Origin of the sequence: Micromonospora sp. NPDC049102 (assembly GCF_043197485.1) — a bacterium.
Taxonomy (GTDB): domain Bacteria; phylum Actinomycetota; class Actinomycetes; order Mycobacteriales; family Micromonosporaceae; genus Micromonospora.
The window spans coordinates 255665-312257 of record NZ_JBICTE010000001.1; the positions used below are offsets into that span (position 1 = coordinate 255665).

A 56593-nucleotide genomic window follows, 5' to 3' on the forward strand; every position below is an offset into this window, starting at 1 on the left:
GGTTTGCGAGCCCCGCAGTCGCGAACGAAAGGTGGCTCGGTGAGCGCGAGGAGTGAGCCGGGTTTGCGAGCCCCGCAGTCGCGAACGAAAGGTGGCTCGGTGAGCGCGAGGAGTGAGCCGGGTTTGCGAGCCCCGCAGTCGCGAACGAAAGGTGGCTCCGTGTGAGCGCGAGGAGTGAGTTGGAGCTGGCGGGGCAGGTCGTCGAGCTGGTCCGGCGGCTCGGTGGCCCGGCCGTGCAGGCCGAGGCGGTGGTGACGCGGGCGGACCTGGCGCTCACCCGCTTCGCCAACTCGGCCATCCACCAGAACGTCTCCGAGTCGACGGTCGGCGTCCGGCTGCGGGTGCACGTCGACGGACGCACCGTCGCCGGCAGCGGAAGCATCGTCACCGCTGACGGGCTGCACGCGCTTGTCGAGCGGACCTTGGCCGCGACGCGCCTCGGCCCGCTCGATCCGGGGTGGCCCGGCCTGACGCCGCCCACGCCCGCGCCGGACGCGCCTCCGGTCGACGAGGCGACGGCCCACGCCGAGCCGGACCAGCGGGCCGACCGGGTGGCCGCGTTCGTGGCCGCCGCCGGGCCCCTCACCACGGCCGGATACTGCCGTACCGCGCACCGCTCGTCGGCCTTCGCCAACTCGGCGGGGCACAGCGCGTACGGCCGCTCCGCGGAGGCGGCGATGGACGGCATCGCCCGCCGCGACGGCGCGGACGGCGTCGCGCGGCGCAGCGCAGACCGGCTGTCCGACCTCGACGGGGCTGAGTTGGGCGCGCATGCCGCCGCGAAGGCCCAGGCGGCAGCCGATCCGGTCGAGTTGCCACCGGGTCGCTACGAGGTCGTGTTCGAGGCGGCGGCCGTGGCGGACCTGTTGCAGAACCTGTCCTGGTACGGCTTCAACGGCAAGCGGTACGCCGAGCGGCAGTCCTTCGCCGAGCCGGGCGCGGCCCAGTTCGACCCGTTGGTGACCCTGGTGGACGATCCGCTCGGCGCGTCGAGCCTGCCGTTCGATGCCGAGGGCACGGGCCGGCGGGCGGTGACCCTGGTCGAGGCGGGCACCACCCGGGCCGTCGCGCACGACCGACGGACCGCCGCCGACGCGGGCGCGGAGTCCACCGGGCACGCGATCGCGGGCGGCGCCACCTGGGGCCCGATGGCCCGCAACCTGCGACTCTCGCCCGCGACAGCCGGTCCGGCCAGCGCGGTGGGCCGGAACACCACGGGCTCGGCGGCCGGCGCGGTCGTCGACGCGGACACCGCGGCGCTGGTCGCCGGGGTACGACGGGGACTGCTGGTCACCGATCTCTGGTACACCCGTGTGCTCGACCCGAAGAGCCTCGTCGTCACCGGGTTGACCCGCAACGGGGTGTGGCTGATCGAGGACGGCACGGTCGTCCGGGCGGTCCGCGACCTGCGGTTCACCGAGTCGTACCCCCGGGCGCTCGGACCGGGTGCGGTGCTCGGGCTGGGCTCCGAGACCGTGCGTCAACCGGATCGGGTGGACGGTGCCTGGTGGGCGGCGCCCTCGGTGCGGCTGGCGTCCTGGCACTTCACCGGCGGCGCGTCGGGCTGATGTCTGCGGCTATCCGGCGCGCCGACGGCGTTTTCGCAGGCCAGACACACGGGACACTCCCTTGCGCGGACGGCTCGCAAAGATCGGCGTAACGTGTGTCACTTAGCTGCGTCGGTCGATCCGACGTGGTCGTTGGTGTGCGCATGACGTGGCAGCGGGTGCGGGTTCGCCGGTCCGCGTGCCGACCGGAGAGATCAGCCCGCCCGTACGGGCCCGTCGAGGAGACGACTCGAATGACTTCAACGGCAACGAGGCCGCGGGGGGCGCGGGCGCGCGCCGCCATCACGGCGAAGACGTTGCGTACCGACCGATGGTGGTTCGCCCCGCTGATCACGGTGATCGGGCTGAGCGCCTGGGTGGCGTACGCGACGGTCCGGGTGTTCATGCACAAGTGGTACTGGGTGGACCAGTTCCACTACCTGACCCCGTTCTACTCCCCGTGCGTGACCGACCGGTGTGTCGAGCAGGCCTCGCACTTCGGCAGGTTCCTGCCCGGCTGGTGGATCATCCCGGACGCCGCGCTGACCCTGCCGTTCCTGCTGCTGTTCCGGCTCACCTGCTACTACTACCGCAAGGCGTACTACCGGTCGTTCTGGCTGTCGCCGCCGGCCTGCGCCGTCCCGGACGGCCACAAGGAGTACGGCGGGGAGACCCGTTTCCCGCTGCTCGGGCAGAACCTGCACCGCTACTTCTTCTACGCCGCCGCGATCATCTCGCTGATCAACACGTGGGACGCGATCCTCGCCTTCCACTCGCCCAAGGGCTTCGGCTTCGGGCTGGGCAACCTCGTGCTGCTGCTCAACGTGGTGATGCTCTGGGCGTACACGATCTCCTGCCACTCCTGCCGGCACATCATCGGCGGCCGGCTCAAGCACTTCTCCAAGCACCCGGTGCGCTACCGCGCGTGGACCTTCGTCTCGGCGTTGAACGTCCGACACATGCAGCTCGCCTGGATCACCCTCGGCACCCTCGCGCTGACCGACTTCTACGTGATGGCGCTGTCTGCCGGCTGGTTCAACGACCTGCGGTTCATCAACTAAAGGGCCCCTGACATGACCACAACCACTCGCATCGAACGACACCACTACGACGTCGTCGTCATCGGGGCCGGCGGCGCCGGTCTGCGCGCCGCCATCGAGGCCCGCCTCGCCGGCAAGAAGACGGCGATCATCTCGAAGTCGCTGTTCGGCAAGGCACACACGGTGATGGCCGAGGGCGGCGCCGCGGCCGCGATGGGCAACGTGAACAGCCGCGACAGCTGGCAGGTGCACTTCCGCGACACCATGCGCGGCGGCAAGTTCCTCAACAACTTCCGGATGGCCGAGCTGCACGCGAAGGAGTCGCCGCAGCGGATCTGGGAGCTGGAGACGTACGGCGCGCTCTTCGACCGTACGAAGGACGGCAAGATCTCCCAGCGCAACTTCGGCGGGCACGAGTACCCCCGACTGGCACACGTGGGCGACCGGACGGGCCTGGAGCTGATCCGTACCCTCCAGCAGAAGATCGTCTCGCTGCAGCAGGAGGACAAGCGCGAGTTCGGCTCGTACGACGCCCGGATCAAGGTCTTCTCCGAGACGACCATCACCGAGCTGCTGCTCGACGGTGACCGGGTCGCGGGCGCGTTCGGCTACTACCGCGAGTCCGGGGAGTTCATCCTCTTCGAGGCGCCGGCCGTGGTGCTGGCCACCGGCGGTGTCGGACGCTCCTACAAGGTCACGTCGAACTCCTGGGAGTACACCGGGGACGGGCACGCGTTGGCGCTGCGCGCCGGGGCGACCCTGATCAACATGGAGTTCCTCCAGTTCCACCCGACCGGCATGGTCTGGCCGCCCTCGGTGAAGGGCATCCTGGTCACCGAGTCGGTCCGTGGCGACGGTGGTGTCCTGAAGAACTCCGAGGGCAAGCGGTTCATGTTCGACTACGTCCCCGACGTCTTCCGCAAGCAGTACGCGGAGACCGAGGAGGAGGCGGACCGCTGGTACACCGACCCGGACAACAACCGGCGTCCGCCGGAGCTGCTGCCCCGTGACGAGGTGGCCCGCGCGATCAACAGCGAGGTCAAGGCCGGTCGGGGCTCCCCCGCCGGCGGTGTCTTCCTGGACATCGCGAGCCGGCGCTCGGCCGACGAGATCCGCCGCCGGCTGCCCTCGATGTACCACCAGTTCAAGGAGCTGGCCGACGTCGACATCACCTCCGAGCCGATGGAGGTCGGGCCGACCTGTCACTACGTGATGGGCGGCGTCGAGGTGGACCCGGATTCGGGTGCCGCCTTCGGCCACGTACGCGGCCTGTTCGCCGCCGGCGAGGTGTCCGGCGGCATGCACGGCTCCAACCGCCTCGGCGGCAACTCCCTGTCCGACCTGCTGGTGTTCGGCAAGCGGGCGGGCGGGCACGCGGCCAGCTACGCCGACGGGCTGTCCGCCCGGCCGAAGGTGGCCGTCGACGCCGTCGAGGCCGCGGTGGAGACCGCCCTCGCTCCGCTGCAACGGGACACCGGCGAGAGCCCGTACACCCTTCAGCAGGACCTCCAGGCGGTCATGGGCGACCTCGTCGGGATCATCAGGCGCGAGGGCGAGCTGGCCGATGCGCTGGTGCGGCTGGCCGAGCTGCGCGAGCGGGTGGCCAAGGTGAGCGCGGCCGGCGGCCGGCGCTACAACCCCGGCTGGCATCTCGCCCTGGACCTGCGCAACATGCTCGTCGTCTCGGAGTGCACCGCGAAGGCGGCGCTGGAGCGGCAGGAGTCGCGCGGCGGGCACACCCGCGAGGACTATCCGACGATGGAGCCGAAGTGGCGGCAGGTGAACCTGGTCTGCTCCCTGGACGGCGACGCCGTACGGCTCACCCGTAAGCCGTTGCCGAAGATGCGGCCGGAGCTGATCGGCCTCTTCGACCGGGCGGAGCTGGCCAAGTACCTCACCGACGAGGAGCTCACCGACTTCGACGCTCTCGTCTCCGACGCTGGAGAGGCGGACAACCGATGAGCGAGAAGCGTCAGTTCCGGATCTGGCGGGGTGACGAGACCGGCGGCGACCTGCAGGACTACCTGGTCGAGGTGAACGAGGGCGAGGTCGTCCTCGACGTCATCCACCGCCTCCAGGCCACGGACGCGCCCGACCTGGCCTGCCGATGGAACTGCAAGGCCGGCAAGTGCGGCTCCTGCTCCATGGAGATCAACGGCAAGCCGCGACTGGGCTGCATGACCCGGATGTCGACCTTCGGTGACGAGGAGACCGTGACGGTCACGCCGCTGCGGACCTTCCCCGTCATCCGGGACCTGGTCACCGACGTCTCGTTCAACTACGAGAAGGCACGGGAGACCCCGGCGTTCGCCCCTCCGGCGGACGTCGCCCCGGGCGACTACCGGATGCAGCAGGTCGACGTGGAGCGCTCGCAGGAGTTCCGCAAGTGCATCGAGTGCTTCCTGTGCCAGAACGTCTGCCACGTGATCCGCGACCACGAGGAGAACAAGCAGGCGTTCTCCGGTCCGCGGTACTTCATCCGGGCGGCCGAGCTGGACATGCACCCGCTGGACGCCCGGACCGACCGCAAGGAGTACGCGCAGGCCGAACAGGGCCTTGGTTTCTGCAACATCACCAAGTGCTGCACCGAGGTCTGCCCCGAGCACATCAAGATCACTGACAACGGGATCATCCCCATGAAGGAACGCGTCGTCGACCGCAGGTACGATCCCCTTGTGTGGCTTGGTAGCAAGATCTTCCGTCGGGGCGAGACGCCCCAGACCAGCGTGACCACCGCCCGTCAGGGCTCGGCGAGCCTGCCGGGTACGAGCCGGGGCGGCGTGCACTCGCACGCTGGCGGCTCGCACGACCCGCAGGCCGAGGCGCAGGCGCAGAGCGGCGTCAACTGGCACCGCGAGGTCCCCCACCCGACCGCTCCGGCGGTCGACGACCGGGGCAAGCTGCCGCTGACGGAGCTCACCTTCGACCGGGCAGCCGCGCCGTCGCCGTTCGGCGACGACGTGACCTTCCCGCTGCCTCCGGAGCACCTGAACTTCGCCCACCCGGACCAGGACGACAAGCACTAGTCAGACCACCAGGGGCGGGGGGGGGGGGGGGGGGCGCGGGGGGCCCCCCCCCCCCCCCCCCCCCCCCACCCCCCCCCCCCCCCCCCCCCCCCCCCCCCCCGCCCCCCCCCCGGGGGGGGGGGGGGGGGGGGGGGGCCCCCCCCCCCCCGCCCCGTCTCCCCCACCCTCTCCCCCACCCTCTCCCCCACCCCCACCCCTGGGCCCGTTGATCATGAAGTTATTGCCCTGCCTGCCGGCGTGTCATGGCAACAACTTCATGATCAACGGAATCGGAGGGGGAGGGGGGGAGGGGTTAGGGGGTTTTCAGGTGGGGGCGTAGGGCTGCCACTATGGGTGCGTCGGCCGGGAGCCAGGTCACCGAGTCCAGCTCGTCGACGGTCAGCCAGCGCAGCGCCTGGTGCTCCAGCGCCTGCGGCTCGTCCCCGTGCAGCAGGCGAGCGGCGTACACCTTGAGCACCGAGCGGCCGTGGGCCATCCGGACGTTGCGGCCGACCCGACCGCCGATCTCGACGCGTACGGCCAGCTCCTCGGCGCACTCCCGGATCAGGGCCTCGGTCTCGCCCTCCCCCGGCTCGACCTTTCCACCGGGGAACTCCCACATGCCGGCCACCTCCGGCGGAGCGGAGCGTGCGCAGGCGAGCACGCGTCCGTCCCGGATGATCGCCGCTCCCACGATCACTTTCAGGTCCCGTCGTTGGGCCTGCCCGCCACCATTAGCCCGTTCGGTCTGCACGGGCGTCCAGGGTGCCAGATCAATCGGCGGTTTGGGTACCGACACCGTCCGCTAGGCCAATAGAACACAGAAGTGTGGGCGTGGACACCCCCAGCGAGCGACGACAGACTAGGAGGCACCGACAAGACACGGGATGGCGACGATTTGGCCACAAGCCGGCAACGGCGCTTGGGGGGTGCGGTGATGCGCGTGCTGTTCAGCAGCAGAGCCAAGGACGACTACCTTTCCGACGCGTTGACCTTGCTAACTGGTTGGACGCGGGAAGGTGAACAGATCCGGCGGACGCTGGTGATCGACGATACCCAACACGTGGCCCTGACTGAACGGGTCAAGGTCGTGGCGGACGCTCTGCACCTGCGCCCCGAGATCAGCCGCCGCTCCGACAGCACCCTCATCCGGGTCGGGCACGGCAACGGCGAGCCTCTCACCGAGGGCGAGGTCCTGCTGGCCGCCCGCATCGAGGACGCCTACCGGGCGGTCACCGATTCCTGACGAGCCACCCGGGCACGGTGGCGCCGGTTTCCTAACCTGGGTCGCATGGCGAACATCGCGTACGACCGCAAGGAGCAGGTCCAGCAGATCGAGAGCGGGCTTCTCGACGGCGAGCAGATCATCGCCGTCTACGACGCCGTCGGCACCGGCACCGGGTTCATCGGGCTGACCGACCGGCGCGTGATCATCCAGGACCGGTCCTTCGTCGGTAAGCGGTATGCGATCACCAGCATCCCGTACTCGAAGATCACCAGCGTGAGCGTGGTCAGCAACAAGTCCTGGGGTGGGTCGTTCTTCTCCACCGGCGCGATCGCGATCCACGTCGGCACCCACACGTACGAGGTGGAGTTCCGCGGCGCGCAGAAGAGCCACCACGTCCACAACGTGATCCTGCACCACATCTCCTGACGACCCTTCCGGCCGTGAGCCCGGCGGGCACGAGTGCCCTGCCGGGTTCACGGCTCGGATGTGCCTGATGGGGCGGGCTGTCAGCGAGCAGGGCCGGGGAAGTCTCCGGTCACTGCACGAAGATGTTGACAGATGGTCGCATCTCGCCGCAGATGCGCAGAACGTCGTGGATCGGGTGGTCCTCGAACGCCTTCACCAGGGTGGTGTCCAGCACCTGGGTCTGGTGGTCGATCGCCGGGTAGGTGGTCTGGGTGAGCAGGTAGTCGAAGCGCGCCGCCCACTTGCGGGCGCCCAGCCGCGCGGTGGTCGAGCAGTTGTCCACCATGAACGACACGCCCCGGGCGTACATGTACGCGTTGAGCGAGTCGGTGGCCTCGATCACCGATTCGTTGGCGATCTCCGAGTAGGGGTGGCCCATCTCGATGAACGTGTCGACCTGGCCCATCATGACGCCGCAGTACACGCCAGCGGTGAACGGATCGAGCGGAACGTCGTCATCGACACGGTTCTGCCGGGCGACCTCGCCGACACGCCACATGTCGGCCTGGTCGATCTTGCCCATCGGGAACTCGGAGAGGCGTTTGCCGGCCATGATGACGCTGCGGATCTCGTTGCCGGAGGCCACCTCGTCATAGATCTCACGGGTCAGCTCCAGACCGACCGGGTAGGCCGCGGCGTACGCCTCCGCGAAGACTGCCCTGTCGTCGTCGTCGAGGTTGCGGTACAGCCCGATCAGGCCCTCCTTCGACACGGTCCGCGAGATCGGGCCGGTCACGCTGTCGACCGAGTCGCGGTACGCGTCGGTCTCGCTCCGCCCTTGCGCTCGGAAGCGCCGATAGAGGCTCTCCACGATGCCGTGCACCCCGCCGAGCAGGATGGACCGCTCGCCGGTGAGATCGGACAGGAACTCCGAGCGCAGCGTCGTCTTGAACGTGTACGGCGCGCCGACACCCACCGACCAGCCGATGGCCCGGTCAACGGCGCGCCCACTGACGTCCTGCTCCACCGCGATGCTCGAGTTGATGCCCGCGCCGTTGGTCTGGCGCCCCTGCAGGTAGAGGGCGCGAACCGAGGCGCCCATTCCCTTGGGACACATCGCGATGACGTCGACGCCCTCGGGGAATCTGCCGCCCTGCTGCTCGAGGTAGCCGAGCAGGAAGCCGTGCGACAGGCCAAGGGTGGCGCCGGGCCGCAGGGCCGCAAAGATCTGCTCGTACAGGGCTGCCATCGCGGCGTCGGAGATGAGGAGCAGCACCATGTCGGAGGCGCGGATCACCTCGAACATCTCGCCGAGCGTGCCGTCGGCCTCGCTGAACCCGGCCGCGCGGGCCTTGTCGACCGAGGAAGAGCCCGCCCGGAGGCCGACCACGACCTTCAGGTCACCGCCGGCGAGCGAGTCCCGCAGGTTCTGCGCCTGCGCCGAGGCCTGCGGACCCCAGCCGATGACGCCAATCTGGTTGATGCCCTCGAACGCGCGCGGTAGCCGGTCGAACAGATGACGCCCGCCGACCACGATGGCCTCGCGGGTGCCGTTCAGGTCGATGTACCTCTTGTCGAAGACGTTCGTGTCGAAGTCGAGTCTGTGCGTGGTCACGTCGATCTGCCCCTGTCGTCGGTCCTTCACCCCCGACACTAAGGCGCACCATCTTGCCAAATAGTGGACTTTCTCTACCGCGATGCGAGACACCACGCAGCGCGAGGCATCGGTCGCAGCGCTGGATCACCCATTGCCGCCCGGACGCTCCCGGCCGACCTCGCCTCGCCGTCGACCCTGCTGCCCGGGACCTCGGGTAACCGGATGGCTGCCCGCACGTTGAATGCCGACACGCGACCATGCGTGCACCGCAACACAACGCCCCAATCTGGTTACCCGAGGGTCGCTGGAACTGCTAGGCGCCGCCGGGCTGGAGGACGCCGTTGACTTTCAGCTGGTAAAGAGCAGTACGCAAGCTCCACTCCGTTGGCTCGTCATAAGCGACGATGGCCACCACCTTTGGGAATGTGGCGAGCAGTTTCAACTGCTCCAGACGTAGCGACACGCTCGACTTGTTGTCGAACTCGATCTGGCGGGCGAGCGAACGCTTCTCGTCAATGCCGATGAGTCGCAGGTTCCAATCCACCTTGGTTGGCCTGATCTCGTCCTGCGAATGGAACAGATCGAGGCTGTCGCCAGCGCTGACCGGAACGCCACCCAAGGTGACGTCGTCGACGAACAAGCCGCCTTCGTTGTAGCTCACGTCACTGACGTAGCGGAAGCCGACGAGGACCGACTTGCCGGCGTACGCGGACAGGTCGAAGGAGTGCGGTTCGAAGCCATCGGAGTCACCGGTGAGGCCTGGACCGTTGTGCGTCGGCACAGTCCGGTCTCCCGCGATCGCGGTGTATGTAGCGCCACCATCGGTCGACACGACGACGTAGCCCCAGTCAAAACCGGGCTCAGCACCGTATTTCGCGAGAAGGCGCAGTGTCGGATCATGCGTCGGCACGGTCGCCCGGAAGATGGCGCTCGCATCACGCATGCTCTCATTACCGGACCACAAGACAGGGTTTCCGGCACGATCCGGATCGTCGGTCACGACCGTCCAGCCCGGCGGCAGCACCGGCAACGTTCCGCCACCATCGAATGACAGCGATCGCAGGTCACGACCGGACACGGGCTGCCCGTCAGCGCCCCTGAGAGCGACATAGTCAGCGCCGTTCGGCGCAACTCCCGGCTGGCCGTACGATGCGGGGTTGCCGAGATTCAGCGTGGAGCGCAGGCCAGGCGTGGTGACCCTGCTCTTCGACACCCCCAACATTCTCCCGGCACTGGAATCGCCGACGATCTTGTCAACCAAGGCCATCGTCTGGAAATCGTGAATCACCTGATACCTGTCATAGATGCCCTCGGCCCTGAGGGCTTCGTCAAGACTGGCCAGCCCCTGCCGAGCACCGTCCCGATGGAGACGGGTGATGATGTCGGCACCGTACCGGTCGTAGAGAAACTGCAGAAAAGAGTAGGCAATACCGTAGTCTGCCTGCGTCGCGTCCGAACTGTCGGTCTCATTCCACAGGGTAAGCGAGTTTTCCGGGCCGCCACAATCCCGTGGGTTCGGATTGTAGGGCGTCTGCACGGTCCCGAATCCCTGGAAACAGAAGATGTGCTGTTCGGCACCCCGATCGTTCACCCCCAGCGTGGGGTCCACGTACCCGGTCAGAGTCTGGGCGAAATCCGCCAGCCCCTCATCGAGCCACGTCGTCTCCCGAGGATCGACGTACGACTGCGCCAAGTGCTGCCACTCGTGGCTGAAGGTGCCTTCATAGAGGAACGGCAGGGCAGGCAGACTTTCGCACAGGTCGTCGCTTGGCTCGTCCGGCGGATTCGCACCCGTGCGATGCAGCCAGTCGAACGAGTCGACCGTCATCACGTTGCGATCCACCATGTCGTTGATTGTGGACGAGGCGAATCCGGTGGTGTACGTCCTCCGGGCGGGAAAATTGGAGAAGTTCGCGTCTACGATATTGTCGACGAGCGCCACCGTCCTGTTGCCGGCGCCCGTATAAACGCCACCGTTTCCGTTCTCGTCCGGCGCAAGTTGGGGACTGGTACCATCGCGGTCGGGAGGCCGACTGAAAACGGCGGACTCTTTCGGATACATGTTGTTGTCGAATTCGTGGATGAAATACCGCACCTGGTCGTCCGAGATCTCGATGGACGACGGCACCTCGTTACGGCAGTCTCCCGCCGGAAATGCGATGTCATTGGCCACCCACAGCTCAATGTTGTCGCCGACCCCACGCAGGGTGAAGTCCTTCCGATAAAATTCGCCCTCCGAGCGATTCCATGCCACCCATTGCCGCACGGATCCAATGGCCGGAGTCGCCGATGAAGCCATCCGGCGCTGCGGGAGACCCCGCCTCTCGAACTCGCGGCCATCAAGTGCGAACTTCTCGCCGTCGAGCTCGCGCCGGACATCACTCAGATGATCATCTTTGCCCATCGGCTTGACCGGAGCTCCCGCCAGAGCCGGAGCTTGTGGGAAGGCCAGCATCGGTAACAGAAATGTGACAACCGCCGCCCCGAACACCCGCTTCAATCGCACCATCTGCTCCTCACGTGGGACTGGCGTGAACAGTAGACCCGCACGATTTGCACTGCCGGGTCAGTCCACAGTGGTTCGGCTGGACCTGGAACTATCCAGCGCTGCTGTTGAAGCATTCTGGAGACGCTCTTCATGCACTGCTGGGAGCACGTTTCCACCGTCGCCGGACCGCAGGCCAGCTCGGGGCAATCCCCACGCCGCAACCATTCGTGCCAGCTATGGCGTGGCGGCATTTGGCTAGCCGAACGGTCCAGATCGAGGGCGAGAGCGTCACGATCGACTGAGAAAAACATAATCAGACGGTGAAGCGGAACTTCACCACGTCGCAGCCTCGACCAGCTCGCCGTAGGCGCAGGCAGCTCGTCGAGGAACGCCTCGTTGGCCAGCTCGGCCTCGTCGACGTTGGACGGTTACCGTCGGAGTCGGCGGGCGCGAAGGACGCCGGTCAGCATCGGCAGGGTGAAGTCGCCCGCACTGGTCTCGGACCTGCCGGCCAGGAACTCGCGGATCTCATGGAGCGTGGCCGTCCGCTCCGGTTCCGGCATGACCAGCACCCCGGCCCGGGTGGCGAGGGTCGCGACCAGGGAGTCGGCGCTCCGGCGCTGCCCGTGGGGAAACTCGGCCTGCTCGGACGCACCGAACCGGTCGACGATCTCGTTGCCCGGGTTGAGCAGACCTGCCGTCGCCGCACGCCAACTGCTCAATGTGTCACGCGGGCCGATGGCCGCGCTCCCGCTGACCTTCTCGAGGGCGGCGACCCAGTCGACCCGGTCGTCCAGGACGTTCCACAGACCGGCCAGGATGCCGCCGGGCGTCAGGACCCGGGCGATCTCCGGTCCCGCGACGGCCATGTCGAACCAGTGCAGGGCGTTACCGGCCAGCACCGCGTCGACGGACGCGTCCGGCAGAGGAACCGCCTCCGCGCTGCCCGGGAGGGCCCGTACGGTCGGAAGCTCGCGGCCCAACTCGGCGAGCATCGCCGGGTCGGGCTCCACCGCCACGACGTCGACACCGAGCGCGACAAGCATGGCGGACAGCTTGCCGGTGCCGGCACCGAGGTCGAGGACTCGCGAGCCGGGCGCGAACTCCAGCGCCCACCGCGCCGCGGCCTGCGCGTAGTCCGGGCGATGCCGGGCGTACGCGGACGCCTCCGAACCGAACGACAAGCTGAGCATCATCGATCTCAGCATCCTTTTGCTGCCAGTGTCCACATCATCTGTCGGATGCTGGATGTCGAGGTGCCCGGCCGGCCGGGCACCTCGACGTTCACGACGCCGGAGGCGCAGGTCGGCCGTCAGCAGCAGCGTGAGCCGACGCCGCTGGCCATCGGCTCGGTGTCGGTCGCCGTGGCGAGCGTGTCGGCGTCGGCCTTCACCGTGTAGACCTCCCATCGCTCGTCGCCCGGGCCGCGTACCCAGACCTTGTCCTGTAGGGCGTAGCAGCACTCGGTGTCGTTCTCCTCCAGGGTGATCAGGCCGGAGTCGGTCAGGCGCTTGGTGGCGGCGGTGACGTCGTCGGTGTTGAACACCTCGACGCCCAGGTGATCCAGCACCGTGGCCTGGTCGGCCCCGCCCTCGATGAGGACCAACTTCAGCGGCGGATTCCCGACGGCGAAGTTGGCGTAGCCGGGCCGGCGCTTGGCCGGGTCGACGCCGAACAGCTTCGAGTAGAAGGCCACGGAGCCTTCGAGGTCGGACACGCGCAGGGCGAGCTGAACACGGGACATGATTATCTCCTTGCCTAGATGTTTATCGAAGCAAGACCTACGTTGCACCCTGTTTTGAAGTCTGTCAAGCTAGAGGCATGTCGAAACAAGAGCTGCCGGTGGTGGACCTCAACGCGGTCGCCTGCTGCTCCCCGATCGCGGCCCGCCCCATGGACGCCGATCAGGCGGCGGTGGTCGCGCCGCTGTTCAAGGCCCTGGGTGACCCGGTTCGGTTGCGGCTGATGTCGATGATCGCGTCGGTCCCCGAGATCTGCGTCTGTGATCTGACTCCGGCGTTCGACCTGTCCGGGCCGACCATCTCCCACCATCTCAAGCTGTTGCGCGAGGCTGGCTTGGTTGACTCCGAGCGGCGCGGCACCTGGGTCTGGTACCGGGTCAAGCCGGAGGCATTCCGCCGGCTCGGCGCTCTGCTGGACATCTCCGCCGCCCCGGCTGCCGCCGCGTGAGCCTCACCCTGACCCGGCGGGCGTCGGCGGAGTTCGCCGGCACCGCGCTGCTGGTCGCCGCCGTCGTCGGCTCCGGGATCGCCGCTGCCCGGCTCTCCCCCACTGACGTCGGTCTCCAACTCCTGGAAAACGCGATCGCCACCGCCTTGGCCCTGGGCGCGCTGATCCTCACCTTCGGCCCGGTGTCCGGCGCGCACTTCAACCCGATCGTCTCCGCCGTCGACTGGTGGCTCGGCCGCCGGGCCGGCAGCGGCCTCACCACCCGGGACCTCGCCGCCTACACCGCCGCACAGACCAGCGGAGCCATCACCGGTACGGTGCTGGCTGACCTGATGTTCGATCTGCCTGCCGTTGCCTGGTCCCGCACCGAACGGACCGGCGGAAACCTGTGGCTGGCCGAGATAACCGCCACCGCTGGACTGGTCGTCCTGGTCTTCGCCCTCGCCCGCTCCGAACGCACCACAGCCGCCCCGGCCGCGGTGGGCGCCTACATCGGCGCGGCCTACTGGTTCACCTCGTCAACGTCGTTCGCGAACCCCGCCGTCACCATCGGCCGGGCCTTCACCGACACCTTCGCCGGTATCGCCCCAACCTCGGTACCTGGCTTCATCGCCGCACAACTCGTCGGCGGCCTGGTCGCCGTCGCGGCCCTCGCCGCCTGGTATCCCCACGCCGCCGACGCCATCGTCGTCCCTCACCTCGCCCAGGAGATCGAAGCTCGATGAGCGACAAGCCCAGCGTCCTGTTCGTCTGCGTGCACAATGCAGGGCGTTCCCAGATGGCCGCCGGCTGGCTCCGCCACCTCGCCAGCGGCACCGTCGAGGTGCGCAGTGCCGGCAGCGAACCCGCCGAGACGATCAATCCGGTCGCCGTCGACGCCATGCGCGAGGTCGGCATCGACATCGCCGACCAGAACCCGGTCCGACTCACCTGGGACGCCGCCGAGACCAGCGACGTCATCGTCACCATGGGCTGCGGCGACGCCTGCCCGGTCTTCCCCGGCAAGCGCTACGAGGACTGGAAACTCGCCGACCCGGCCGGGCAGCCCATCGACGTGGTTCGCGAGGTCCGCGACGACATCAAGGGCCGCGTCGACGCCCTGCTACGGGAGCTACGTCTCTGACCGGACATGCCCCGGAGCATCCGCTGGACCATCAGGCGCCCGCACAGCAGGAGCAGCCGGGCTCGCCCCACGCACTGATACCCGGTCGAGGTCATGCTGGCATCAGCGTGCCGGACCCCACCGTTACCCAATGCTACGGTGACGCCATGTCTGCGGTGCCCGAGTGGATGCGACCGCCTCGCCTTGAGGGATGGTTTGCCGATGATCTCGATCATCTCCCCGAGGCCCCCCGTCACACCGAGCTGATCGACGGAGCACTCGTCTTCATGATGTCTCCCCAGCGGGCCTGGCACAGCCGAGTCGTCTCCGCCTTGTTATTCGCCCTCGCGGAGCAGGCGCCAGCGGGCGTTGAGGTCGAGCGGGAGATGACCATCCGACTTGACCCGCGGAACCGTCCCGAGCCCGACCTCCTCGCCACGAAGGCGCCCTACTACGACCCCGATCGCACGTTCTACACGCCCGATCAGGTGCTGTTGGTCGTCGAGGTGGTCTCACCGGAGTCGGCTCACCGTGATCGGACGGTGAAGCTGCGCAAGTACGCGGAGACAGGCATCGCGAACTACTGGCGAGTCGAGGAGGAGGAGGGCGCGCCGGTGATCCACACGTACGAGCTGGACGGGCCGACCCAGCTGTACGCGCCGACGGGGATCCACCGCCACGAGCTACGCCTCACGACACCATTCACGATCAAGATCGACCTCGATAAACTGGTGCCCGGCCGCAAGGGATGATCCGAGCAGCACCTCAGGGTTCAAACGGAGCCGCACTACACGTTGAAGCGGAACTCCACGACGTCACCGTCCTGCATGACGTACTCCTTGCCCTCGATGCGGACCCTGCCCGCCGCCTTGGCCGCCGCCATCGATCCGGCCTCGACCAGGTCGCCGTAGGAGACCACCTCGGCCTTGATGAAACCGCGCTGGAAGTCGCTGTGGATGACACCCGCGGCCTCCGGCGCGGTCGCGCCGGTCGGGACGGTCCAGGCTCGTGCCTCCTTCGGGCCGGCCGTGAGGTACGTCTGGAGCCCGAGCGTGCGGAAGCCGACGCGAACGAGCTGGTTGAGGCCGGGCTCGTTCTGCCCGATCGACTCCAGCAGCTCGCGGGCCTCGTCCTCGGGCAGGTCCACCAGCTCGGATTCGATCTTGGCGTCCATGAAGACGGCCTCGGCGGGGGCGACCAGGGCACGCAGCTCGTCGAGGAACGCCTCGTTGGCCAGCTCGGCCTCGTCGACGTTGAAGACGTACAGGAAGGGCTTGGTGGTGAGCAGGTGCAGCTCGCGCAGGTGCTCCAGCTCGATCTTCGCGGCGGCGGCCCCGGAGTAGAGGGTGGTGCCGCCGTCGAGCACCTCGATCGCGGCCTTCGCGGCGGCGACCGCCGCAGCCCGGTCCTTGCGGAGCTTGGCCTCCTTCTCCAACCGGGGCAGCGCCTTGTCCAGGGTCTGCAGGTCGGCGAGGATCAGCTCGGTGTTGATCGTCTCGATGTCGTCGGCCGGCGAGACCTTACCGTCGACGTGCACCACGTTCGGGTCGGAGAAGGCCCGGACCACCTGGCAGATCGCGGAGGCGTCGCGGATGTTGGCCAGGAAGGCGTTGCCCCGCCCCTGCCCCTTCGACGCGCCCCGCACCAGGCCGGCGATGTCGACGAACGACACCGGCGCCGGCAGCACCTTCTGCGAGGAGAAGATCTCGGCCAGCTTGCCCAGCCGCTCGTCCGGCAGCCCGACCACGCCGACGTTGGGCTCGATGGTGGCGAACGGGTAGTTCGCCGCCAGCACGTCGTTCTTGGTCAACGCGTTGAAAAGCGTGCTCTTGCCGACGTTGGGCAGGCCGACGATCCCGATGGTGAGACTCACGACGAGCCAGCTTACGCCGGTGCCGAGCGCGCCGGTCCACGCGGCTCCGATTCGGCCGGGCCGCGTGCTGCCCCTGGTCACGCGTCGGCGGGTCCCGGTGCTGGAATCCCGTTGCTACCCTCTCGATGTCACGTGCGACGTTAGGGGGCGTTGTGGACCAGGTGACAGAGTTCGACCGGCTTTTCCAGCAGACCCGACAGGCATTGGCGTCGATGCGTTCGACCGGTCAGGTTCCCGACGGCCTGGACGTCGAGCCGGCGCGGGGCACCGGGTCCGCAGCGGGCGGCCAGATCGAGGTCGTGGCGGTCGGTCAGCGCGTCGAGTCGGTGACGGTGGACCCCCGCGCTCTGCGGATGGGCGCCGAGATGCTCGGCGAACAGATCACCCTGGCGGTCAACGCGGCGCTGGACGACCTGCGCCTCGCGGCCGGTGACACCGGCGACGCGCCAGAGGTCGACCCGGTGGCGCTGGGCCAGCAGCTCGACGAATTGCAGAACGAGTCGGTGCGCAGCATGGCGGCGATGACCGATGCGCTCGCCGACGCGGTGCGGCGCATCCAGCAGGCAGCGAGGTGATGTCATGCCCGAGGACCTCCAGGTGCATCCGCCCGCGCTGCGGCAGGGCGGCGGCCACCTGACGACGGTCGCCGAGCAGCTCGCCGCGCAGTGGGAGGCGCTGCGCGCGCGGACGGCCTCGATGGGCGACATCTTCGGCGACGACGACGTGGGCGCCCTGATCGGCATGTCCTACCAGGCGGCCGAGGAGATCGCGGCGGAGTGCCTCGGGTCGGTCGTCGACGGGCTGCGCGGCTTCGGTGACGGGTTAGGCGTGATGGCCGACCAGTACGACCTGGTCGAGCAGGACAACGACGCCCAGTTCACGACGATGAGCTGGTAGGCGGGTCGATGGGGATCATGCTGCCCGGCGAGCTCGCCGGCCTGCTCAACGAGCTGGGCTACACCTGGCCCAAGTCGGACGAGACGAAGATGTTCGAGCTCGGCCAGATGTGGATGGAGATGGCCGACTCGCTGCACAACGCGGCGGCGGAGGGTACGGCGGCCGCGCAGCGGGTGCTGACCGGCAACCAGGGCGATGCGTTGACCGCGTTCCAGCAGCGCTGGGAGGCCAGCGGTTCGGCCATGTCGGTGCTGCGGGACGGCGGCACCGGCGCGCAGATGGTGGCGGCGACGCTCTTCGTGTGCGCGCTGATCGTCCTCGCCCTGAAGATCAACGTGATCGTCCAGCTGATCATCCTGCTGGTGCAGATCGTCCAGGCGCTCGCGACGGCCGCCCCGACGTTCGGCGCATCCCTGCTGGAGATCCCCGTCTTCAAGAAGCTCACCGACATCGTCCTGAACATGCTGATCGACCAGGCCATCGGGGTGGTCCTGGGATGACCTCTCCCCTGCCCGAGCTGTACATCGGCGTCGACGTGGAGGCGGACGGGCCGATCCCCGGGCCGTACAGCATGATCTCGCTGGGCATGGCCGTGGCCGGTCGTCCGGACCTGACGTTCTACACCGAGCTGCGTCCCATCTCCGACGAGTTCGTGCCGGCCGCGCTGGCCGTGTCCGGCCTGGACCGGGACCGGCTGCTCCGCGAGGCGCCCACCGCGCCGGACGCGATGGCGTCGGCGGCGGCCTGGGTCAACGGGCTGCGCCGGATCGGCCGTCCGGTCTTCCTCGCCGCGCCCGCCGTCTGGGACGGCATGTTCGTCCACTGGTACTTCGTACGCTTCGTCGGCCACAGCCCGTTCGGCGCCACCGGCTCCGGCGTCGACCTGCGCAGCTACTGGATGGGGCTGACCGGCAGCGAGTGGGTCCAGACCCGCAAGGGCAAGATCAAGCATGAGCTGGGTCTGCACGACGTGCCGCACACCCACCACGCCGGCGAGGACGCCGCCGAACTGGCCCAGGTCTTCGACGCCGTGCTGCGCCGCCGGCAGTCGGGTGACACGGCATGACCGGACGGCGGGACCTGCCCGACGGGGCCACGACGGCCGCCCGGGGCATCGTGGCGCAGGCCGCCCGGAGCATGATGCGGCGGGCCGACGACGTGGCGGGCGAGACGGCCGAGGCGGCGACCACCCGGGCCGCCCGGCGGATCCCGCAGGGCTTCACCGAACGGCAGTGGACCCGGTTCGCCCGAGGCGCCCGGCAGACCCAGCGGCAGGCCGGTCTTCCGGACGGCGACCTGGTCGCCCACGGCAGCCGCGTACGCGGCACCGCCCGCCCGGACTCCGACATCGACGTGGCGCTCATCGTCGACGACAAGACCTTCTTCGACCTGGCCGAGCGCTCCCTGTCCCGGGCACCGGACGGGACCCGGCTGCGCAAGACGATGCTGCGCCGGATCAACGAGAACGGTCAGCTCGCCAGCTTCGACCTGGGCACCGACTTCACCCATCTGCGTCGCGAACTCATGGACACGCATGTGCCGCACAAGGTGCAGTTCTCCGTGCTGCGCCGGGGCGGCAAGTTCGACAACGGCCCGTTCCTCCCGCTCGATTGAGCGGTCCGGCATCTGGCAAGGTGGCACACGTGCAGACGACGTTGCAGTTCCTCATCATGGTCGACGGCCCGTTGACGGCGGCGGAGCTGCTCGACCTGATCCGCACCCGGCTGCCCGACGCGGTGCCCTACCGCCGGGACTCGGTGGACGTGCGGGGCAACCTGCTGGAGATCAACCCCAACGAGGACGCCGACCCGCGGCTCGCCGCCACCGACGAGGACGACTACCTCTACTTCCGGTGGCGGGTGGAGCTGACCCCGATGGACAGGGCGGTCGACGAGGCGCACCAGATCGCCCTCGCCCGGGAGCTGCTGCGATCCATCAAGGGGCCGCAGGTGCGGGCGACCGTGTGCGCCGCGTTCGAGGATCGGGTCTGACCGACGCTCAGCGAAGCAGGCGGGGCGCGATGACCGCCTCCCGCACACTGCCGTCCGCGCTGCGACTCACCTCGTACGCCGAGACACCCTCGCGGTCGGCGACCGCCTCGACGAGCCGGGTCCCCCGGTAGACGAGGCCGACCCCGTCGTCGGTGCAGTGGCTGGTCGGTAGCGTCCCGTCGCCGACCAGCCCGTGCATCAACGGTCGGCGCTGGGCCTCGCTGTCGTAGTGCACGCCGTTGCCGTACGGCAGCCAGCCCAGCGCCTCCGTGTAGCCCCGCAGGCGGGGACCGAAGCTGTCGGTGGCACCGCCTACGTGCCAGCAGATCGAACCGGCCGAGACGCCCGCCAACACCACCCCGGCCTGCCAGCACTCGTGCAGGATCTCGTCGAGCCCGTGCACCCGCCACACCGCGACGAGGTTGGCGACGCTGCCGCCGCCGACCCAGATCACGTCCTGGGCGAGCAGGTGGGCGCGGACGTCGTCGACGTTCGGCATCGGGAACAGCGCGAGGTGGGACAGGTGGAACCGCGTGTCGGCGAACGCTCCGTAGACGGCCGTGAACGAGGTGGGCTGGTCGCCGACGGCCTGCCCGAGGTAGCAGATCCGCGGCTGTGGCCCGGCCTCGGCCAACTCGGCGGCCAACTCGAAGATCGGGCCGGGACGCAGATCGGCGGGCCCTCGGTCACCTCGGAAGAAGCCCATGCTGGTGGCGAGGATTGTGGGTTCACTGGCGGGCATGGGAGATCCTTCCGTCGGCGCGGTACGCCGTACCATCCTGCCGCGCTCAGCCGGCCCGGCGCTGGCGGGGAATGTGGGCGGGCTGCCCGCCGGTCGGGTCGGCGGTGCTCGGCGCCCCGGGAGAGATCGTCTGCGCGTCGGGCCGGCACCTCGCCGCGGTGGCTCCGGCGCGAGGCTCGACCTCCCCGGGGGGCAGGTCGTCGAACGGCCGCTCGGTCGCGGGCAGTTGAGCGGCAGCGGCGCGGGGCAGGGTGAACTGGTCCGCTGCCGCCGGGCCGGCGGAGACCGACTCGCGCAGCATCCAGCGCACCTCGTCGGCCGTCCAGCCGAGCCCCGGGCGGGCGGCGATCTCACCGATGAGCCGCCGGCCGACTGTCGTGTCGTCGTCGTAGAAGCGCATGCACCAGTGATGCGTCCACATGCCGAGCGCGCGCAGGCCCGCGTCGTCGAGCGACCGGACCAGCCGACCGCAGGCGGTGTCGACGAACGGCTCCGCCTCGTCGGCGGACCGGTCCCGCTCGATGGCGCCCACGGCGGCCGGCGCGACGGCCCGCATCCGGCGGTAGAAGGACTGCGCCACCGCGCGGGGCAACGGAGGGAACGAGCCCTGTGTCGACGCCGCCACCCAACCCGCAACGCTCGTCATCGCCGCCCCCCCTTCTTGAGTTGGTGGCGCGACGCTACCCGGCGGGACCGACACTTCCGGGCGGAAATCCCCCACCCCGCCCTCTTTCCCCTGGTGATCAAGAGCTTCGCGTCACGCGGCACGGCGTGTCGTGACGCGAACCTCTTGATCACCGCGCGCGGAATGGGGGCGGGCTGTCAGGTCCGAATCCCGCCAGCCGAGGGCTCTGCCAGCGGGGCATCATCGGTGATGTGGAGATGGACTTCGAGCGGTGCTACCGGGCGGTGGACAGTCGTGACCAGCGGTTCGACGGCTGGTTCTACACCGGTGTGACGTCGACGGGGATCTACTGCCGGCCGTCCTGCCCGGCGGTCACCCCCAAGCGGCAGAACGTCCGGTTCTTTCCGTCGGCCGCCGCCGCACAGGGCGCCGGGTTGCGTGCCTGCCGCCGCTGCCGCCCGGACGCCGCGCCCGGCTCGCCCCAGTGGGACGTCCGCGCCGACGTGGTGGGCCGGGCGATGCGCCTGATCGCCGACGGGGTGGTCGACCGGGACGGCGTACCGGGGCTGGCTGCCCGCCTGGGCTACACCGAGCGGCACCTGCACCGGATGCTGCGCGCCGAGATGGGCGCCGGACCACTTGCGCTGGCCCGTGCACAGCGCGCACAGACCGCCCGGATCCTGATCGAGACGACGGGCCTGGGAATGGCCGAGATCGCGTTCGCCGCCGGCTTCGGCAGTGTGCGGCAGTTCAACGACACGGTCCGCGAGGTGTACGCGACCGCCCCCTCCGAGCTGCGGACGGCGCGCGGCCGACACCTGGCGGCGGTCGGGGCGGGGACGATCACGCTCCGGCTGGCGTACCGTCCGCCGTTGCACGCCCGCGCTCTGCTGGACTTCCTCGCGGTGCGCGCGCTGCCCGCTGTGGAGGAGGTACGCGACGGGACGTACCACCGGGGGTTGCGGTTGCCGCACGGCCCCGGCCAGGTGGCCCTGACCCCGGCGGACGGGCACGTCTCGGCGACGCTGCGCCTGACCGACCTCCGCGACCTCGCGCCGGCGGTGGCGCGCTGCCGCCGGCTTCTCGACCTGGACGCGGACCCGGAGGCCGTCGACGCCACGCTGGCGGCGGACCCGGCCCTGGCCCCGGCGGTGGCCGCCGAGCCCGGCATCCGCGTCCCCCGTGCGGTGGACGGCTTCGAGATGGCCGTACGCGCGATCGTGGGCCAGCAGGTCTCGGTGGGTTCCGCCCGCACCACACTGACCCGCCTCCTGTCCAGCCGTGCCGATCATGAAGTTGTTGCCACCGAGGACGGCGTGTCGCGACAACAACTTCATGATCAACGCAGTGAGCTGCGGGGGTTTCTCACGCCGGAGGAGGTCTTGGGGGTGCCGGAGGGCGCTTTCGGGATGCCGGTGCGGCGGCGGGAGACCATTCTCGGGCTTGCCCGCGCCGTCCTGGACGGGACTGTGGACCTGGCGCCGGGCGGGGACCGGGAGGAGACCGCGCGGCGGCTGCTCGCGTTGCCCGGCATCGGCCCGTGGACCGCCAGCTACCTCGCCATGCGGGCCCTCGGCGACCCGGACGTCCTCCTCGACACCGACCTCGCGATCCGCCGGGGCGCAGCAGCGCTCGGCCTGCCCGAGGACACCCTCCACGCGCACGCCGAACGGTGGCGCCCCTGGCGGTCCTACGCCACGATCAGACTCTGGAGAGCGGCATGAACATCGACAGCGCCGTACTGACCACTCCGACCGGCCCACTCAGCATCCTCGCCGACAGCGACGGTCAGGTCCTGGCGGCCGGTTTCACCCCGGACGCCGAGGCTCTGCTGCCCCTGATCCACCCGACCCTGCGGGCTTCGGTACGGCAACGCGCCGACCTCGGACCGACCACCGGGGCCGTCCGGTCCTACCTGGACGGGGACCTCACCGCCATCGACACGGTGCCGGTACGGCAGCACACCGGCGGCGAGTTCATGGCGCACGCCTGGCGGGTGCTGCGGGACGTCCCGCCGGGCGCCCCGGTCACCTACACGGGATACGCGGCGCTGGCCGGCCGGCCACCGGCGGTGCGGGCCGCGGCGGCCGCCTGCGCGCGCAACGCCGCGGCGCTCTTCGTGCCCTGCCACCGGGTGCTGCGGACCGACGGGAGCCTCGGCGGCTACCGCTGGGGGCTGGACGTGAAGAAGTGGCTTCTCGGTCATGAGCGGCGGTTGACGGCAAGCTGACAACTACACGGGCACCCAATGACGCTACCGTCGGGTAGTGCCTGTGGAGAGCGACGGCGACCGGGCCGCCCGGGTCGCCGCGGGCCGCCACCCCGTGCACAACCTCTGGCGGCTACGCCGCTACCTGCGCCCGTACTCCACCGAGTTCGCCTGGTTGCTGGTCGCCGGGCTGGCCGGCACGGCCGCCGGGATCGCCGTACCCCTGGTGGTGCAGCGGGTGGTGGACGGGCCGGTGGCCCGCCACGACCCCGCCGGTCTGCTCCAGCTCGGCGGCCTGGCGCTGCTGCTCGGCGTGGTCGAGGCGGTGCTCATCTTCATCCGCCGGTGGGTGCAGTCGTCCTCGGCGGTCGGGATGGAGGCCGCGCTACGCGCCGACGTCTACGCGCACCTGCAGCGGCTGCCGGCCAGTTTCCACGACCGCTGGCAGTCCGGCCAACTGCTCTCCCGGATCACCAGCGACCTGTCGGTGATCCGCCGGTTCCTGTCGTTCGGTGTCTTCTTCCTGGTGCTCAACCTGACCACCTACGTGGTGGTGGTACTGCTGCTGATCCACCTGCACGCGGCACTCGGGCTGCTGGTCGCGGCCAGCGCGGTGCCCCTGCTGCTGATCACCCGCCGGTTCGGTCGGCACTACCACATTGCGTCCCGACGGATGCAGGACCAGCAGGGCGATGTGGCGACGCTTGTCGAGGAGACCGCGCAGGGCCTGCGCACCATGAAGGCGTACGGGCGGGGGCCGGAGCTGGCCGCCCGCTTCGCCGACGGGGCCCGCACGCTGCACGACACCGGGGTGGGCAAGGGTCGACTCCTGGCGAACACCGCGGCGCTGCTCGACCTGGTGCCCAACCTGACTCTGGGCGTGGTGCTGGTGGCCGGGGCGGCAGCCGCCGCGCGCGGGGTGCTCACCATCGGCGAACTGGTGGCGTTCGCCAGCCTCCAACTGATGCTCATCTGGCCGGTGCAGTCACTGGGCTGGATCATCGCCAACGGCCAGGAGGCGGCCACCGCCGCGGACCGTGTCCAGGAGGTGCTGGACACTCCGCCGCAGATCGTGGACGCTCCCGACGCGCTCGCGTTGACCCGCGACGCGGTGCAGGGCCGGCTCCGCTTCGAGCGGGTCGCCTTCCGTTACCCCGGCGCCGCGACGGGCGTCCTGCACGAGATCGACCTGACCATCGAGCCGGGTGAGACGCTCGCCCTGGTCGGGGCCACCGGCTGCGGCAAGAGCACGCTGCTCTCCCTGGTGCCCCGACTGCACGAGGTGACCGGCGGCCGGATCACCCTCGACGGGCACGACCTGCGCGAACTGCGGCTGGCCTCGCTGCGCCGACTGGTCGGGGTGGCGTTCGAGGAACCCACCCTCTTCTCCATGTCGGTCTGGGAGAACCTCACCCTGGGCCACCCGGACGCCGGCGACGACGAGGTCCGCGCGGCCCTCGCGCTGGCGCAGGCCGACTTCGCGTACGACCTGCCGTGGGGTCTGGCCACCCGGGTGGGTGAGCAGGGGTTGTCCCTCTCCGGCGGTCAGCGGCAGCGGCTGGCGCTGGCGCGGGCGGTGCTCGGTCGCCCGGCGCTGCTGGTGCTCGACGACCCGCTGTCCGCCCTCGACGTGCACACCGAGGCGCTGGTCGAGGCGGCGCTGCGCCAGGTGTTGCGTGCCAGCACCGCGCTCCTGGTGGTGCACCGGCCGTCGACGATCGCGTTGGCCGACCGTGTGGCCCTGCTCGACGGTGGACGGATCACCGCGATCGGCCGGCACTCGGAACTGCTCGCCGACGTGCCCGCCTACCGCGCGTTGCTCGCCGCCGAGCCAGCACCGGCACGACCGGCATCCGCCGGCGCCGCGGAACCACCCCCCGCGCAACCGGCTCCGCCGCAATCGACCGCCGCTCAATCGGCCGCCGCCCGCGCGGGCGGTACCGAACCCGGGCGCACCGGGCCGGCGGGGCCCGGCGCGTCCGCATCGGACGGCTGGGGGTTGGTGCGCTCGTGACCTCCCCGGAGCAGGTCGACCCGCCTTCCGAGAGGGGGCCGGAGCTGACCCGATGGCGGGGAACGGCCACCGACCCGGAGGCCGACCGGAGTCGGGCCGAGGAGAGCACACCGGAGGCGGTCGCCCGGCTGCGCCGACACAGCCGTGCCCTGCTGGCCGACCTGCTGCGCCCGCACCGGGGGCGACTCGCCGCGGCGGTCGGCCTGCTGCTGGCGCAGAACGCCGCCGCGATGGCCGGCCCCTACCTGGTGATGGTCGGCATCGACCGGGCCATCGCCCCGCTGCGCGCCGGAGACCCCACCCCGATTGTCGCCGTCGCCGGGGCGTTCGTCGTCGCCACCGTGACGGAGTACGCGGCCCGGCGCGGCTTCCTCACCCTCTCCGCCCGCATCGGCCAGGCCGTCCTGCTGGACCTGCGGCAGCGGGTGTTCGGGCACTTCCTGCGACTGTCCGTGGGCTTCCACGAGCGGTACACGTCGGGCCGGATGGTGTCCCGCCTGACCAGCGACCTGGACTCCATCGCCGAACTGGTCGACGGTGGGATCGACAGCCTGGTGCTGGCCGCGCTGTCGATCCTGTCGGTGGCCGCCATCCTGCTCTGGCTGGACCTGCCGTTGGCCGCGGTGACGCTGCTCGCGTTCCCGTTCCTGTTCTGTCTCTCGCGTTGGTTCGCACGGGCGTCGGCCACCGCCTACCGGCGGACCAGGGAAGCCGTCGCGCTGGTCATCGTGCACTTCGTCGAATCGATGCGGGGCATCCGCGCGGTGCAGACGTTCCGCCGGGAGCCCCGCAACCAGCGGATCTTCGTGACGCTCGGGGACGACTACCGGCGCGCCAGCCTGGACGCGTTCCGGCTGATCGCCACATACTCGCCGGCGATCAAGTTGGTCGGCAACGTGACCGTCGCGGTCGTGCTCTGCTATGGCGGATGGCGGGTGCTCGGCGGGCGGACCGAGGTGGGGGTGCTCGCCGCGTTCCTGCTCTACCTACGGCGCTTCTTCGAGCCGATGCAGGAGCTGAGCCAGTTCTACAACTCGTTGCAGTCGGCGACGGCGGCGCTGGAGAAGCTGGCCGGGGTGCTCGACGAGCGGCCCTCCGTCGCCGAACCGGCCCGGCCGGTGCCGCTGCCCCGCGGTCCCGGTCACGGCGAGCTGACCTTCCGGGACGTCTCGTTCGGCTACCGTGCCGACACGCCCATCCTCGCCGGGTTGCACCTGCGGGTGCCGGCCGGGCAGACGGTCGCGCTGATCGGGCCGACCGGGGCGGGCAAGTCGACGATCGCCAAGCTGGTGGCCCGGTTCCACGACCCGGACACCGGCACGGTCCTGCTGGACGGGATCGACCTGCGCGCGGTGCGCGACGCCGACCTGCGCCGCGCCGTGGTGCTCGTGACCCAGGAGAACCACCTGTTCAGCGGCACGGTGGCGGAGAACATCCGGTTCGGCCGGCCGGGCGCCGACGACGCCGAGGTGCGGGCCGCCGCAGAGGCGATCGGCGCGCACGACTTCATCGCCGCGCTGCCCGACGGGTACGCCACGCAGGTGCACCGACGCGGCGGCCGGCTCTCCGCCGGGCAGCGGCAACTGGTCGCGTTCGCCCGGGCGTTCCTGGCCGACCCGACCGTGCTGATCCTCGACGAGGCGACGTCGTCGCTGGACGTGCCGACGGAACGGCTGGTGCAGCGGGCGCTCGGCACCATCCTGCGGGACCGGACGGCGCTGGTGATCGCACACCGCCTCTCCACTGTGGAAACCGCCGAACGGGTGCTCGTCGTCGACGACGGGCAGGTCGTCGAGGACGGCCCGCCGGCCGTGCTGGTCGGGTCCGGCGGCCGGTACGCGGCCCTGCACCGACAGTGGCGCGACTCGCTCGTGTAGGACCGGCGATACGCAACTCCGTGGCCCGGCACCCTGCTGATGCCTACGATCGGCAGATGACCCATACGGCGAGGACGGCCCGCGCCGGCGTTCCCGAGCGTCCCAGTCTGGACGGGCTCGAGGAGCGCTGGGCGCAGCGCTGGCAGGAGGAGGGCACGTACGCGTTCGACCGTTCGAAGAAGCGGGCCGACGTGTACTCCATCGACACGCCGCCGCCGACCGTATCGGGCGAGCTGCACATGGGGCACGTCTTCTCGTACACGCACACCGATACCGTCGCGCGTTACCAGCGGATGCGCGGCAAGGCGGTCTTCTACCCCATCGGCTGGGACGACAACGGGCTGCCCACCGAACGTCGCGTGCAGAACGTGTACGGGGTGCGCTGCGATCCGGCGTTGGCGTACGACCCGGTGTGGCGGCCCCCGGCCACCCCTGTCGACGACGCCGCACGCCGCGATCCGACGCCGATCTCGCGGCGCAACTTCATCGAGTTGTGCGAGCGGCTGACGGTCGCCGACGAGCAGGTCTTCGAGGCCCTCTGGCGGCGGCTCGGGCTCTCGGTGGACTGGTCCCTGACGTACACGACGATCGGTCCGATGGCCCGCGCCACCAGCCAGCGGGCGTTCGTGCGCAACCTGCGCCGGGGTGAGGCGTACCAGGCGGAGGCGCCGACGCTGTGGGACGTCGGCTTCGCCACCGCGGTCGCGCAGGCCGAGTTGGAGGACCGGGAACGTCCCGGCGCCTACCACCGGCTGCGGTTCGTCGGGCCCGGTGGGCGCGACGTGCTCATCGACACCACCCGGCCGGAGCTGCTGCCGGCGTGCGTCGCGCTGGTCTGCCACCCCGACGACGAGCGGTACGCCGACCTGGTGGGCGCGACCGTGCGCAGCCCGCTGTTCGACGTCGAGGTGCCGGTGCGTGCCCATCCGCTCGCCGATCCCGCGAAGGGCACCGGCGTGGCGATGGTCTGCACGTTCGGCGACCTCGCCGACGTGACCTGGTGGCGGGATCTCGACCTCGACACCCGGGTGGTCGTGGGCCGCGACGGCCGGCTGGTTCCGGAGCCGCCGGCCGGTGTGCCCGCGGGGCCGTACGCGGCGCTGGCCGGGCAGACCGTCAACGGGGCCCGGCGGCAGATCGTCGGGATGCTGGCCGACGCGGGTGACCTGGTCGGCGAGCCGCGTCCGGTGACCCATCCGGTGAAGTTCTACGAACGCGGTGACCGGCCACTGGAGATCGTCTCGACCCGGCAGTGGTACCTGCGCAACGGCGGACGCGACGCCGACCTGCGGGCGACGCTGCTGGCCCGGGGCGCGGAACTGCACTGGGTGCCGGCGCACATGAAGCACCGCTACGACAACTGGGTGGGCGGCCTGACCGGTGACTGGCTGGTGAGCCGGCAGCGCTTCTTCGGAGTGCCGGTGCCGGTGTGGTACCGGCTCGACGACACTGGCGAACCGGACTGGGCCCACCCTCTCACGCCGGACGAGTCGGCGCTGCCGGTCGACCCGTCCAGTGACCCGGCGCCCGGCTTCGACGAGTCGCAGCGCGGCCGACCGGGCGGTTTCATCGGCGACCCGGACGTGCTGGACACCTGGGCGACGTCGTCGCTGACCCCGCAGATCGTCGGCGGCTGGGAGACCGACCCCGATCTGTTCGCGCGGGTCTTTCCGATGGACCTCCGCCCGCAGGGACAGGAGATCATCCGGACCTGGCTGTTCGACAGCGTGGTCCGGTCGCACTTCGAGCACGGGGTGCTGCCCTGGCGGGACACCGTGCTGTCGGGCTGGATCCTCGACCCGGACCACAAGAAGATGGCCAAGTCCAAGGGGAACGTGGTCACCCCGCTCGCGCTGCTGGAGCAGCACGGCTCGGACGCGGTGCGCTACTGGGCGGCCAGCGGCAAGCCCGGCATGGACCTGGCCTTCGACCCGGCGCAGATCAAGGTGGGCCGCCGGCTGGCCACCAAACTGCTCAACGCGTCGAAGTTCGCGCTCGGCCTGGGCGCCGCGGAAGCGCTGCGCGCGGTGGCGACCGCCCCGCTCGACCGGGCCATGCTCGCCGAACTGGGCACGGTGGTCAGCGCCGCGAGCAGGGCCTTCGACGGGTACGACCACACGGCCGCCCTACAGGCCACCGAGGCGTTCTTCTGGCGGTTCTGCGACGACTACATCGAGTTGGTCAAGGAACGGGCGTACGGCACCGGAGCGGCGGCCGACTCGGCGCGAGCGGCGCTGGCCTCGGCGCTGTCGGTGCAGTTGCGGCTGTTCGCCCCGGTGCTGCCGTACGTCACGGAGGAGATCTGGTCGTGGTGGCGGTACGGGTCGGTGCACCGTGCGCCCTGGCCGACCACCTACGAGGTGGCCCGCACGATCGAGGGGACGGGCGAGCCCGCGCTGCTGCAGCTGGCCGGTGACGCGTTGGGGCAGGTGCGGCGGGCCAAGTCGGAGCGGAAACTGTCGATGAAGGCGGAGGTGCCGCTGGCCGAGGCGCTGGGCCCGGCGGCACTGTTGGAGCAGCTCACCCTCGTCGCCGACGACCTGCGGGCGGCCGGACGGATCGGCAAGCTCGACCTCCTGCCGGACCGCACCCCGGAACTCGTGATCGCCTGCGCCTTCTGACCGGAGTCCGCCGCCGCCCCCCCCCGGGGGCGGCGGCGGACCGGCCCTCACCAGCCGCGCAGGAAGCGCAGGCCGAGCAGGATGGCCACCACGGACGGCCCGACCAGCAGGGTGATCGCCTGGAGCCGGTACGGCATCCGGTGCCGGGTCAGCTCGCCCGCGTTACCCAGCACGATCACACCGGCCAGCATCATGAACGCGCCCCACCAGCCCGTCTCCAGGTGGATCACCCGGAGGTGGATCAGTTGCAGGGTCACACCGAGCAGCGCGCCGGTGAGCGCCAGCAGCGCCACCGCCCGGTGCAGACCACGGGCCAGAGGGTGTGCCGCCCGCCAGCCGTACGTGCCGGCGACCGCCAGGCAGGGCAGCACCACCATCAGCGGCCAGCCCTTCCCCATCGCCCCGAACATCAACAGCGCACCCACCACGAACGCCAGCGTTCCGACGCACGCGACGACGTAACCGGCGAAGGCACGACCGCCGCCGCGCGCCAGCAGTGGCCCGCCGCTGGCCGCGATCAACGCGGCCGGGATCAGGATGAAGCCGGCCCACCAGTGGAACCGACCGCTGCCCTGGGCGGCCGTCGCGACCGTCGCGGACGCCAACCCGGCGACGGCCAGACTGGTCAGCCAGGGCCGGCTGCTCCGCGAGTACTGGTCAGCCAATGGTCTACGCTCCGCTTCGACACTCACTCCACCAGCCTCGGCCCTGGTCGCGGCCCGGTCCATCCGGCCAGCCCTACCCGTCGCCGGAGGGCTGGCCGCACCCGTACCGCCCTCAGCTCGTCTCGCCGGCCACGCTGAACGAACGCAGGCGGTCGATCGCCAGCACGGTGAAGCCGACGCTCACCAGCGCGGTCATCACCGCGGCGACCGGTACCGACACGCTGGCCTCCAGCAGCCCGCTCGGAGCGAGCCGGTCGGCGAGGGCGATCACGTACTGCTGGATGGAGAGCACCTTCGTGCCGCTGACGAAGTTGCCCAGCAACCCCTCCCAGATCAGCACGTAGACGAGACCGAGCAGCACCGGACGCCGGGTGACGAGGCTGAGCGCGAGGAACAGCGCCGAGTACGCCAGCGCGCCGAGCGCCGACGCGGCGGCGAGCGCCAGTCCGAGGCGTACCGAATCGGCAAGCACGCCCGCGACGTAGAGCGGCACCGCGACGGTGGCCGCGCTCACCCCGGCGGCGACCGCGAGCTTCGGCAGCACGATCTGCCAGCGCGGCAACGGCTTGGTGAGGATGTGCACCACCGTGCCGTCGTCGATCTCCGCGCCCAGCACGCCCGTGCCGATGATCAGGGCCACGACCGGCAGTACCACCGCCAGGCCGAGGCCGACCAGCACCGGCGGACCCCACTCGCGCGGGTCCACACCCAACGAACGGCAGAGGACGGCCAGGCCGAGCATGACCAACGGCAGGGGAAGCAGCAGCAGGAACCGACGCCGGCCGAACAGCCCGCGCGCGGTGATCCAGGTAATGGTCGACATGTCATCTTCCTTCGTTCGTGACTGCGGGGCTCACTCGCTGCGCTCGTTCACTCCTCGCACTCACGGGTCAGGCCTCCACGAGGTAGGAGAAGACGCTCTCCAGGGACTCGTCGGACGGCACCAGCTGACGCACCCGGATGCCCTTCTGCAGGGCGATCCGGGGCAGCGCCCGGGTGAAGGCGCCGTAGTCGCCGGCGCGCACGGTCAGGCCGCTACGGTCCAGCTCGACACCGCTCACCGACGCCTCGGCGATCAGCGCGACGGCAAGCGCCCGATCGTCGGTGGAGCGCACCGCGAAGACGTGCGGCCGGTTGGTCATGAGCCGACGGATGGTCCGGAAGTCGCCGGAGGCGGCCAACCGACCCGCCACCATCACCTGCACCGTGCCGGAGACCTGCTCGACCTCCTCCAGGATGTGCGAGCTGAACAGGATCGTCCGCCCGGAGTCGCCCAGGGAGTGCAGCAACTCCATCATGTGCAGCCGCTGGCGCGGGTCCATCCCGTTGAACGGCTCGTCGAGCAGCAGCACCTGCGGGTCGTGCACCAGCGCGGCGGCCACCCGGGCACGCTGGCGCATGCCCTTGGAGTACGTGCCGATCCGGCGGTCCTGCGCCGACTCCAGCTCCACCAGGTCGATGGCCCGTCGGGCCGCCGCCGCCGGATCGGCCAGCCGGTGCAGCTTGGCGCTGGCGAGCACGAACTCGTACGCGGTGAGGAAGCTCTGCACCGCCTCCCGCTCGCTGACCAGGCCCAGCCGACGGTAGACGTCGGGGTTGCGCCAGGTCGGCTCGTCGTCGAGGGTCACCGTGCCCCGTGACGGGGAGAGGAATCCGGCCATCATGTGCAGCAGCGTGGTCTTGCCGGCGCCGTTCGGGCCGAGCAGACCGGTCACCCCGGGGCCGAGGGTCATGCTGATGTCGTTGACGGCCACCACGTTGCCGTACCACCGGGACACCCCGGTCAGGCTCAGCGTGCTGCTCATCAGGAGGCGACCTTCCGGTAGCGGGCCAGCAGGAGGGCGGTCGCGCCGGCGACCAGCAGCACCGCGACCAGGGCGTAGACCGGGCCGAATCCACCGATCGACGGGCCGCCCTGGTTGTCGGGGACCAGCAGGTCACCGAGCGACCAGATGCCCACCCCCTGCACCAGGGTGGAGGGCGAGGCCAGCCCCGCCAGCTCGTTCGCCGCACGGGACGGCAGGATGCTCAGCACGCCCACGATCGGGGTGGTCATCAGGAAGACCGCGACCACGCCACCGGCGGCGAACGCGCGCTTGCCGGTCATGGACGCGACCAGCAGGCCGACCGAGGCGAAGACCACCGCCCACAACCCGGCGTAGAGCAGCCCGGGGAGCAGGTCGAGCAGCTCGTTCCAGACGCCACGCAGCCCGTCCTTGGTGGTGAACGCGGCACCCAGGAACATCACCAGTTGCGGCCCACCGAGCAGCAGCCAGAGGCCGGTGACCAGCGCCAGCAACTTGGCGAGCGCGTAGTCGGCGCGCGGCAGCGGGCGGGAGAAGTACAGCGGCAGCACACCACTGCGCAGGTCCCGGGAGACCAGCTCCGGCGCGGCCACCGCGACGAAGAACAGGACCAGCCAGCTCATCGCGTCGGCGAACTGGGCGTACGTGGCGACCGACTCACCGAGCTGGCTGCGTACGGCGGCCAGGGCCACCGCGACCAGGGTGACGATGCCGATCACCAACCACGGGAAGATCTTGGCCTTGGCGCTGCGACCGAACCCGAAGATCGCGCGCAGCCCGTGCAGGTAGAGCGCGCCGAAGACGTGCCGGCGGCCCAGTCGAGGACCCTCGTAGCGCTGGTAGCCGATGTCGTGGATGACGCCGGTGGGCGTGGGCCGCACGGCGGATGACAGCTCAGGCATGGGTGAGCTCCCTCGTGGCGAAGAGTTCGGCCACCCGGTGCCGGCGCTGGTCCAGCCGGTGCAGCGGCAGGTCCAGTTCGGCGACCGCGCCGAGGATCAGGTCGTAGGTGCTGTCGTCGGCGAGCGGTACGAGCAGCAGTCGGCCGTCGCGCGCCACCGGCAGGTCGAGCGCGGCGAGTCGTGCGGCCAACTCCTCGGTGCCCTCGCTGACCTCCACGGCCAGCACGTCGGTGGCCGTGGTCATCGCGGAGATGTGGTCCGCGCGTAGCAGGCGCCCGCCGTCGATGGCGATCAGCGTGTCGCAGATGCGCTCCACCTCACCCAGCAGATGCGAGCACACCAGGACCGAGATGCCGAACTCGGTGCCGATCCGGTGCACGAGCGCCAGCATGGCGTCCCGCCCGGCCGGGTCCAGACCGTTTGTCGGCTCGTCCAGCAGCAGCAGGTCGGGGTCGTGCACCAGCGCCTGGGCCAGCTTGACCCGCTGCTTCATGCCCGTGGAGTAGCCGCCGACCGGCCGGTAGCGCTCCTCGTAGAGCCCGACGTGGCGCAGCGCCTCGGAGGCGCGCTCGCGGGCCACGGTGCGTGGCAGGCCGCTCATCCGACCGAGGTGGGTGACCAGCTCGGCGGCGGACAGGTCCGGTGGGAGGCAGTCGTGCTCGGGCATGTAGCCGACGCGGGCACGAACCGCCGCCGATTCGGTGGTCGGGTCGATGCCGAGCACCGAGACCTGACCACTGGTCGGGGCGATCAGGCCGAGCAGGATCTTGATCAAGGTGGATTTTCCGGCGCCATTCGCCCCCACCAGGCCAATGACCCCGGGCTCGACGGCGACGGTGAGGTCGGTGAGCGCGGTGACCCGACCTCCGTACGTCTTGGTGAGCGACTGGGTCGCGATCAGTGTCACAGGGCCAGCGTAGGGAGTCGATGCCCCCGGTCGACACCGGCGCGCCCCCGGAGCTCCCCTGATCCTCGCCGCGGCACACCCTAAGGGTCTCCGCACGTTTGCGCCGGTCCCGCGTTCGGTCAGACCCCGCCGCCGGAAAGTCCACTCCGGGGTGGCACGATTCACTTCCCGTTCACCGGGCGGTGTTCCGGGGGATATTCGACCGCCGACGCGGGAAGGATCGTGATGGTCGAGGTTGGCGTCCCCAAGGTGAGTGTCGTGGTGCCCGCGTACAACTGCGGACCCCACATCGAGAAGCTGGTGTCTTCGCTGCTGCGGCAGTCACTGCCGTCCGACGAGTTCGAGGCGATCTTCGTCGACGACGGATCCACCGACGACACAGGTGAGCGGCTGGACCGGCTCGCCGCCCAGCATCCGCACATCCACGTTGTGCACATCGAGAACTCGGGCTGGCCGTCGCGCCCGCGCAACCTCGGCATCGAGCGCGCCCGCGGCGAGTACGTCTTCTTCGCCGACGACGACGACTGGTTCGCCGACGAGGCGCTGGAGCGGCTCTACGACTGTGCGAAGACGTACGACGCGGATCTCGTGATCGGCAAGATGGCCGGGCACGGACGCGGCGTACCCCGGGAGCTGTTCCGCAAGAACCGCTTCGACGCCACGCTGGAGAACGCCCCGCTGATCGACAGCCTGACCTGCCACAAGTTGTTCCGCCGTTCCTTCCTCAACGAGCACGGGCTGCGGTTCCCGGAGGGCGGCAAGCGGCGGCTGGAGGACCATTCCCTGGTCGTGCGGGCCTACTTCGCGTCCCGCCGCACCTGCGTGCTGTCCGACTACACCTGCTACCACCACGCGCAGCGGACCGATGCCCGCAACGTGACCGCCGCGCGGTTGGAGCCGTCGAGCTACTTCGCGAGCGTGCGCGACGCGCTGGACGTCGTCGACGCCCACACCGAGCCGGGGCCGCTGCGCGACCGGCTGCACCGGCGGTGGCTGCGCAACGAGATGATCAACCGGCTGCGCGGCAAGCGGCTGTTGGACGCTCCCGAGGACTGGGTGGACCAGGTCGCCGGCGAGGTCCAGAAGATCATTCAGGAGCGGTTCGCCCCCGGGGTCGCCGCAGGCCTGCCGCCGTTGCAGCGGGCCGTGGCCTACCTGGTCGAGCGGGGCCGGGTCGAGGACCTTCGGCGGTTGGCCCGCTGGGAGGCGGGCATCGCCGGGCACGGCAGGATCGACGCGCTCGAGCCGGAAGAGCACGCCGTCACGGTGAGCGTGGCCGCCGAACTGCGCTCCGCGAACCACCCGATCGGCTTCCGCGCCGACGACGGGCGCGACGTGCTCGTACTCCCGGTCGACGAGATCTCGCCCGACGTGCTCGACTCCACCACGCAGGTCCGTAAGGCTCGTCTGGACGTGGTCGCCCGCCGCCGGGAGACCGGCGACGAGATCTTCCTGCCGGTGACGTTCCAGATCGAGCGGGTCGCCGGCCCGGGCGGCGCGGAGACGGTCCACCTGGTGCACCGCGCCACCACCACGATCGATTTCCGGACCCTCAACGGTGGTCGCACGCGGGGTAGTTGGCTCCTCAAGGCACGGATCACCAACGCCGGATGGACCGAGGACGCGCGATTGCCGCTGCTCTTCATCTGCCCGGCCGACGGCGCGGCACCGCGTATCCGTGACGAGCGGAAGGTCTGGAACTGGCTGCGATCGGCGGTGGGTCGCCGGGTACGACGCTGACTCGACCGCTCGGGTCGTGGAGTGGCGGCCTCGACCGATCGACCGTCGGCTGCGAAACTGTGTGCCGGTCAGCGAGTGGGGGGTGTGGATGAGCAACGGCTGGGTGCTGCCCGACGAGGTGCTCCGGGACGCGCCGGCGTACACGCCGCGTCCCGGTGAGCTGGCGGATCTGGAGCTGCTGCTGACCGGCGCGTACGCCCCCCTGACCGGCTTCATGACCCGCGCCGACCTGGTGTCGGTGAGTCGACGCGGCCGGCTGGCCGACGGCACGCCGTGGCAGGTTCCGGTGACCCTGCAGGTGCCGGCCGCGCTGGCGCAGGGCTTCGACCCGCGCGACGAAGCCCGTCGGGCTCTGGTGCTGACCGACGGGGAGGGCGCCCCGGCGGCCGCCCTCGACGTGGCGGACGTCTGGCAGGTGCGCGAGGGCGTCGCGGGCCTGGGCGGTGCCCTCCGTCGGCTCGGCGACGGCACGCACGGTCCCTTCCAACGGCTGCGCCGCAGCCCCGAGGAGGTCCGCGCGCTGCTGCCCCCGGGGCGGGTGCTCGGGGTCATCGCCGACCGTCCGCTGCACCGGCCGCAGCTCGCCCAGATCGCACACGCCGCCCGTACCCTCGCCGCCCACCTGCTGGTGATGATCCCGATCGGCGAGGGCGGTGTGGGCGGCCTCGCCCCGGAGGCGCTGGTGCGCACGATCTTCGCCGCCCGGGACCGGATGCCTCCGGCCACCCTGGTCGGGGTGCCGTTGTCGCACCGCCGGGACGAGATCAGCGACGCTCTGCTGCGGGCCCGGGTGTCCGCCGCGTACGGGGTCACCCACCTGCTCTCCACCGGGGAGATGCTTTCCGGCGCGGGTCTGCGGGTGCTGGTGCCCCGCGAGCTGGCGTACGACAACCGCGACGGGCAGTGGCGCTGGCGGGAGGACATTCCACCGCGTAACCGTCGCCTCGCGCTGACCCAGGACGAGATCGACGACCTGCTCGACCGCGGTTTCCCGCTGCCCGAGTGGCACACCCCTCCGGCCGTGGCGAAGGAGCTGGCCCGGGCCCGACCGCCGCGCCGGCACCGGGGGCTCGTGGTGTTCCTGACCGGCCTCTCCGGCTCCGGCAAGTCCACCGTCGCGCGGGGTCTGGCCGACGCGTTGCGGGAGAACGGCGACCGGACGGTGACCCTCCTCGACGGCGACGTGGTACGCCGGGAGCTCTCCGCCGGGCTCAGTTTCAGCAAGGCCGACCGGGATCTCAACGTCCGCCGGATCGGCTGGGTGGCGGCCGAGATCGCCCGGCATCACGGTGTGGGCATCTGTTGCCCGATCGCCCCGTACGCCGCAGCCCGCGCCACGGCCCGGGAGATGGCCCTGGCCGCCGGGGCGGGCTTCGTGCTGGTGCACGTCGCGACTCCGCTCGAGGTGTGCGAGCAGCGGGACCGCAAGGGCCTGTACGCGCGAGCCCGTGCCGGTCTGCTGACCGGCATGACCGGCATCGACGACCCATACGAGGAGCCGACGGACGCGGACCTGGTGCTGGACACCACCCATGTGAGCGTCGCGGAGGCGGTGCAGGCCGTCCTCGACCACCTGACCGAGACCGGCTGGGTGGAGTTGAAGATCCAGTCCGCCTGAGTCGACGCACCACCCCTTTTCTTCCGCCGCTGCCGGGTACGCGCTAGTGTTCATCTTTGTTGGAACACGTTCGACCACGTGAGAGTACGTGGACCCCGGGGAGGCACGGCGGATGCTCGCTCGACAGCGGCAGTCGGCCATCCTGGATCGGGTCCGAGCCGCTGGCGGTGTCCGGGTGACCGACCTGGCGACCGAGTTCGGCGTCTCCGACATGACCATCCGCCGCGATCTGGAGACGCTGCACGAGCGCGGCCTGCTGGCCAAGGTGCACGGCGGGGCGACCGCGTCCGGTCCCGGCTCGACCGACGAGCCGGGGTTTCACGCCAAGTCCGTCCGACAACTGCCGGAGAAGGCCGCCATCGCGGACCGGGCGGCGCTGCTGGTCCGGCCCGGCGCGGCGGTCGCTCTCTCCGCCGGCACCACCACCGCCGAACTGGCCCGCCGACTGGTGGACGTCCCGGGCCTGACCGTGGTGACCAACTCGCTGCCGGTGGCCGAGATCCTGCACGCCGGGGGCCGGCCCGACCAGACGGTGGTGCTCACCGGCGGCGTGCGGACGCCGTCGGACGCGCTGGTCGGCCCGCTCGCGGTGGCCGCCGTCCGGCGGCTGCACCTCGACCTGCTCTTCCTCGGCGTGCACGGCATCACCGAGCGCGCCGGCTTCACCACACCGAACCTGATGGAAGCCGAGATCGACAGGGCGTTGGTCGCCGCAGCCGACCAACTGGTGGTGCTCGCCGACCACACGAAGTGGGGCACGGTCGGCATCTCCTCGATCGTCGAGCTGGCGGCAGCCCAGGTACTGGTCAGCGACGAGGCGTTGCCTCCGCCCGCGCGACGGGTACTCGGCGAACAGGTGGGCCAACTGATCATGGTTAAGGCGACGAGGGCGGGCCGCGCGACGCGCACGCCGACGAGTGAGGGGACGGCGCCGTGAAGCGCACCGCGATCGACCTGGCCGACGGCCGGGAGCTGATCTACTTCGACGAGGACGACGCCGCCGTCCGCGACCAGCCAGACCGCCGCGACCTGCCGCCGCCGCCACCCGCGTCGCAACTGCGCTACGACCCGCTGACCGACGAGTGGGTGGCGGTGGCCGTGCACCGGCAGACCCGTACCTTCCTGCCGCCCGCCAACGAGTGCCCGCTCGACCCGTCCGTGGGCGACCGACTGACCGAGATCCCCGCGCCGGACTACGACGTGGTGGTCTTCGAGAACCGGTTCCCCTCGCTGAGCGGCCGGGTCGCCGACGAGCCCGGCGAGATCACCCCGTTCACGCCGGTCCGGCCGGGCGTGGGTCGGTGCGAGGTGGTCTGCTTCACCTCCGACCACAACGCCTCCTTCGCCAGCCTCCCGCCGCGTCGCGTCCGCACGGTCCTGGACGCGCTCGCCGACCGGACCGAGGTGCTCGGCGAACTGCCCGGGGTGGAGCAGGTGTTCTGCTTCGAGAACCGGGGCGTCGAGATCGGCGTGACGCTGCACCACCCGCACGGGCAGATCTACGCGTACCCCTTCGTGACGCCGCGCACCCGGGCGTTGCTGGCGGCGGCCCGCCGGCACGCCGAGCGGACCGGCGGCAACCTGTACGCGGACGTGCTGGCCGCCGAGCGCGCGGCCGGCGACCGGGTCGTCACCGAGAACGAGCACTGGACGGCGTTCGTGCCGGCGGCGGCCCGCTGGCCGTTCGAGGTGCACGTCGCGCCGCGGCGCGTGGTGCCGGACATCCCGGCGCTCGCCGACGACGAGCGGGAGGCCTTCGGGCCGCTCTACCTGGATCTGCTGCGCCGCTTCGACGGGCTGTTCGACATGCCGATGCCCTACATCGCGGCGTGGCACCAGGCGCCGGTGCGGATCGACCGCGAGCTGGGCCACCTGCACCTTCAGCTGTTCAGCATCCGGCGCGCCAAGGACAAGCTGAAGTACCTGGCCGGCTCAGAGTCGGGGATGGGCGTCTTCATCAACGACATCGCCCCCGAACGCGCCGCCGAACTGCTCCGCGCCGCCTGACCGGGCCGCCGGGGCTTCCGCGCGTCGGCCGGCTGCTCGAGCGTGGGGGCTGGGAAACAGGGCGCGGGGGGCCCGGGACAGGGCCCCCCGCAGGGAAGGGACGGCTGGCTGTGCTCGACACAGCCGGGAAGGCTGGCTGATCGGCACGCACACCGCGGTCGACCGCGGTCGACCGCGGTCGACCTTCCGGACGCGACTGGCATCTCGTCCACCCTGGTCAACGAGACGTGCCGGGCCGGGGTGACGCCGCAGGCGTGTCGCCCGCCGGACACAGCGGAGCCCGCCGGCGGGTGCCGACGGGCTCCGGTGCTGGTGCTGTCGAATCAGGCGGAGAGCCGGCGGGCCAGGTTCTCGTCGAGCGCGTTCATGAACTCGTCGGTGGTCAGCCACGGGGCGTCGCGCGAGATGAGCAGCGCGAGGTCCTTGGTCATCTGGCCGCCCTCGACGGTGTCGATGATGACCTGCTCCAGGGTGTTGGCGAACTCGGTGACCGCCGGCGTGCCGTCCAGCTTGCCCCGGTGGGCCAGGCCCCGGGTCCAGGCGTAGATCGAGGCGATCGGGTTGGTCGAGGTCTTCTCGCCCTTCTGGTACTGCCGGTAGTGCCGGGTGACAGTTCCGTGCGCGGCCTCGGCCTCGACGGTACGGCCGTCCGGGGAGAGCAGCACCGAGGTCATCAGACCCAGCGAGCCGAAGCCCTGCGCGACGGTGTCGGACTGCACGTCTCCGTCGTAGTTCTTGCAGGCCCAGACGTACCCGCCCTCCCACTTGAGCGCGGCGGCGACCATGTCATCGATGAGCCGGTGCTCGTAGGTCAGGCCGGCGGCGTCGAACTCGGCCTTGAACTCGGCCTCGAACACCTCGGCGAAGATGTCCTTGAACCGGCCGTCGTACGCCTTGAGGATGGTGTTCTTGGTCGACATGTAGACCGGGTAGTTGCGGTCCAGGCCGTACCGGAACGAGGCCCGGGCGAAGTCCCGGATCGACTCGTCGTAGTTGTACATGCCCATGGCGATGCCGCCGCCGGGGAAGTTGGCGACCTCCATCTCCATCGGCTCGCCGCCGTCGGCCGGGGTGTAGGTGATGGTCACCGTGCCCGGGCCGGGGACGACGAAGTCGGTGGCCTTGTACTGGTCACCGTGGGCGTGCCGGCCGATGATGATCGGCTTGGTCCAGCCGGGGACCAGCCGCGGCACGTTGGACATGATGATCGGCTCACGGAAGACGACGCCGCCGAGGATGTTGCGGATCGTGCCGTTGGGCGACCGCCACATCTTCTTCAGGCCGAACTCCTCGACCCGGGCCTCGTCCGGGGTGATGGTGGCGCACTTGACGCCGACGCCGTGCTCCTTGATGGCGTTGGCGGCGTCAATGGTGACCTGGTCGTCGGTCTCGTCGCGGTACTGGATCGACAGGTCGTAGTAGTGCAGGTCGACGTCGAGGTAGGGCAGGATCAGCTGCTCCCGGATCTGCTTCCAGATGATCCGGGTCATCTCGTCGCCGTCGAGCTCCACGACCGGGTTGTTTACCTTGATCTTCGCCATCGGCCGGCGCTCCTCTCGGGGGACACGTGCTCAAGCAGTACGAGCGTACTGCAATTGGGCCGGCAACCCCCAGCCGGCCTCTGCCGACCGGTGAAACTGGGGCTGCACGACACAGCAGTTCCCTGACACCATCGCGCGATGCCACTGAGCCGCACCTTCGGGTCTATCACGGTCACGGCGCTCACCGACGGCGAGGGCGGCTTCTTCCAGCCCCGCGACGAGGCGTTTCCGCACGCCACAGCCGCGCAGTGGGCGGAGGCCGACCGCCGCGACCCCACCCCGCTCCCCCACCTCCCCCCGGACCGCCCCCGGACCGCCCCCGCCTCGCCCCCGGACCGCCCCCGGACCGCCCCCGGACCGCCCCCGCCTCGCTCCCGTCGATCATGAAGTTATTGCCTTCCCACCCGGCGTGTCCGAGCAATAACTCCATGATCGACGCGTGGTTCGGAGTGCGGGCCCGGCAGCGGCCCCCGGCGGCGACCTGCGGCCGGCCGCGGTGATCAAGAGGTTTGTGTCAGGAACCGGGGGTTTTGGTGACACGAACCTCTTGATCACCGGGTTGGGTGGGCGCGGGACCCGGGGGGGTGGGGGGTGGGCGGGGGGGTGGGCGCGGGGGGGGGGGTGGGCGCGGGGGGGGTGGGCGCGGGGGGGGTGGGCGCGGGGGGGTGGGCGCGGGGGGTGGGCGCGGGGGGGCGCGGGGGGGTGGAGTGTGTGAAGGGCGCGCCGGCTTGGCCGGCGCGCCCTTCGTTCGTCTCGCTGGGGTACTACATGCTGGAGATGTCGCCCTGCTTCGCGCGGACGGCCTCGGCCGCCTCGAGGAGGCTGGCGCGCTCGTCGGCGTCCAGGTCCGTCTCGACGACCCGACGGACGCCCTCGGCGCCGATCTCGGCCTCGACGCCCAGGTAGACGCCGGAGATGCCGTACTCGCCGTCGACCCAGGCGCAGACCGGCATGACGTCGCCGGAGTCCTCGGCCACGGCCTTCGCCATCCGAGCGGCGGCGGCGGACGGGGCGTAGTACGCCGAACCGGTCTTGAGCAGCGCGACCACCTCGGCACCACCGTTGCGGGTCTTGACGACCAGCTCCTCGATCTGCTCGGCCGGCATGGCGTCACGCAACGGCTTGCCGTTGACGGTGCTCTTCGACGGCACCGGAACCATGGTGTCGCCGTGCGAGCCGAGGGTCAGCGTGCGTACGGACGCCACGGGCACGTTCAGCGCCTCGGCGACGAAGTTGCTGAACCGGGCGGTGTCGAGCATGCCGGCCTGACCGAGCACCCGGTTCTTGGGGAACTGGGTGGCGATCTGCGCCAGGGCGGTCATCTCGTCCAGCGGGTTGGAGACGACGATGACGACGGCGCTGGGGGCGTACTTGGCGACGTTCTCGGCGACCTGGCGGACGATCTTGGCGTTGGTCTCCAGCAGGTCCATCCGGCTCATGCCCGGCTTGCGGGGCAGGCCAGCGGTGATGACGACGACGTCGGAGCCCTCGATGGCCTCGTAGCCCTCACCGTTCGGGCCGGTGGTCGCGCCGACGACCTTGGTCTCGAAGCCCTCGATTGCCCGCGACTGGTTGAGGTCGAGCGCGAGGCCCGCGGGCTTGCCCTCAACGATGTCGGTGATCACGACGGTGTCGAAGACGTCGTACTCGGCCAGGCGCTGTGCGGTGGTGGAGCCGTAGAAGCCAGCCCCGACGACAGTGACCTTCTTACCCATGGTCGTCCCACTCCCTGATACCAGTCGGTTTTCCGGACCGTATCAGTCATCCTGGCACCGAACGGGCCAGGGGCGGCGGCCATCGCCGGGATGGGGCGAACGTCACCGGCGTCACCGGCGCACGGGTCAGCCGCGCTCGGCGCGCTCCACCACGTTGGTCAGCAGCATGGCACGGGTCATCGGGCCGACACCGCCGGGCATCGGGACGAGCGCGCCGGCCGTCTCCGCCACCTCTGGGTCGACGTCCCCGGTGTAGCGGCCCTTGCCGTCGGGGCCGATCACCCGGGTGATGCCGACGTCCACGACCACCGCACCCGGGTTGATCATGTCGGGGGTGAGCAGACCCGGTACGCCGGCAGCGACGATGACGATGTCGGCGGTGCGCGTGTGCGAGGCGAGGTCGAGGGTGCCGGTGTGGCACAGGGTGACCGTCGCGTTCTCGCTGCGACGGGTCAGCAGCAGGCCGAGCGGACGGCCGACGGTGTTGCCCCGGCCGACGACCGCCACGGTGGCGCCGCGCAGCGCGACGTCGTGGCGGCGGAGCAGTTCGACGATGCCGCGCGGGGTGCAGGGCAGCGGGCCGTCGTAGCCGAGGACGAGGCGGCCCAGGTTGACCGGATGCAGACCGTCGGCGTCCTTGTCCGGGTCGATCAGCTCCAGCACCCGCTGGGTGTCGAGGTGGGCGGGCAGCGGCAGCTGCACGATGTAGCCGTGGCACGCCGGGTCGGCGTTGAGCTCGGCGATCACGTCGTCGACCTGCTGCTGGGTGGCGTCGGCTGGCAACTCCCGGCGGATCGAGGCGATGCCCACCTCGGCGCAGTCGCGGTGCTTGCCGTTGACGTACGCCTGGCTTCCCGGGTCGGCCCCGACCAGAACCGTGCCGAGACCGGGGGTGATGCCGCGCTCCGCGAGAGCCTTCACCCGCGTCCGCAGCTCGTCCTTGATCTCGCCTGCGGTCGCCTTGCCGTCCAGAAGCGTCGCCGTCACGCCCAGATCGTCTCATGTCCGGTAGCTGGCGATCCCGGGACCTCGTTCCGGACGGCCGTCGAGGCCCCGGTCACACCCGAATCGGTAACGAAAAGTGACGTGCACTTCATCACCATGAGTGACGTTGCGTGTATTCGGTCACTGCTGAAACGGTCGACGTCCACCCGGGCGGTCGAGAGGGGACGACGCGCCGAAGGGCGATGAATCCACCTCAGCCGAGCACGAAGAAGGCCCAGAGCGTCGACGATTGCGCAGCCCAGCACCACCTGTCCGGTTTGGGATAGCACGCGGTGCAGGGCGGCGCAAGCAAGGTGTCCTCGGACCGTTACGCGCCCGCAACCGGGCCGTTGTCGACTGCCGGTACCCGACCTACCGTTGCCGCTTGTTGCGCAGCGTAAACCCAGCGTCGGGCCTGACTGCGCAGCGTGAGGAGATGAGGAGGCTCTATGCGAGTTCGTAGACTCGCCGCCTGGACCGCCCTCCCGCTCGCGGTGACGCTGGGCCTCGCGGCCTGCGGCAGCGGCGGAGACGGTGGATCCGGTGGCAGTGGCACCTCGGCCGTCAGCATCCAGATCGGCGAGCCGAAGCACCTGGTTCCCACAAACACCACCGAGACGTCCGGCGCGCAGGTCCTCACCGGCCTGTTCAGCCCGCTCGTCGACTACGACGCCCAGAACAAGCCGTACGAGGTCGCCGCGCAGTCGATCACCTCGTCCGACAACAAGGTCTGGACGATCAAGCTGAAGGACGGCTTCACCTTCCACAACGGTGAGAAGGTCACGTCCGAGGACTACATCAACGCGTGGAACTACGGCGCGTACGCCCCCAACGGTCAGGACAGCAACTTCTTCTTCGAGAAGATCGCTGGGTACGCCGACCTGCAGGGCAAGGAGCCGAAGGCCAAGGAGCTGTCCGGGCTGAAGAAGGTCGACGACCTGAGCTTCACCGTGACGCTCTCCGAGCCGTACATCGACTTCCGCACGATGCTCGGCTACACCGCGTACTACCCGATGCCGGACGCCGCGTTCTCGGCGCCGGGCGTGCTCAAGGACTCCTACGAGCAGGCACCGATCGGGCAGGGTCCCTTCAAGATGAAGGGCACCTGGCAGCACGACAGCAAGATCGACGTCGAGCGTTACGACGCGTACCCGGGTGAGAAGCCCAAGGTCAAGGACATCGAGTTCCGGATCTACCAGCAGCTCACCGCGGCCTACGCGGACGTCCTGGCCGACAACCTGGACGTGCTGCCGACGATCCCGACCGAGAGCCTGAGCACCGCGCCGACCGACCTGGGCGACCGGTACCAGACCAGCCCGATGTCGTCGTTCCAGTTCCTGGCGTTCCCGACGTTCGACAAGGACTACGCCAAGCCGGACGTCCGCAAGGCGATCTCGATGGCGATCGACCGTGACGAGATCACCAAGTCGGTGTTCAAGGGCTCGCAGCAGTCGGCGCGCTCCTTCGTCTCGCCGGTCCTGCCGGGCTACCGGGAGAACACCACGGGCGCGGCGGGCGAGTTCAACCCGACCGAGGCCAAGAAGCTCTACCAGGCCGCCGGCGGCCCGTCCAAGATCGTCATCTCCTACAACGGCGACGGCGGTCACAAGGACTGGGTCGACGCCACGGTCAACCAGCTCAAGGCCAACCTCGGTGTCGACGCCGTCGGTGTCGCCGAGCCGAAGTTCGCTGACCTGCTGACCAAGGTCGAGAAGAAGACGCCGGTAGGCGCGTTCCGCATGGGTTGGGTCATGGACTACCCGAGCATGGAGGACTACCTCGGCCCGCTGTACAGCACGAAAGGCTCGTCGAACTACTACGGCTACAGCAACCCGGAGTTCGACAAGCTCGTCAAGGAGGGTTCCGCCGCCAAGACGCAGGGCGAGGCGATCGCCAAGTACCAGCAGGCGGAGGACATCCTGGCCAAGGACATGCCGGTGATCCCGCTCCGCTTCGGCGAGAACGTGTTCGGCCACTCGTCCAAGGTCAAGAACGTGCAGATGGACCTGTTCCAGCGGGTCAACCTCGTCAAGATCGAAGCGGCCAGCTGAGCTGACCAACGGTTGCGGGCCATCCGGGCGGCGACGCCCGGGTGGCCCGGACCGCGCTATCCGCCACAGGCCCGCACGCGGGCCCCGGTGTCGGTGGCGCAGGCCTCCCCCGGGCCGGACGGCACGTCTCGGATATTTCGGGTACGACCAGAGATGCCGTCCTGCGACCCTTTCGCACATTTCCGGAGAGACTGCTAAGCATGTTCCGCTACATCTTGCGGCGCCTACTCCAGATGGTCCTGGCGTTCTTCGGGACCACCCTGATCGTCTACGCGCTGATGTTCGCCGGCCAGGGCGACCCCATCCAGGCCCTCGCGGGCGAACGCCCGGTGACGCCGGCCCAACGGGCCTACCTGACGGAGAAGTACCATCTCGACGCGACGGGCGTCGGCGGTTTCTTCTACCGCTACTTCGACTACGTCAAGAGCCTGCTCCAGGGTGACCTCGGCCAGTCCCTGACGGGCCGCCAGATCGGCGACATCCTCCAGGCGGCGTGGCCGGTCACCCTCAAGCTCGCGCTCATCGCGCTCGCCGTGGCGATCATCTTCGGGGTCAGCGCGGGCGTGGTCGCCGGCATCCGCCGAGCCAGCATCTTCGACAACTCGACGCTGGTGCTGACCCTGCTCGTGCTCGGCATCCCGACCATCGTGCTGGCTCCGCTCGCCCAGTACTTCCTGGGCGTCAAGTGGCAGCTCTTCCCGCCCACCGCCGGCTCCCAGCCGACGTTCTACGCGCTGCTGCTGCCGGGCATCGTGCTCGGCTCGCTGTCGCTGGCCACCGCCCTGCGGCTGACCCGTACCTCGGTGGCCGAGAACCTGCGCGCCGACTACGTCCGCACCGCGCGGTCCAAGGGCCTGGTCAAGCGCCGCATCGTCACCGTCCACGTGCTGCGCAACTCGCTCATCCCGGTGGTCACCTTCCTCGGCGTGGAGCTGGGCAACCTCATGAGCGGCGCGATCATCACCGAGGGAGTCTTCAACATCCCCGGCGTGGGCTTCAACCTCTTCCGCGGCATCCGCACCGAGGACGGCCCCCTGGTGGTGGGCATCGTCAGCGTGCTGGTCGTGGTCTACCTGGTCTCGAACCTGGTGGTGGACGTCCTGTACGCCGTACTCGACCCGAGGATCCGCTATGAGTGAGCGCAGCGAACGAATCATCAGCGCAGCGTGCTTGGGCTCTCAGGCCGGCGCCGAGCGCAGCGAGGTGCCGGCATGAGTGACTTTGAAACGGTGGCGGCCAGCGAGAACCAGGCCGCACGGCGTGGCCCCTCGGGCGAGCCCGGCACACCCAACCAGGTCGGCGCGCCGCACAAGCCGCGCAGCCTGGCCGGTGACGCCTGGCGCGACCTGCGCCGCAACCCGATCTTCTGGACCTCGCTGGCGCTGGTCGTCGTCTTCACCCTGATGGCGCTCGCCCCCGGCGTGTTCACCGCCAACAGCCCGAACGACTGTCTGCTCTCGCGCCAGCACGCCGGGCCGTCCGGCGGGGCCATCTTCGGGTACGACTTCCAGGGCTGCGACACGTACTCCCGGGCGGTCTACGGCACGCGGGCCTCGCTGCTGGTCGGCGCGCTCGCCGCGCTCGGCACCGGCATCATCGCGCTGGTCATCGGCATGCTGGCCGGGTACTTCGGCCGCTGGGTCGACGCCGTGCTCTCCCGGGTGATCGACGTGGTGCTGGGCATCCCGCTGCTGCTCGCGGCGATCGTCCTGCTCAAGCGGGTGTCCAGCGACAGCGAGAACGCCCGGATCGCCGCGGTGATCTTCGTGCTGGCCATCCTGGGCTGGACCACCGCCGCCCGGGTGGTGCGCTCCTCGGTGATCACCGCCAAGGAGCAGGACTACGTGGCGGCGGCCCGGATGCTCGGCGCCGGCAACGGCCGGATCATGTGGCGGCACATCCTGCCGAACTCGCTGGCCCCGGCCATCGTCGTGCTGACCATCGCGCTCGGGTCGTTCATCGCCGCCGAGGCGACGCTGTCCTTCCTGGGCATCGGTCTGAAGGCCCCGACCATCTCGTGGGGCCAGGACATCGACACCGGCCGGATCCACATGCGGGAGGCGGCGACGCCGCTGATCGTCCCGTCGGCCTTCCTCGCGCTGACCGTGCTGGCGTTCATCATGCTCGGCGACGCGATCCGTGACGCCTTCGACCCGAAGCTGCGGTGACTTCCATGCGAGCGCGAGGAGTGAGCGAAGCGAGCCCCGCAGTCGCGAGCGAAAGGCAGACACAGTCATGACCGTCGAACCCACGCCCGCCTCCGCCACTCCCGAGGGCGGCCACCTGCTGGAGCTGCGGGACCTGCACGTCGAGTTCCGGACCAACGAGGGCGTGGCCCGGGTGATCAACGGCGTGTCGTACCACCTGGACGCCGGGGAGACCCTCGCCGTCCTCGGTGAATCCGGCTCCGGCAAGTCGGTCACCGCACAGGCGATCATGGGCATCCTGGACACCCCGCCCGCGTTCGTCCGCTCCGGCCAGATCCTCTACCGGGGTCAGGACCTGCTCAGCGCCTCCGAGGAGCAGCGCCGGCAGGTCCGTGGCAAGGAGATCGCGATGATCTTCCAGGACGCGCTGTCCGCCCTGAACCCGGTGTTCCCCGTCGGCTGGCAGATCGGCGAGACGCTGCGCCAGCGCTCCGGCATGTCCCGGGGTGACGCCCGCCGCCGCGCCATCGAGCTGATGGACCTGGTCAAGATCCCCGGGGCCGCCAAGCGGATCGGCGACTACCCGCACCAGTTCTCCGGCGGCATGCGCCAACGCGTCATGATCGCCATGGCACTGGCGCTGGACCCGAAGGTGCTGATCGCCGACGAGCCCACCACCGCGCTCGACGTCACCGTGCAGGCCCAAATCATGGACCTGCTGGCCGACCTGCGCCGGGACCTCGACATGGCCATGATCCTGATCACCCACGACCTGGGCGTGGTCGCCGGTGTCGCGGACCGGATCGCCGTCATGTACGCCGGTCGAATCGTCGAGCACGCCGACGTCCGCTCCCTCTACAAGGCGCCGGCCCACCCGTACACCAAGGGGTTGCTGGAATCGATCCCGCGCCTGGACGTCCGCGGCCAGGAACTGTCGACGATCAAGGGGTTGCCCCCGAACCTGATGCGCATCCCCTCCGGGTGCCCCTTTCACCCCCGGTGCCCGTACGTGCAGCAGGTCTGCGTGGACGTGGTGCCGCACGACCTGGTCCTCGGCGACGGCCGGACCAGCGCTTGCCACTTCGCGCAGGAGGTCCGTGATGACAGCGCCCGCTAGCTCCGCCAAGGTCCGGGGCGAGACCATCCTCTCCGTCGACAACCTGGTGAAGCACTTCCCGATCAGTCAGGGTGTGCTCTTCCAGCGGCAGATCGGCGCCGTCAAGGCCGTCGACGGCGTCAGCTTCGAGCTGCGCCGGGGCGAGACGCTCGGCGTGGTCGGCGAGTCCGGCTGCGGCAAGTCGACCCTCGCCCGGCTGCTGATGCGGCTGGAAACGCCCACGTCCGGGAGTGCCACCCTGGAGGGTAAGGACCTCTTCAAGGCGTCCGGGTCCGAGCTGCGTCGACTGCGCCGCAACATGCAGATGGTCATGCAGGACCCGTACACGTCGCTGAACCCACGGATGACTGTCGGCGACATCATCGGCGAGCCGTTCGAGATCCACCCGGACGCCGCCCCCAAGGGCAGCAAGGCCAAGCGGGTCCAGGAGTTGCTGGACGTAGTCGGGCTGAACCCGGAGCACATCAACAGATACCCGCACCAGTTCTCCGGCGGTCAGCGTCAGCGCATCGGCATCGCCCGGGCGCTCGCGCTGCGGCCCGAGGTGATCGTCTGTGACGAGCCCGTCTCGGCGCTGGACGTCTCCATCCAGGCCCAGGTGATCAACCTGCTGGAGCAGCTCCAGGACGAGTTCGGACTGTCGTACATCTTCATCGCGCACGACCTGTCCGTGGTGCGGCACATAGCCGACCGGGTCGCGGTCATGTACCTCGGTCGGATCGTCGAGATCGGCACCGAGGACGAGATCTACGAGCGCGCCACCCACCCGTACACCCAGGCCCTGCTCTCGGCCGTGCCGGTGCCGGACCCGGAGGTACGCGACCAGCGCACCATGATCCGGTTGGTCGGTGACGTGCCGAGCCCGGCCGACCCGCCGAGCGGCTGCCACTTCCGCACCCGCTGCTGGAAGGCCCAGGACATCTGCGCCGTCGAGGACCCGCAGACGGTCCCGAGAGCGGCCGACCCGCACCCGTCCGCCTGCCACTTCGCCGAACTACGCTCCCCCACCACAGCCTGACCCCCCCCCGCCCCGCCGGCCACCGGCCCTCCGTCGGTTGATCATGAAGTTGTTGCCCTGCACATCGGCGTGTCAGGGCAATAACTTCATGATCAACCGACGGAGGTGGCCGGCAGGGGGGGCGGGGGGTGGGGGTGGGTGGGTTAGTGGAAGAAGTGGCGGGTTCCCGTTAGGTACATCGTGACGTTGGCCTTCTTGGCCGCTTCGATTACCTCTTCGTCGCGGATCGAGCCGCCGGGCTGCACGATGGCGCGGACGCCGGCGTCGATGAGGATCTGCGGGCCGTCGGCGAACGGGAAGAACGCGTCCGAGGCGGCCACCGATCCGCGGGCCCGGTCGGCGCCGGCTCGGCCGACCGCGAGCTGCGCCGAGTCGACGCGGTTGACCTGACCCATGCCGACGCCGACGGTCGCGCCGTCCCTGGCGAGCAGGATCGCGTTGCTCTTGACCGCGCGGACCGCCCGCCAGGCGAACGCCAGGTCGCGCAGCAGCTCCTCGTCGGCCGCCTCGCCGGTCGCCAACCGCCAGCTCGCCGGGTCGTCGCCGGGGGCGTCCACCCGGTCGGCGACCTGGGTCAGCACGCCACCGGTCACCGGCCGCCACTCCATCTTCGCCGGGGTCCACGCGGGCGCGCGCAGCAGCCGGATGTTCTTCTTGCCCTGCAACACCTCGACCGCACCCTCGTCGAAGCCGGGGGCGACCACCACCTCGGTGAAGATGTCCGCGACCTGCCGGGCCATCTCAACCGAGACCGAGCGGTTGACCGCGATCACGCCGCCGAACGCCGACACCGGGTCGCAGGCGTGGGCCCGGCGGTGCGCCTCGGCCACGTCCGCGCCCACCGCGATGCCGCACGGGTTGGCGTGCTTGATGATCGCCACGGCCGGCTGGTCGGCGAAGTCGTTCGCGGCCCGCCAGGCGGCGTCCGCGTCGACGTAGTTGTTGTAGGACATCTCCTTGCCGTGCAACTGCTCGGCCTGGGCCAGCCCCGCCGGGGCGTCCGGGTCGGTGTAGAGCGCGGCCGGCTGGTGCGGGTTCTCGCCGTAGCGCAGCACCGTCGACTTGCGCAGCGCCGACCCCGCGAACGCCGGCCAGGAGTCGTCGGCCGGGGCCAGCTCGCGGGCGCACCACTGGGCGACCGCCACGTCGTACTCGGCGATGTCGGCGAACGCGCGGGCGGCGAGCGCGCGACGCTGGGCCAGGGTGAACCCGCCCTCGTCGAGCGCGCCCAGCAGCGCCGGATAGCCGGCCGGGTCGGTGAGCACCGCGACCGAGGCGTGGTTCTTGGCGGCGGCCCGCACCATGGCCGGACCACCGATGTCGATCTGCTCCACGCACTCCTCGACGCCCGCGCCGGAGGCGACGGTCGCCTGGAACGGGTAGAGGTTGGAGACCAGCAGGTCGAACGCGGCCACGCCCAGCTCGTCGAGCTGTGCCACGTGGGTGTCCTTGCGCAGGTCGGCGAGGAGGCCCGCGTGCACCTTCGGGTGCAGGGTCTTCACCCGGCCGTCGAGCACCTCGGGGAACCCGGTCACCGTCTCCACCGGCGTCACCGGAACTCCGGCGGCGGCGATCGTGCCCGCCGTGCTGCCCGTGGACACGATCTCCACACCGGCCGCGTGCAGGGCCTGGGCCAGCTCGACCAACCCGGTCTTGTCGTAGACGCTGACCAGCGCCCGCCGAATCGGGCGACGCCCGTCCTGAGTGGAACTCACGGAACCGTGACCTTCCTTCCGGTGATGGTCCAGCCTTCGCGGACCAGACGGCCGACCTGCTCGACGAGCTGGCGGCGCTCGGCTTCTTTGATGCGCTCGGTGAGGGTGTCCACGTCGTCGTCGTCGAGCACCGGCACCGCGACCTGCGCCACGATCGGCCCGGTGTCCATGCCGGCGTCGACGAAGAAGAGGGTGGCACCGGTGAGCTTCACGCCGTACGCGAGAGCGTCGCGCGGGCCATGGATGCCGGGGAACGCCGGCAACAAAGTGTTGTGGGTGTTCAGGTAGCGGTCGCCGAAGGCGGCGAGGAAATGCGGACCGACGAGCTTGAGGAAACCGGCGGAGATCACCAGGTCCGGTTGGTGCTTGGCGACGTGCGCGGTGAGCGCGCGGTCCCAGGCCTCCCGGCTGTCGTGGTCACGGACCCGCTCGACGAACGTCGGCACCCCGGCAGCCTCGGCCCGGTCCAGGCCCGCGATGTCGTCGCGGTCCGCGCCGACCGCTACAACCTGGGCGCCGTACGCGGGGTCGGCAGCGGCGTCCAGCAGGGCCTGGAGGTTGCTCCCGGAGCCGGAGATGAGGACGACGATGCGGGCGGCGGACGCGGGCTCGGTCACCGCAACACCCTATCGGGCAGGTCAGGAAGGCCCTTCGGCCGGGCGGCGCGCCGAATCCGTGACAGTGCTGGCGAGCATCGACCCGGTACGCTGCCGGTCGCCCGGGCTGGACACCGTGCCGGTCCGCACACCCCTGTCAGCGATCCGGCACGCCGACCGTGCCGTTGGAATGAGGAGCACCCGCATGCACCCCGGCGCCCACCCCCAGCAGCAGCCGCCGATCAACAACAACATGACGATGTCGATCGTCGCCATCTTCCTGTTCTGGCCCCTCGCCATCCCGGCGATCATCAACGCGTCGAAGGTCAACCCGCTCCTCCAGCAGGGTGACTACGCCGGTGCCCAGGCCGCCGCGACGGAGTCGCGCAAGTGGTCGAAGTGGGCCCTCATCGTCGGCATCGCGTGGCTTGTCATCGTGCTGCTGTGCTGTGCATTGGGTGGTCTGGGCGCGATCATGAGTGGGAACAGCAGCAGCAACTGACGGAACCAGTCCAAGGAGTTCTCTCGAATGCAGCCCGGTAATCCCGGTCAGGACCCGTACGGCCAGCAGCCCAACGACCCGACCGCACCCCAGCCGCCACACGACCCGTACGCCCCGCCGCCGGCCGCCCCGTACGGCCAGCAGCCCACCTCGGGCCAGCCGTACGGCCAGCAGCCGCAGGACCCGTACGGCGCACCCCAGGCCCCGTACGGGCAGCAGCCGCAGGCGCCGTACGGCCAGCAGCAGCCCCACGGCGCTCCGACGTACCCGAACGCCGGGTACCCGCAGGCCCAGGGGCAGAACAACACCCTCGGCCTGGTGTCGATGATCCTCGGCATCGCGTCGATCCCGCTGGTCTGCTGCCTCTACCTGGGCATCCCGGTGGGCATCGCGGGCGTGGTGACCGGTTACCTCGCCAAGCAGAAGGTCGCCCAGGGCCAGGCCAGCAACGCCGGTCAGGCCAAGGCCGGTCTGATCTGCGGCGCGGTCGGCGTCGGCCTGGGCATCCTGCTGTTCATCGTGGGCATCATCGGAAACGTGAACCTGCCGACCGAGCCCTGATCGGCAACCCACCCTGTCGGGGCGCTCCGGATTCGTCCGGGCCGCCCCGCCCCACCCCCGCCCCCGCCCCGCCCCGCCCCCGCCCCGCCCCCCGCCCGCCCCCGCTTCCGGCCGGTTGATCATGAAGTTATCGCCCCTCGCCACGGCGTGTCGTGACAACAACTTCATGATCAACCGGGGTGTGGGTGGGTGGGGTGGGGGGGTGGGGTGGGGTGGGGTGGGGTGTTAGGGGGTGGGGCGTGGGGGTGGTGCTCCGGGGGTGCGGGCCAGCACGCGGGTTGCGGCGGCACCGAGTAGCGCGCCGACCGCGACGACGCCGGTCGCCACCGCGCCGACCTGCCAGGCCACCGGCCCGAGCTGGGCCAGCCGGCCCCCGCCGAGCGGCCCGCCGGAGGCCGCGGCGGCGACGCCGAGCAGCACGCCGGCCACCGGGCCCGCCAGCGCCGCCGGCACCAACAACTCCGCCCAGCGCCGGGGGCCGCGCTCCGGCCCGGCGACGCGGGCCAGCCGGCGGGCGAGCAGCCAGCCGGCGACCATCCCGGCCAGCACCGGCACCGCGAGCAGCAGGGCACCGAGGCCGTCCACCGGGCCACGCGGCAGGCCGGCGAGCAGGGGTACGGCCGGCAGCGCGCCGACGGACACCTCACTGGTACGCACAGCCGTGTCGACGCCGACCGCGAAACCCGGCCCGAGCAGATAACTGGTCGACCAGACGGCCGCGTTCGGCGCGTACGCCATGCTGACCAGGGTTATCCCGGCCTGCCCGGCCACCCCCGTCCGGTACGCGCCGATCATGTCCGCCGCGTCGCCACCGCCGGTGGCCACGGCCAGGCCGGCCGCGCCGGCGCCCGCGCCGAGCAGCAGGAGCGCGGCCACCAGACCGGTGCGTACGCCGTCGCGCAGCGGGCCGGGTATCCGGGTGACGAGCAGTCGGGTGACGGCGGTGATCCGGATCGCGCCGACCAGCGCGCCGAGCGTGCCGAAGACCGCGAACGTGACCGCCGCGCGCACCGGGGACACCTGTGGCCCGTACGCGCGGATCAGCACGGCGGCGAGGGCGCCGAGCAGCGCGTACGCCAGACCGACCGATCCGGCCGCGACGAGCGCTCGGCGCGGTGAACGGCTGTCGCGGGCGCCGACCGCGCGACTCACGTGCACACCGGCCCGGGTCAGTCGCCAGAGCGCGAGCACGGTCAACGCCAGCGGGGCGAGCCCGAACGGGCCGGCCTCGGTGTGCAGCGGCACGCCGTGCCCCACCAGCCAACCGGCCAGCGCGGTGCGCAGGGTGCCGCCCAGCGTGGTCGAGTCCGCACCGAGCTGGACAAGGCCGAGAACGATCGCCACCGGCAGGTAGGAAGTGAGCGCGGCCCCGCCGGCGGCCACCCCGGCGGCGACGGGCAACGGCGCCCGTCCACGCGGCGACGCACCGGGGCGGGGCGCGGGCACCCGTCGGCGCGGCGCGGCGCGGTCGACCGGCCGGTCGACGGCGCGTACGCCGCCGGCACGGCTGGGACGGTCAGGGGTGACGGGGGACATCCGCTCTACTCTGGCACGTCGCGCGGACGGTGGCAGTCCGATAACCCGCCCCGGAGGGCGGCGAGTTGGGCGAACCGGGTTCCGGACGCCCCGGTCGGGTCTAGCCTCGGCCCAGAGGGGGTGGCCGTCGCAACCCTCGGGTCACACCCACCGGTCGCGACCCGGGGCCGTCCGCCGCCCATGACCGCCCGGAGGTATTCGTGACGACCGCATACCCGCCGCCCCCACCACCGCCGGCCAGGGGCCGGGACCGCACCACGCTCTGGGGCGTGCTGGGCATCGTCCTCGGCCTGATCTGTTGCGGCATCCTCGGCATCATCTTCGGCTACCTGTCACTGCGCGACGCGCGGCGCAACGGTCAGTCGCCGGTTCTCGGCTACCTCGCCATCGCGTTCGGCGTGATCAACATCATCGGCGGGTCGATCCTGCGCCTCACCGGCAACTACCCCTTCTGGAACAACGACTGAGCCGACCGACCGTACGACGAAGGCCGACCGTACGACGAAGGCCGACCGTACGACGAAGGGGCCGACCGGTTCCGGTCGACCCCTTCGCTGTTGCCCTGCCGGCTCAGTTGCCGGACATGATCTCCCGCATCAGCTTCGCGGTCTCGGTCGGCGTCTTGCCGACCTTCACGCCGACGGCTTCGAGCGCCGCCTGCTTCGCCTCGGCGGTGCCGGCCGAGCCGGAGATGATCGCGCCCGCGTGGCCCATGGTCTTGCCGGGGGGCGCGGTGAAGCCGGCGATGTAGCCCACCACCGGCTTGGTGACGTTGGCCTTGATGAACTCGGCGGCCCGCTCCTCGGCGTCGCCGCCGATCTCACCGATCATCACGATGGCGTCGGTCTCCGGGTCGGCCTCGAACGCCTTGAGGGCGTCGATGTGCGTGGTACCGATGATCGGATCGCCACCGATGCCGACGCAGGTGGAGAAGCCGATGTCGCGCAGCTCGTACATCATCTGGTAGGTCAGCGTGCCGCTCTTGCTGACCAGGCCGATCCGGCCGGAGCCGGTGATGTCGGCCGGGATGATGCCGGCGTTGGACGCGCCCGGCGAGGCGATGCCCGGGCAGTTCGGCCCGATGATGCGGGTCTGCTCGCCCTGCGCGAGGTTGTACGCCCAGAACGCGGCCGTGTCGTGCACCGGCACGCCCTCGGTGATCACCACGGCCAGCGGAATCGCGGCGTCGATCGCCTCGACCACGGCGGCCTTGGTGAACTGCGGCGGTACGAAGATGACGGTGACGTCGGCCCCGGTCTCGGCCATGGCGTCCGCCACGGACGCGAAGACCGGCAGCTCGGTGCCGTCGAAGTCGACCTTCTGGCCCGCCTTGCGCGGGTTGACGCCGCCCACCACGGTGGTGCCGGCGGCGAGCATCCGCCGGGTGTGCTTGGAGCCCTCGGAGCCGGTCATCCCCTGGACGATGACCTTCGAGTCCTTGGTCAGCCAGATAGCCATGATCAGACCCCCGCAGCTGCCAGCTCGGCGGCCCGCTCGGCCGCACCGTCCATGGTGTCCACCCGCTGTACGAGCGGGTTGTTCGCGCCGTCCAGGATCGCCCGGCCGGCCTCGGCGTTGTTGCCGTCGAGACGGACGACGAGCGGCTTGGTGACCTGCTCGCCGCGCTGCTCGAGCAGGGCGAGCGCCTGGATGATGCCGTTGGCGACCTCGTCGCAGGCGGTGATGCCGCCGAAGACGTTGACGAAGACGCTCTTCACGGCCGGGTCGGAGAGCACGATCTCCAGCCCGTTCGCCATCACCGCGGCGCTCGCGCCGCCACCGATGTCGAGGAAGTTGGCCGGCTTGACGTTGCCGTGCCGCTCACCGGCGTACGCGACGACGTCGAGGGTCGACATGACCAGACCCGCGCCGTTGCCGATGATGCCGACCTCACCGTCGAGCTTGACGTAGTTGAGGTCCTTCTCCTTGGCCGCCTGCTCCAGCGGGTCCACCGAGGCCTGGTCGACCAGGGCCTCGTGGTCCGGGTGCCGGAACGCGGCGTTCTCGTCCAGGGT

The 56593-nt window shown here is 70.5% G+C and carries 52 protein-coding genes and 2 pseudogenes (1 of these 54 only partly in view); 33 read left to right on the top strand and 21 right to left on the bottom strand.

The features are described from left to right. Window positions 1–161 precede the first annotated feature (161 nt). From ACGFH9_RS01215 to ACGFH9_RS01230, 4 genes are all read left to right on the top strand, one after another. Window positions 162–1568: a TldD/PmbA family protein gene (locus ACGFH9_RS01215; RefSeq protein WP_393213531.1), complete on the top strand. Its 1407-nt coding sequence runs from the start codon at window positions 162–164 to the stop codon at window positions 1566–1568. A 233-nt stretch (window positions 1569–1801) separates the two neighbouring features. After that, the gene (locus tag ACGFH9_RS01220; protein WP_355237018.1) at window positions 1802–2608 is read left to right on the top strand and encodes a hypothetical protein; all 807 of its coding nucleotides are present in this window, start codon (window positions 1802–1804) and stop codon (window positions 2606–2608) included. 12 nt (window positions 2609–2620) lie between these two features. Further along, window positions 2621–4549 carry a fumarate reductase/succinate dehydrogenase flavoprotein subunit gene (locus tag ACGFH9_RS01225; protein ID WP_355237015.1) on the top strand — a complete coding sequence of 643 codons (1929 nt, stop codon included), beginning with the start codon at window positions 2621–2623 and terminating at the stop codon, window positions 4547–4549. Next, complete coding sequence (locus ACGFH9_RS01230; RefSeq protein WP_393213535.1) at window positions 4546–5613, top strand: succinate dehydrogenase/fumarate reductase iron-sulfur subunit; 1068 nt, start codon at window positions 4546–4548, stop codon at window positions 5611–5613. The genes ACGFH9_RS01225 and ACGFH9_RS01230 overlap by 4 nt, the downstream gene beginning before the upstream one ends. Window positions 5614–5905: 292 nt before the next feature. On the opposite strand, the gene ACGFH9_RS01235 is transcribed toward ACGFH9_RS01230, so the two are convergent. Then, the gene (locus ACGFH9_RS01235; RefSeq protein ID WP_393213538.1) at window positions 5906–6346 is read right to left on the bottom strand and encodes a (deoxy)nucleoside triphosphate pyrophosphohydrolase; all 441 of its coding nucleotides are present in this window, start codon (window positions 6344–6346) and stop codon (window positions 5906–5908) included. 183 nt (window positions 6347–6529) lie between these two features. Between ACGFH9_RS01235 and ACGFH9_RS01240 the strand changes: the two genes are divergently transcribed. Continuing rightward, window positions 6530–6838 (top strand): 4a-hydroxytetrahydrobiopterin dehydratase, encoded by a 309-nt coding sequence (locus ACGFH9_RS01240; protein ID WP_393213541.1) that lies wholly within the window; start codon window positions 6530–6532, stop codon window positions 6836–6838. Window positions 6839–6883: 45 nt separating this feature from the next. Next, on the top strand, window positions 6884–7246 hold the full coding sequence (locus ACGFH9_RS01245; RefSeq protein WP_355050625.1) for a PH domain-containing protein: 363 nt from the start codon (window positions 6884–6886) through the stop codon (window positions 7244–7246). Between the two features lie 109 nt (window positions 7247–7355). Here ACGFH9_RS01245 and ACGFH9_RS01250 read toward each other — a convergent pair whose 3' ends face one another. The 4 genes from ACGFH9_RS01250 to ACGFH9_RS01265 form a co-directional block, all read right to left on the bottom strand. Next, window positions 7356–8840 carry a hypothetical protein gene (locus tag ACGFH9_RS01250; protein ID WP_393213546.1) on the bottom strand — a complete coding sequence of 495 codons (1485 nt, stop codon included), beginning with the start codon at window positions 8838–8840 and terminating at the stop codon, window positions 7356–7358. A 295-nt stretch (window positions 8841–9135) separates the two neighbouring features. Continuing rightward, window positions 9136–11331 (bottom strand): peptidase M6 immune inhibitor A, encoded by a 2196-nt coding sequence (locus ACGFH9_RS01255; protein WP_393213549.1) that lies wholly within the window; start codon window positions 11329–11331, stop codon window positions 9136–9138. A 407-nt stretch (window positions 11332–11738) separates the two neighbouring features. Continuing rightward, window positions 11739–12506 carry a class I SAM-dependent methyltransferase gene (locus ACGFH9_RS01260; protein ID WP_393213552.1) on the bottom strand — a complete coding sequence of 256 codons (768 nt, stop codon included), beginning with the start codon at window positions 12504–12506 and terminating at the stop codon, window positions 11739–11741. Between the two features lie 116 nt (window positions 12507–12622). After that, window positions 12623–13054 (bottom strand): ArsI/CadI family heavy metal resistance metalloenzyme, encoded by a 432-nt coding sequence (locus ACGFH9_RS01265; RefSeq protein WP_393213555.1) that lies wholly within the window; start codon window positions 13052–13054, stop codon window positions 12623–12625. A 77-nt stretch (window positions 13055–13131) separates the two neighbouring features. Between ACGFH9_RS01265 and ACGFH9_RS01270 the strand changes: the two genes are divergently transcribed. The 4 genes from ACGFH9_RS01270 to ACGFH9_RS01285 all read left to right on the top strand — a co-directional run bounded on the left by ACGFH9_RS01270 (window position 13132) and on the right by ACGFH9_RS01285 (window position 15354). After that, entirely contained in the window at window positions 13132–13500 is a 369-nt protein-coding gene (locus tag ACGFH9_RS01270) for an ArsR/SmtB family transcription factor (RefSeq protein ID WP_393213558.1), read from the top strand. Continuing rightward, entirely contained in the window at window positions 13497–14225 is a 729-nt protein-coding gene (locus tag ACGFH9_RS01275; RefSeq protein WP_393213561.1) for an aquaporin, read from the top strand. The genes ACGFH9_RS01270 and ACGFH9_RS01275 overlap by 4 nt, the downstream gene beginning before the upstream one ends. Then, window positions 14222–14623: an arsenate reductase ArsC gene (locus ACGFH9_RS01280; protein ID WP_393213564.1), complete on the top strand. Its 402-nt coding sequence runs from the start codon at window positions 14222–14224 to the stop codon at window positions 14621–14623. The genes ACGFH9_RS01275 and ACGFH9_RS01280 overlap by 4 nt, the downstream gene beginning before the upstream one ends. Window positions 14624–14769: 146 nt before the next feature. Further along, window positions 14770–15354 carry a Uma2 family endonuclease gene (locus ACGFH9_RS01285; RefSeq protein ID WP_393213567.1) on the top strand — a complete coding sequence of 195 codons (585 nt, stop codon included), beginning with the start codon at window positions 14770–14772 and terminating at the stop codon, window positions 15352–15354. Window positions 15355–15389: 35 nt separating this feature from the next. Here the strand turns inward: ACGFH9_RS01285 and ychF are convergent, their stop codons facing one another. Continuing rightward, the gene (ychF, locus tag ACGFH9_RS01290) at window positions 15390–16475 is read right to left on the bottom strand and encodes a redox-regulated ATPase YchF (protein WP_393213570.1); all 1086 of its coding nucleotides are present in this window, start codon (window positions 16473–16475) and stop codon (window positions 15390–15392) included. A 152-nt stretch (window positions 16476–16627) separates the two neighbouring features. On the opposite strand from ychF, the gene ACGFH9_RS01295 reads away from it, so the two are divergent. Genes ACGFH9_RS01295 through ACGFH9_RS01320 form a run of 6 tightly spaced genes read left to right on the top strand, consistent with a single transcriptional unit; the run spans window position 16628 to window position 19363 of the window. Continuing rightward, complete coding sequence (locus ACGFH9_RS01295) at window positions 16628–17050, top strand: YbaB/EbfC family nucleoid-associated protein (protein ID WP_393213573.1); 423 nt, start codon at window positions 16628–16630, stop codon at window positions 17048–17050. A 4-nt stretch (window positions 17051–17054) separates the two neighbouring features. Next, window positions 17055–17372, top strand: coding sequence for a type VII secretion target (locus ACGFH9_RS01300; RefSeq protein ID WP_393213576.1), 318 nt, complete (start codon window positions 17055–17057; stop codon window positions 17370–17372). Between the two features lie 8 nt (window positions 17373–17380). Next, window positions 17381–17872 (top strand): hypothetical protein, encoded by a 492-nt coding sequence (locus ACGFH9_RS01305; protein ID WP_393213579.1) that lies wholly within the window; start codon window positions 17381–17383, stop codon window positions 17870–17872. Continuing rightward, a complete protein-coding gene (locus ACGFH9_RS01310; RefSeq protein WP_393213582.1) occupies window positions 17869–18438 on the top strand; it encodes an exonuclease in 570 nt (189 codons plus the stop codon). Before ACGFH9_RS01305 ends, ACGFH9_RS01310 begins: the two co-directional genes overlap by 4 nt. Beyond that, window positions 18435–18986 carry a nucleotidyltransferase domain-containing protein gene (locus ACGFH9_RS01315; RefSeq protein ID WP_355248493.1) on the top strand — a complete coding sequence of 184 codons (552 nt, stop codon included), beginning with the start codon at window positions 18435–18437 and terminating at the stop codon, window positions 18984–18986. Before ACGFH9_RS01310 ends, ACGFH9_RS01315 begins: the two co-directional genes overlap by 4 nt. Window positions 18987–19015: 29 nt before the next feature. Beyond that, the gene (locus ACGFH9_RS01320) at window positions 19016–19363 is read left to right on the top strand and encodes a hypothetical protein (protein ID WP_393213585.1); all 348 of its coding nucleotides are present in this window, start codon (window positions 19016–19018) and stop codon (window positions 19361–19363) included. Between the two features lie 7 nt (window positions 19364–19370). On the opposite strand, the gene ACGFH9_RS01325 is transcribed toward ACGFH9_RS01320, so the two are convergent. Further along, entirely contained in the window at window positions 19371–20105 is a 735-nt protein-coding gene (locus tag ACGFH9_RS01325) for a Type 1 glutamine amidotransferase-like domain-containing protein (RefSeq protein ID WP_393213588.1), read from the bottom strand. Between the two features lie 169 nt (window positions 20106–20274). After that, window positions 20275–20751 (bottom strand): annotated as a pseudogene (locus ACGFH9_RS01330) (hypothetical protein); the annotation flags it as partial. A 230-nt stretch (window positions 20752–20981) separates the two neighbouring features. Between ACGFH9_RS01330 and ACGFH9_RS01335 the strand changes: the two are divergent. The 5 genes and pseudogenes from ACGFH9_RS01335 (at window position 20982) to valS (ending at window position 29451) form a co-directional block, all read left to right on the top strand. Further along, on the top strand, window positions 20982–22454 hold the full coding sequence (locus tag ACGFH9_RS01335; protein ID WP_393213591.1) for a DNA-3-methyladenine glycosylase 2 family protein: 1473 nt from the start codon (window positions 20982–20984) through the stop codon (window positions 22452–22454). Further along, window positions 22451–22960, top strand: a complete 510-nt coding sequence (locus tag ACGFH9_RS01340) for a methylated-DNA--[protein]-cysteine S-methyltransferase (RefSeq protein WP_393213594.1) — start codon at window positions 22451–22453, stop codon at window positions 22958–22960. Before ACGFH9_RS01335 ends, ACGFH9_RS01340 begins: the two co-directional genes overlap by 4 nt. Window positions 22961–22997: 37 nt before the next feature. Continuing rightward, a pseudogene (locus ACGFH9_RS01345) lies at window positions 22998–24791 on the top strand (ABC transporter ATP-binding protein); the annotation flags it as partial. 158 nt (window positions 24792–24949) lie between these two features. Further along, entirely contained in the window at window positions 24950–26830 is a 1881-nt protein-coding gene (locus tag ACGFH9_RS01350) for an ABC transporter ATP-binding protein (protein ID WP_393213597.1), read from the top strand. Between the two features lie 56 nt (window positions 26831–26886). Next, a complete protein-coding gene (valS, locus tag ACGFH9_RS01355) occupies window positions 26887–29451 on the top strand; it encodes a valine--tRNA ligase (protein ID WP_393213600.1) in 2565 nt (854 codons plus the stop codon). Window positions 29452–29498: 47 nt separating this feature from the next. Here the strand turns inward: valS and ACGFH9_RS01360 are convergent, their stop codons facing one another. The 5 genes from ACGFH9_RS01360 to ACGFH9_RS01380 form a co-directional block, all read right to left on the bottom strand. Further along, complete coding sequence (locus tag ACGFH9_RS01360) at window positions 29499–30116, bottom strand: hypothetical protein (protein WP_393213603.1); 618 nt, start codon at window positions 30114–30116, stop codon at window positions 29499–29501. 112 nt (window positions 30117–30228) lie between these two features. After that, window positions 30229–30939 carry an ABC transporter permease gene (locus tag ACGFH9_RS01365; RefSeq protein ID WP_355248516.1) on the bottom strand — a complete coding sequence of 237 codons (711 nt, stop codon included), beginning with the start codon at window positions 30937–30939 and terminating at the stop codon, window positions 30229–30231. Window positions 30940–31006: 67 nt separating this feature from the next. After that, window positions 31007–31921, bottom strand: coding sequence for an ABC transporter ATP-binding protein (locus tag ACGFH9_RS01370; protein WP_393213607.1), 915 nt, complete (start codon window positions 31919–31921; stop codon window positions 31007–31009). After that, window positions 31921–32823: an ABC transporter permease gene (locus tag ACGFH9_RS01375; protein WP_393213610.1), complete on the bottom strand. Its 903-nt coding sequence runs from the start codon at window positions 32821–32823 to the stop codon at window positions 31921–31923. The genes ACGFH9_RS01370 and ACGFH9_RS01375 overlap by 1 nt, the downstream gene beginning before the upstream one ends. Then, complete coding sequence (locus tag ACGFH9_RS01380; RefSeq protein ID WP_393213613.1) at window positions 32816–33730, bottom strand: ABC transporter ATP-binding protein; 915 nt, start codon at window positions 33728–33730, stop codon at window positions 32816–32818. The genes ACGFH9_RS01375 and ACGFH9_RS01380 overlap by 8 nt, the downstream gene beginning before the upstream one ends. Window positions 33731–33955: 225 nt before the next feature. On the opposite strand from ACGFH9_RS01380, the gene ACGFH9_RS01385 reads away from it, so the two are divergent. The 4 genes from ACGFH9_RS01385 (at window position 33956) to galT (ending at window position 39095) form a co-directional block, all read left to right on the top strand. Further along, window positions 33956–35470 (top strand): glycosyltransferase family 2 protein, encoded by a 1515-nt coding sequence (locus ACGFH9_RS01385; RefSeq protein WP_393213616.1) that lies wholly within the window; start codon window positions 33956–33958, stop codon window positions 35468–35470. Between the two features lie 88 nt (window positions 35471–35558). Further along, window positions 35559–37088 carry an adenylyl-sulfate kinase gene (cysC, locus tag ACGFH9_RS01390; protein WP_393213619.1) on the top strand — a complete coding sequence of 510 codons (1530 nt, stop codon included), beginning with the start codon at window positions 35559–35561 and terminating at the stop codon, window positions 37086–37088. Window positions 37089–37200: 112 nt separating this feature from the next. Beyond that, on the top strand, window positions 37201–38025 hold the full coding sequence (locus ACGFH9_RS01395; protein WP_393213622.1) for a DeoR/GlpR family DNA-binding transcription regulator: 825 nt from the start codon (window positions 37201–37203) through the stop codon (window positions 38023–38025). After that, window positions 38022–39095: a galactose-1-phosphate uridylyltransferase gene (gene galT / locus ACGFH9_RS01400; protein ID WP_393213625.1), complete on the top strand. Its 1074-nt coding sequence runs from the start codon at window positions 38022–38024 to the stop codon at window positions 39093–39095. The genes ACGFH9_RS01395 and galT overlap by 4 nt, the downstream gene beginning before the upstream one ends. Before the next feature lie 323 nt (window positions 39096–39418). On the opposite strand, the gene ACGFH9_RS01405 is transcribed toward galT, so the two are convergent. The 3 genes from ACGFH9_RS01405 to ACGFH9_RS01415 form a co-directional block, all read right to left on the bottom strand. After that, window positions 39419–40636, bottom strand: a complete 1218-nt coding sequence (locus ACGFH9_RS01405) for an NADP-dependent isocitrate dehydrogenase (protein WP_393213628.1) — start codon at window positions 40634–40636, stop codon at window positions 39419–39421. A gap of 764 nt (window positions 40637–41400) precedes the next feature. Beyond that, complete coding sequence (locus tag ACGFH9_RS01410; protein ID WP_393213631.1) at window positions 41401–42351, bottom strand: malate dehydrogenase; 951 nt, start codon at window positions 42349–42351, stop codon at window positions 41401–41403. A gap of 126 nt (window positions 42352–42477) precedes the next feature. Beyond that, a complete protein-coding gene (locus ACGFH9_RS01415; protein WP_393213634.1) occupies window positions 42478–43338 on the bottom strand; it encodes a bifunctional methylenetetrahydrofolate dehydrogenase/methenyltetrahydrofolate cyclohydrolase in 861 nt (286 codons plus the stop codon). A 446-nt stretch (window positions 43339–43784) separates the two neighbouring features. Between ACGFH9_RS01415 and ACGFH9_RS01420 the strand changes: the two genes are divergently transcribed. From ACGFH9_RS01420 to ACGFH9_RS01440, 5 genes are all read left to right on the top strand, one after another. Next, window positions 43785–45386: an ABC transporter substrate-binding protein gene (locus ACGFH9_RS01420; protein WP_393213637.1), complete on the top strand. Its 1602-nt coding sequence runs from the start codon at window positions 43785–43787 to the stop codon at window positions 45384–45386. Window positions 45387–45586: 200 nt separating this feature from the next. After that, entirely contained in the window at window positions 45587–46525 is a 939-nt protein-coding gene (locus ACGFH9_RS01425; protein ID WP_355247061.1) for an ABC transporter permease, read from the top strand. Between the two features lie 72 nt (window positions 46526–46597). Further along, entirely contained in the window at window positions 46598–47554 is a 957-nt protein-coding gene (locus ACGFH9_RS01430) for an ABC transporter permease (protein ID WP_393213641.1), read from the top strand. A 67-nt stretch (window positions 47555–47621) separates the two neighbouring features. Continuing rightward, window positions 47622–48650 (top strand): ABC transporter ATP-binding protein, encoded by a 1029-nt coding sequence (locus ACGFH9_RS01435; RefSeq protein WP_393213644.1) that lies wholly within the window; start codon window positions 47622–47624, stop codon window positions 48648–48650. Continuing rightward, window positions 48634–49668 carry a dipeptide ABC transporter ATP-binding protein gene (locus tag ACGFH9_RS01440; RefSeq protein WP_355620241.1) on the top strand — a complete coding sequence of 345 codons (1035 nt, stop codon included), beginning with the start codon at window positions 48634–48636 and terminating at the stop codon, window positions 49666–49668. Before ACGFH9_RS01435 ends, ACGFH9_RS01440 begins: the two co-directional genes overlap by 17 nt. A 143-nt stretch (window positions 49669–49811) precedes the next feature. Here ACGFH9_RS01440 and purH read toward each other — a convergent pair whose 3' ends face one another. Further along, entirely contained in the window at window positions 49812–51383 is a 1572-nt protein-coding gene (gene purH, locus ACGFH9_RS01445; protein ID WP_393213648.1) for a bifunctional phosphoribosylaminoimidazolecarboxamide formyltransferase/IMP cyclohydrolase, read from the bottom strand. After that, window positions 51380–52000, bottom strand: a complete 621-nt coding sequence (gene purN / locus ACGFH9_RS01450; RefSeq protein ID WP_355247047.1) for a phosphoribosylglycinamide formyltransferase — start codon at window positions 51998–52000, stop codon at window positions 51380–51382. Before purN ends, purH begins: the two co-directional genes overlap by 4 nt. Window positions 52001–52184: 184 nt before the next feature. On the opposite strand from purN, the gene ACGFH9_RS01455 reads away from it, so the two are divergent. After that, on the top strand, window positions 52185–52481 hold the full coding sequence (locus ACGFH9_RS01455; RefSeq protein WP_393213652.1) for a CD225/dispanin family protein: 297 nt from the start codon (window positions 52185–52187) through the stop codon (window positions 52479–52481). A 27-nt stretch (window positions 52482–52508) separates the two neighbouring features. Beyond that, a complete protein-coding gene (locus tag ACGFH9_RS01460; protein ID WP_393213655.1) occupies window positions 52509–53042 on the top strand; it encodes a DUF4190 domain-containing protein in 534 nt (177 codons plus the stop codon). A gap of 225 nt (window positions 53043–53267) precedes the next feature. On the opposite strand, the gene ACGFH9_RS01465 is transcribed toward ACGFH9_RS01460, so the two are convergent. Continuing rightward, window positions 53268–54578 carry a DUF6350 family protein gene (locus tag ACGFH9_RS01465; RefSeq protein WP_393213658.1) on the bottom strand — a complete coding sequence of 437 codons (1311 nt, stop codon included), beginning with the start codon at window positions 54576–54578 and terminating at the stop codon, window positions 53268–53270. Between the two features lie 200 nt (window positions 54579–54778). Here ACGFH9_RS01465 and ACGFH9_RS01470 point away from each other — a divergent pair, with 200 nt between their 5' ends. Next, window positions 54779–55045 (top strand): DUF4190 domain-containing protein, encoded by a 267-nt coding sequence (locus tag ACGFH9_RS01470; RefSeq protein WP_355247036.1) that lies wholly within the window; start codon window positions 54779–54781, stop codon window positions 55043–55045. 103 nt (window positions 55046–55148) lie between these two features. On the opposite strand, the gene sucD is transcribed toward ACGFH9_RS01470, so the two are convergent. Together sucD and sucC are read right to left on the bottom strand one after the other, a co-directional pair. Continuing rightward, entirely contained in the window at window positions 55149–56036 is an 888-nt protein-coding gene (gene sucD, locus ACGFH9_RS01475; RefSeq protein ID WP_393213662.1) for a succinate--CoA ligase subunit alpha, read from the bottom strand. 2 nt (window positions 56037–56038) lie between these two features. After that, on the bottom strand, window positions 56039–56593 hold the final stretch of the coding sequence (gene sucC, locus ACGFH9_RS01480; protein ID WP_393213665.1) for an ADP-forming succinate--CoA ligase subunit beta. The gene runs 624 nt beyond the window's last position; the window shows 555 of its 1179 coding nt (coding positions 625–1179); its start codon lies off the right edge, out of view; the stop codon is at window positions 56039–56041.

Coding starts and splice junctions, on each gene's coding strand:
- ACGFH9_RS01280 (WP_393213564.1), top strand. CDS start 14,222: ATGAGCGACAAGCCCAGCGTCCTGTTCGTCTGCGTGCACAATGCAGGG.
- ACGFH9_RS01365 (WP_355248516.1), bottom strand. CDS start 30,939: ATGTCGACCATTACCTGGATCACCGCGCGCGGGCTGTTCGGCCGGCGT.
- ACGFH9_RS01465 (WP_393213658.1), bottom strand. CDS start 54,578: ATGTCCCCCGTCACCCCTGACCGTCCCAGCCGTGCCGGCGGCGTACGC.
- ACGFH9_RS01240 (WP_393213541.1), top strand. CDS start 6,530: ATGCGCGTGCTGTTCAGCAGCAGAGCCAAGGACGACTACCTTTCCGAC.
- ACGFH9_RS01420 (WP_393213637.1), top strand. CDS start 43,785: ATGCGAGTTCGTAGACTCGCCGCCTGGACCGCCCTCCCGCTCGCGGTG.
- ACGFH9_RS01395 (WP_393213622.1), top strand. CDS start 37,201: ATGCTCGCTCGACAGCGGCAGTCGGCCATCCTGGATCGGGTCCGAGCC.
- ACGFH9_RS01225 (WP_355237015.1), top strand. CDS start 2,621: ATGACCACAACCACTCGCATCGAACGACACCACTACGACGTCGTCGTC.
- ACGFH9_RS01220 (WP_355237018.1), top strand. CDS start 1,802: ATGACTTCAACGGCAACGAGGCCGCGGGGGGCGCGGGCGCGCGCCGCC.
- ACGFH9_RS01315 (WP_355248493.1), top strand. CDS start 18,435: ATGACCGGACGGCGGGACCTGCCCGACGGGGCCACGACGGCCGCCCGG.
- ACGFH9_RS01305 (WP_393213579.1), top strand. CDS start 17,381: ATGGGGATCATGCTGCCCGGCGAGCTCGCCGGCCTGCTCAACGAGCTG.
- ACGFH9_RS01430 (WP_393213641.1), top strand. CDS start 46,598: ATGAGTGACTTTGAAACGGTGGCGGCCAGCGAGAACCAGGCCGCACGG.
- ACGFH9_RS01260 (WP_393213552.1), bottom strand. CDS start 12,506: ATGATGCTCAGCTTGTCGTTCGGTTCGGAGGCGTCCGCGTACGCCCGG.
- ACGFH9_RS01230 (WP_393213535.1), top strand. CDS start 4,546: ATGAGCGAGAAGCGTCAGTTCCGGATCTGGCGGGGTGACGAGACCGGC.
- ACGFH9_RS01340 (WP_393213594.1), top strand. CDS start 22,451: ATGAACATCGACAGCGCCGTACTGACCACTCCGACCGGCCCACTCAGC.
- ACGFH9_RS01370 (WP_393213607.1), bottom strand. CDS start 31,921: ATGAGCAGCACGCTGAGCCTGACCGGGGTGTCCCGGTGGTACGGCAAC.
- ACGFH9_RS01455 (WP_393213652.1), top strand. CDS start 52,185: ATGCACCCCGGCGCCCACCCCCAGCAGCAGCCGCCGATCAACAACAAC.
- ACGFH9_RS01385 (WP_393213616.1), top strand. CDS start 33,956: ATGGTCGAGGTTGGCGTCCCCAAGGTGAGTGTCGTGGTGCCCGCGTAC.
- ACGFH9_RS01460 (WP_393213655.1), top strand. CDS start 52,509: ATGCAGCCCGGTAATCCCGGTCAGGACCCGTACGGCCAGCAGCCCAAC.
- ACGFH9_RS01270 (WP_393213558.1), top strand. CDS start 13,132: ATGTCGAAACAAGAGCTGCCGGTGGTGGACCTCAACGCGGTCGCCTGC.
- ACGFH9_RS01265 (WP_393213555.1), bottom strand. CDS start 13,054: ATGTCCCGTGTTCAGCTCGCCCTGCGCGTGTCCGACCTCGAAGGCTCC.
- ACGFH9_RS01405 (WP_393213628.1), bottom strand. CDS start 40,636: ATGGCGAAGATCAAGGTAAACAACCCGGTCGTGGAGCTCGACGGCGAC.
- ACGFH9_RS01300 (WP_393213576.1), top strand. CDS start 17,055: ATGCCCGAGGACCTCCAGGTGCATCCGCCCGCGCTGCGGCAGGGCGGC.
- ACGFH9_RS01285 (WP_393213567.1), top strand. CDS start 14,770: ATGTCTGCGGTGCCCGAGTGGATGCGACCGCCTCGCCTTGAGGGATGG.
- ACGFH9_RS01425 (WP_355247061.1), top strand. CDS start 45,587: ATGTTCCGCTACATCTTGCGGCGCCTACTCCAGATGGTCCTGGCGTTC.
- valS (WP_393213600.1), top strand. CDS start 26,887: ATGACCCATACGGCGAGGACGGCCCGCGCCGGCGTTCCCGAGCGTCCC.
- ACGFH9_RS01245 (WP_355050625.1), top strand. CDS start 6,884: ATGGCGAACATCGCGTACGACCGCAAGGAGCAGGTCCAGCAGATCGAG.
- ACGFH9_RS01435 (WP_393213644.1), top strand. CDS start 47,622: ATGACCGTCGAACCCACGCCCGCCTCCGCCACTCCCGAGGGCGGCCAC.
- ACGFH9_RS01325 (WP_393213588.1), bottom strand. CDS start 20,105: ATGCCCGCCAGTGAACCCACAATCCTCGCCACCAGCATGGGCTTCTTC.
- sucD (WP_393213662.1), bottom strand. CDS start 56,036: ATGGCTATCTGGCTGACCAAGGACTCGAAGGTCATCGTCCAGGGGATG.
- ACGFH9_RS01440 (WP_355620241.1), top strand. CDS start 48,634: ATGACAGCGCCCGCTAGCTCCGCCAAGGTCCGGGGCGAGACCATCCTC.
- ACGFH9_RS01255 (WP_393213549.1), bottom strand. CDS start 11,331: ATGGTGCGATTGAAGCGGGTGTTCGGGGCGGCGGTTGTCACATTTCTG.
- ACGFH9_RS01410 (WP_393213631.1), bottom strand. CDS start 42,351: ATGGGTAAGAAGGTCACTGTCGTCGGGGCTGGCTTCTACGGCTCCACC.
- ACGFH9_RS01375 (WP_393213610.1), bottom strand. CDS start 32,823: ATGCCTGAGCTGTCATCCGCCGTGCGGCCCACGCCCACCGGCGTCATC.
- cysC (WP_393213619.1), top strand. CDS start 35,559: ATGAGCAACGGCTGGGTGCTGCCCGACGAGGTGCTCCGGGACGCGCCG.
- ACGFH9_RS01310 (WP_393213582.1), top strand. CDS start 17,869: ATGACCTCTCCCCTGCCCGAGCTGTACATCGGCGTCGACGTGGAGGCG.